This window comes from Pseudomonas sp. EggHat1 (genome assembly GCF_014892995.1).
Classification (GTDB): domain Bacteria; phylum Pseudomonadota; class Gammaproteobacteria; order Pseudomonadales; family Pseudomonadaceae; genus Aquipseudomonas; species Aquipseudomonas chaetocerotis.
The window spans coordinates 1-41,105 of sequence record NZ_JACKQK010000022.1; the positions used below are offsets into that span (position 1 = coordinate 1).

At 61.3% G+C, this 41,105-nt stretch carries 35 protein-coding genes, 2 tRNA genes and 2 pseudogenes; 27 read left to right on the forward strand and 12 right to left on the reverse strand.

All coding sequences use genetic code 11. The annotated features are described in order from the left end of the window. Window positions 1–476 precede the first annotated feature (476 nt). Window positions 477–830 (forward strand): annotated as a pseudogene (locus INS93_RS23475) (transposase); the annotation flags it as partial. 193 nt (window positions 831–1,023) lie between these two features. Here the strand turns inward: INS93_RS23475 and secB are convergent. From secB to INS93_RS23490, 3 genes are read right to left on the reverse strand one after another with little or no spacing between them, the layout of a single operon-like run. Further along, a complete protein-coding gene (gene secB, locus INS93_RS23480) occupies window positions 1,024–1,509 on the reverse strand; it encodes a protein-export chaperone SecB (protein ID WP_160020123.1) in 486 nt (161 codons plus the stop codon). 28 nt (window positions 1,510–1,537) lie between these two features. Beyond that, complete coding sequence (gene grxC / locus INS93_RS23485; protein ID WP_160020124.1) at window positions 1,538–1,798, reverse strand: glutaredoxin 3; 261 nt, start codon at window positions 1,796–1,798, stop codon at window positions 1,538–1,540. A gap of 1 nt (window position 1,799) precedes the next feature. Next, the gene (locus INS93_RS23490) at window positions 1,800–2,213 is read right to left on the reverse strand and encodes a rhodanese-like domain-containing protein (RefSeq protein WP_160020125.1); all 414 of its coding nucleotides are present in this window, start codon (window positions 2,211–2,213) and stop codon (window positions 1,800–1,802) included. Between the two features lie 147 nt (window positions 2,214–2,360). On the opposite strand from INS93_RS23490, the gene gpmI reads away from it, so the two are divergent. The 3 genes from gpmI to INS93_RS23505 all read left to right on the forward strand — a co-directional run bounded on the left by gpmI (window position 2,361) and on the right by INS93_RS23505 (window position 6,669). After that, a complete protein-coding gene (gene gpmI, locus INS93_RS23495) occupies window positions 2,361–3,893 on the forward strand; it encodes a 2,3-bisphosphoglycerate-independent phosphoglycerate mutase (RefSeq protein ID WP_192985743.1) in 1,533 nt (510 codons plus the stop codon). Window positions 3,894–4,058: 165 nt separating this feature from the next. Beyond that, on the forward strand, window positions 4,059–5,306 hold the full coding sequence (locus INS93_RS23500; RefSeq protein WP_192985744.1) for a murein hydrolase activator EnvC family protein: 1,248 nt from the start codon (window positions 4,059–4,061) through the stop codon (window positions 5,304–5,306). A 46-nt stretch (window positions 5,307–5,352) separates the two neighbouring features. Beyond that, entirely contained in the window at window positions 5,353–6,669 is a 1,317-nt protein-coding gene (locus tag INS93_RS23505) for a S41 family peptidase (protein WP_192985745.1), read from the forward strand. A 180-nt stretch (window positions 6,670–6,849) separates the two neighbouring features. Here INS93_RS23505 and INS93_RS23510 read toward each other — a convergent pair whose 3' ends face one another. The 9 genes from INS93_RS23510 to INS93_RS23550 form a co-directional block, all read right to left on the reverse strand. After that, window positions 6,850–7,605: a substrate-binding periplasmic protein gene (locus INS93_RS23510; RefSeq protein WP_160020129.1), complete on the reverse strand. Its 756-nt coding sequence runs from the start codon at window positions 7,603–7,605 to the stop codon at window positions 6,850–6,852. Window positions 7,606–7,738: 133 nt separating this feature from the next. After that, on the reverse strand, window positions 7,739–8,494 hold the full coding sequence (locus INS93_RS23515; protein ID WP_192985746.1) for a substrate-binding periplasmic protein: 756 nt from the start codon (window positions 8,492–8,494) through the stop codon (window positions 7,739–7,741). 84 nt (window positions 8,495–8,578) lie between these two features. Further along, a complete protein-coding gene (locus INS93_RS23520; RefSeq protein WP_192985747.1) occupies window positions 8,579–9,313 on the reverse strand; it encodes a substrate-binding periplasmic protein in 735 nt (244 codons plus the stop codon). Window positions 9,314–9,478: 165 nt separating this feature from the next. After that, complete coding sequence (hisF, locus tag INS93_RS23525) at window positions 9,479–10,249, reverse strand: imidazole glycerol phosphate synthase subunit HisF (protein ID WP_064495061.1); 771 nt, start codon at window positions 10,247–10,249, stop codon at window positions 9,479–9,481. Window positions 10,250–10,333: 84 nt separating this feature from the next. After that, entirely contained in the window at window positions 10,334–11,071 is a 738-nt protein-coding gene (hisA, locus tag INS93_RS23530; protein ID WP_192985748.1) for a 1-(5-phosphoribosyl)-5-[(5-phosphoribosylamino)methylideneamino]imidazole-4-carboxamide isomerase, read from the reverse strand. Between the two features lie 37 nt (window positions 11,072–11,108). After that, the gene (locus INS93_RS23535) at window positions 11,109–11,363 is read right to left on the reverse strand and encodes a DUF2164 domain-containing protein (RefSeq protein WP_160020133.1); all 255 of its coding nucleotides are present in this window, start codon (window positions 11,361–11,363) and stop codon (window positions 11,109–11,111) included. After that, window positions 11,363–12,001 carry an imidazole glycerol phosphate synthase subunit HisH gene (gene hisH, locus INS93_RS23540; RefSeq protein ID WP_160020134.1) on the reverse strand — a complete coding sequence of 213 codons (639 nt, stop codon included), beginning with the start codon at window positions 11,999–12,001 and terminating at the stop codon, window positions 11,363–11,365. The genes INS93_RS23535 and hisH overlap by 1 nt, the downstream gene beginning before the upstream one ends. Continuing rightward, window positions 12,002–12,595 (reverse strand): imidazoleglycerol-phosphate dehydratase HisB, encoded by a 594-nt coding sequence (gene hisB, locus INS93_RS23545; RefSeq protein WP_017675949.1) that lies wholly within the window; start codon window positions 12,593–12,595, stop codon window positions 12,002–12,004. A 146-nt stretch (window positions 12,596–12,741) separates the two neighbouring features. After that, window positions 12,742–14,400 carry an OFA family MFS transporter gene (locus INS93_RS23550; protein WP_192985749.1) on the reverse strand — a complete coding sequence of 553 codons (1,659 nt, stop codon included), beginning with the start codon at window positions 14,398–14,400 and terminating at the stop codon, window positions 12,742–12,744. 373 nt (window positions 14,401–14,773) lie between these two features. Here INS93_RS23550 and INS93_RS23555 point away from each other — a divergent pair, with 373 nt between their 5' ends. The 23 genes and pseudogenes from INS93_RS23555 to INS93_RS23665 form a co-directional block, all read left to right on the forward strand. Then, window positions 14,774–16,999 (forward strand): AsmA family protein, encoded by a 2,226-nt coding sequence (locus INS93_RS23555; protein WP_192985750.1) that lies wholly within the window; start codon window positions 14,774–14,776, stop codon window positions 16,997–16,999. Further along, window positions 16,996–18,063 (forward strand): A/G-specific adenine glycosylase, encoded by a 1,068-nt coding sequence (mutY, locus tag INS93_RS23560; protein ID WP_192985751.1) that lies wholly within the window; start codon window positions 16,996–16,998, stop codon window positions 18,061–18,063. The genes INS93_RS23555 and mutY overlap by 4 nt, the downstream gene beginning before the upstream one ends. After that, the gene (locus INS93_RS23565) at window positions 18,060–18,332 is read left to right on the forward strand and encodes an oxidative damage protection protein (RefSeq protein WP_021490485.1); all 273 of its coding nucleotides are present in this window, start codon (window positions 18,060–18,062) and stop codon (window positions 18,330–18,332) included. Before mutY ends, INS93_RS23565 begins: the two co-directional genes overlap by 4 nt. 188 nt (window positions 18,333–18,520) lie before the next feature. Beyond that, a tRNA-Phe gene (locus INS93_RS23570) sits at window positions 18,521–18,596 on the forward strand. Window positions 18,597–19,012: 416 nt separating this feature from the next. After that, complete coding sequence (locus INS93_RS23575; RefSeq protein WP_192985752.1) at window positions 19,013–20,785, forward strand: HsdM family class I SAM-dependent methyltransferase; 1,773 nt, start codon at window positions 19,013–19,015, stop codon at window positions 20,783–20,785. Then, entirely contained in the window at window positions 20,775–22,091 is a 1,317-nt protein-coding gene (locus tag INS93_RS23580) for a restriction endonuclease subunit S (RefSeq protein ID WP_192985753.1), read from the forward strand. The genes INS93_RS23575 and INS93_RS23580 overlap by 11 nt, the downstream gene beginning before the upstream one ends. Before the next feature lie 2 nt (window positions 22,092–22,093). Next, window positions 22,094–23,113, forward strand: coding sequence for an SIR2 family protein (locus tag INS93_RS23585; protein ID WP_192985754.1), 1,020 nt, complete (start codon window positions 22,094–22,096; stop codon window positions 23,111–23,113). Then, entirely contained in the window at window positions 23,110–24,519 is a 1,410-nt protein-coding gene (locus tag INS93_RS23590; RefSeq protein ID WP_192985755.1) for an ATP-binding protein, read from the forward strand. The genes INS93_RS23585 and INS93_RS23590 overlap by 4 nt, the downstream gene beginning before the upstream one ends. A gap of 131 nt (window positions 24,520–24,650) precedes the next feature. Next, entirely contained in the window at window positions 24,651–27,797 is a 3,147-nt protein-coding gene (locus INS93_RS23595; protein ID WP_226945710.1) for a type I restriction endonuclease subunit R, read from the forward strand. Window positions 27,798–27,998: 201 nt separating this feature from the next. After that, window positions 27,999–28,772 (forward strand): ABC transporter ATP-binding protein, encoded by a 774-nt coding sequence (locus INS93_RS23600; protein ID WP_160020143.1) that lies wholly within the window; start codon window positions 27,999–28,001, stop codon window positions 28,770–28,772. 15 nt (window positions 28,773–28,787) lie between these two features. Next, the gene (locus tag INS93_RS23605; RefSeq protein ID WP_192985757.1) at window positions 28,788–29,540 is read left to right on the forward strand and encodes an ABC transporter substrate-binding protein; all 753 of its coding nucleotides are present in this window, start codon (window positions 28,788–28,790) and stop codon (window positions 29,538–29,540) included. 54 nt (window positions 29,541–29,594) lie between these two features. Next, complete coding sequence (locus INS93_RS23610; RefSeq protein ID WP_192985758.1) at window positions 29,595–30,290, forward strand: ABC transporter permease; 696 nt, start codon at window positions 29,595–29,597, stop codon at window positions 30,288–30,290. A gap of 77 nt (window positions 30,291–30,367) precedes the next feature. After that, the gene (locus INS93_RS23615; RefSeq protein WP_160020214.1) at window positions 30,368–31,057 is read left to right on the forward strand and encodes an ABC transporter permease; all 690 of its coding nucleotides are present in this window, start codon (window positions 30,368–30,370) and stop codon (window positions 31,055–31,057) included. A 51-nt stretch (window positions 31,058–31,108) separates the two neighbouring features. After that, a complete protein-coding gene (locus tag INS93_RS23620; protein WP_192985759.1) occupies window positions 31,109–32,323 on the forward strand; it encodes a methyltransferase in 1,215 nt (404 codons plus the stop codon). Window positions 32,324–32,617: 294 nt separating this feature from the next. Further along, window positions 32,618–32,693, forward strand: a tRNA-Thr gene (locus INS93_RS23625). Window positions 32,694–32,825: 132 nt separating this feature from the next. After that, on the forward strand, window positions 32,826–33,887 hold the full coding sequence (rfbB, locus tag INS93_RS23630; protein ID WP_192985760.1) for a dTDP-glucose 4,6-dehydratase: 1,062 nt from the start codon (window positions 32,826–32,828) through the stop codon (window positions 33,885–33,887). Window positions 33,888–33,974: 87 nt separating this feature from the next. Beyond that, the gene (gene rfbA / locus INS93_RS23635) at window positions 33,975–34,847 is read left to right on the forward strand and encodes a glucose-1-phosphate thymidylyltransferase RfbA (RefSeq protein ID WP_192985761.1); all 873 of its coding nucleotides are present in this window, start codon (window positions 33,975–33,977) and stop codon (window positions 34,845–34,847) included. Next, window positions 34,844–35,392 (forward strand): dTDP-4-dehydrorhamnose 3,5-epimerase, encoded by a 549-nt coding sequence (rfbC, locus tag INS93_RS23640; protein ID WP_192985762.1) that lies wholly within the window; start codon window positions 34,844–34,846, stop codon window positions 35,390–35,392. The genes rfbA and rfbC overlap by 4 nt, the downstream gene beginning before the upstream one ends. Then, entirely contained in the window at window positions 35,389–36,252 is an 864-nt protein-coding gene (rfbD, locus tag INS93_RS23645; protein ID WP_192985763.1) for a dTDP-4-dehydrorhamnose reductase, read from the forward strand. The genes rfbC and rfbD overlap by 4 nt, the downstream gene beginning before the upstream one ends. A 90-nt stretch (window positions 36,253–36,342) precedes the next feature. Beyond that, the gene (locus INS93_RS23650; protein WP_192985764.1) at window positions 36,343–38,157 is read left to right on the forward strand and encodes an ATP-binding protein; all 1,815 of its coding nucleotides are present in this window, start codon (window positions 36,343–36,345) and stop codon (window positions 38,155–38,157) included. Beyond that, a complete protein-coding gene (locus tag INS93_RS23655) occupies window positions 38,154–39,539 on the forward strand; it encodes a sigma-54-dependent transcriptional regulator (protein ID WP_192985765.1) in 1,386 nt (461 codons plus the stop codon). Before INS93_RS23650 ends, INS93_RS23655 begins: the two co-directional genes overlap by 4 nt. A gap of 308 nt (window positions 39,540–39,847) precedes the next feature. After that, window positions 39,848–40,837, forward strand: coding sequence for a C4-dicarboxylate TRAP substrate-binding protein DctP (gene dctP, locus INS93_RS23660; protein WP_072424815.1), 990 nt, complete (start codon window positions 39,848–39,850; stop codon window positions 40,835–40,837). 140 nt (window positions 40,838–40,977) lie between these two features. Then, window positions 40,978–41,105, forward strand: a pseudogene (locus INS93_RS23665) (C4-dicarboxylate ABC transporter); the annotation flags it as partial.

The window sequence follows — 41,105 nt, forward strand, 5'->3', positions numbered from 1 at the left end:
CATACGGCCCCGGCTGCGCCGCATACGGCCCCGGCTGCGCCGGGGTTCCCTCGCTCCATCACCGCTCCAGGGGCCCGCTGCGAAGGGCCATCCATGGCCCATCGCAGCTCTCGCGACATCCATGTCGCTCAACCCCTTCCACGGTGACTCCACTCGGCCTCCTGAAGGGGGCTTGTGCGTCGTCTGTGAGATCGCGCTTCAAGAGCAAAAACCAAACGCTACCGACTTTGATCTTCCGGAGATTTCGCAAGCCCGCGCCCCGGTCCCGTCAGAAGGCCGGGTGGAGGTGTCGCGCAGGGGGATGAGCCGCATGGATGCGGCGAGATACCGATGGCGGCCCCGCTTAATGGGCCAGGGATGGCCCATGTAAGCCGGCCCCCGGAGCGGCGCCGGAGCGAGGGGAGTTGAGCGTAGCGAAACCCGGATGTCGGGGTGCCCTTCTCTTTGGTTACTTTCTCTTGGGCAAGCAAGAGAAAGGTATCGGGCCCGTTTGTCGAATCACGTTACTAGCTCTACTGCCAGAGCTGGGCCTCCTGAACCGCAAGCAGATTGCAGCACTGGTGGGGGKGGCGCCATTCAATCGGGACAGCGGCTACTACCGAGGTACCCGGCGAGTCTGGGGTGGACGRTCCGAAGTCAGGAAGGTGCTCTACATGGCTACGCTGTCGGYCATTCGCAGCCACAACGAGGTCGTGTACAGCTTCTACCGGCGACTTAAGGARCAGGGGAAACCAGGCAAAGTAGCGGTCGTCGCCTGCATGCGGAAATTGCTTACCATCCTCAATGCGATGCTCCGTGATCAGGCTCATTTCAGGCCTCAAGTGGCTTGACGCTGAACACGGTTGCTCGCCCGTAAGGGGCGAAAACCATCAAGCCAGGCGGCGTGCTAATGGAGAGTGCCAGGTCATCGACAGCTAACACGTAATTGCCAGTCCGGTGTCAACCCGGACGCTCCCCAAACTATGCGAAGAACCAAAAAAAAGCGCCCCGAGGGGCGCTTTTTCATGCAATCGAACCGAGCGCTCAGTGAGCGGTGGTTTCGTCAGCCTGCTGCATGCGCTGCAGCTCCTGGGCATACAGTGCGTCGAAGTTCACCGGCGACAGCATCAGGGCCGGGAACGAGCCGCGGATCACCAGGCTGTCCAGCGCTTCGCGGGCATACGGGAACAGGATGTTCGGGCAGAAGGCACCGAGGGTGTGGCTCATCGAGGCGGCGTCCAGGCCCTTGATCAGGAAGATGCCAGCCTGCTGCACTTCAGCGATGAAGGCGACTTCTTCGCCGTTCTTCACGGTGACCGACAGGGTCAGCACCACTTCGTGGAAGTCGCCTTCCAGGGCCTTCTGGCGGGTGTTCAGATCCAGGCCGACGCTCGGCGTCCACTCCTGACGGAAGATTTCCGGGCTCTTCGGAGCTTCGAAGGACAGGTCCTTGACGTAGATGCGCTGCAGGGAAAATTGCGGGTTCTGCGAATCGGCAGCGGCTGCGCCGCTGTTGGCTTGCTCGGTCATGGCGTTTGCCTTCCTTAACGTTGAGGTTTCAAGCGGGGCTCTGCAGCAGGGCGTCGAGCTTGCCGGCGCGCTCCAGGGCATAGAGGTCGTCACAGCCACCCACATGGGTGCTGCCGATCCAGATTTGCGGCACCGAGGTGCGGCCGGCCTTGCGGGTCATCTCCGCGCGGATGGCCGGCTGGCCGTCGACACGAATTTCCTCGAAGTCCACCCCTTTGCTGGCCAGCAGTTGCTTGGCGCGCATGCAGTAGGGGCACCAGTCGCTGGAGTAGACGACCACCTTGGTCATGTCACTTCACCAGCGGCAGGTTGTCGCCGCGCCAGGTAGCGATGCCACCGGACAGCTTGGCGGCGGTAAAACCGGCCTTCTTCAGCTCGCGGGCAACGCTGCCGGCATGCTGACCCATGGCGTCGACGACGACGATGGTCTTGGCCTTGTGCTTTTCCAGCTCGGCGACACGGGCCACCACCTTGTCGTAAGGGATGTGCAGCGAATCGACGATATGCCCGGCGGAGAAGTCCTTCTGCGCGCGCACGTCGAGCACCACACCCTTGTCGCTGTTGACCAGCGCGGTGAGCTCGCGGCTCGACAGGCTCTGCCCGCCCTTGCGCATTTCGGTGATGATCAGCAACACCAGCAGCACGGCGAACATTCCACTCAGCACGTAGTGGTTGATGATGAATTCAATCAGGTTGGCGAACATCTATATGGCCCAGGACGGTAAAATGCCGGCCAGTATACACAGCCCCACAGGTCGGCCAAACCCCGTCTGGCAGTGACGCGCCAGGCGCTTGGCCCTAAAATGCCGGGCTGTTTCATTGCCCCCTCAGACGCAGAGCGAGCCAGTTCAATGAGTGCCACGCCAAAACCCTTGGTTCTGATCATCCTCGACGGCTTCGGTCACAGCGACAAACCCGAGTACAACGCCATCTACGCCGCCAACACGCCGGTGTACGACCGCCTGCGCGCCAACTACCCGCACGGCCTGATCTCCGGCAGCGGCATGGACGTCGGCCTGCCGGACGGACAGATGGGTAACTCCGAAGTCGGCCATATGAACCTCGGTGCCGGCCGCGTGGTGTACCAGGATTTCACCCGCGTGACCAAGGCGATTCGCGACGGCGAATTCTTCGACAACGCCACGATCAACCAGGCCGTGGACAAGGCCGTGGGCGCCGGCAAGGCCGTGCATATCCTCGGCCTGCTCTCCGATGGTGGCGTACACAGCCACCAGGACCACATCGTCGCCATGGCCGAACTGGCTGCCAAGCGTGGCGCCGAGAAGATCTACCTGCACGCCTTCCTCGATGGCCGCGATACCCCACCGAAAAGCGCGCAGCCGTCCATCGAACTGCTCGATGCTGCCTTCGCCCGCCTCGGCAAGGGCCGCATCGCCAGCCTCGCCGGTCGCTACTTCGCCATGGACCGCGACAACCGCTGGGACCGCGTCGAGCAGGCCTATCACCTGATCGTCGACGGCGCTGGCCAGTTCAACGCCGCCACCGCAGTCGAAGGCCTGCAGGCCGCCTACGAACGCGGCGAGAGCGACGAGTTCGTCAAGGCCACCACCATCGGCACACCGGTGCAGGTCGAGGACGGCGACGCCGTGGTGTTCATGAACTTCCGCGCCGACCGCGCCCGCGAGCTGACCCGCGCCTTCGTCGAACCCGGCTTCAAGGAGTTCGAGCGCCAGCGCGCACCGCAGGTCAACTTCGTCATGCTCACCCAGTACGCGGCGAGCATCCCGGCCCCCAGCGCCTTCGCCCCGGAAGCCCTGACCAACGTGCTCGGCGAATACCTGGCCAAGAACGGCAAGACCCAGCTGCGTATCGCCGAGACCGAGAAATACGCACACGTCACCTTCTTCTTCTCCGGCGGCCGCGAAGAGCCGTTCGAGGGCGAAGAACGCATCCTCATCCCCTCGCCGAACGTCGCCACCTACGACCTACAGCCAGAGATGAGCGCGCCGGAAGTCACCGACAGGATCGTCGATGCCATCGAAAACCAGCGCTATGACGTGATCATCGTCAACTACGCCAACGGCGACATGGTAGGCCATACCGGTGTGTTCGAGGCCGCAGTCAAGGCCGTGGAAACCCTCGACAGCTGCGTCGGCCGCATCACCGCTGCGCTGGAGAAGGTCGGCGGCGAAGCGCTGATCACCGCCGACCACGGCAACGTCGAGCAAATGGAAGACGAGTGCACCGGCCAGGCGCACACCGCCCACACCTGCGAGCCAGTGCCGTTCATCTACGTCGGCAAACGCCCGGCACGCATCCGCGAAGGCGGCGTGCTGGCCGACGTGGCGCCCACCCTGCTCAACCTGATGGGCATGGAACAACCGGCCGAGATGACCGGCAAGACCATCGTCGAGCTGGAATAAAACGCAAGGATCGTAGCCCGGATGCAATCCGGGGAATCTCCCCCCGGATAGCATCCGGGCTACGCGCTACGTTCGCTCTTCTAGCTGTTTGTGGCTTGCAGCTTGCCGCCGGTTTTTTAGGCATACTAAGCGCCATTCGCTACTCCGCCAGGTATCGCCCCGCCCATGCTTCGCATCCTTGCCCTGATTCTGTTCAGCAGCCTGATCGCTCCGGCCATCGCCGATCAGCGCGCCGATACCCAGCGCCAGCTGGAAGCGGCGCGCCAGGACGTCGCCGAGTTGAAGAAGCTGCTGGAGAAACTGCAGCAGGAGAAATCCGGCGTGCAGCAGCAGCTGAAGAAGACCGAGACCGAGATGGGCGATCTGGAAGGCCAGGTCAAGGAACTGCAGCGCGAGCTCAAGGGCAGCGAGCAGGAAATCCAGCGCCTGGATCAGGAGAAAAAAAAACTCCAGGGCGCGCGCACTGAACAGCAACGGCTGATCGCTATCCAGGCCCGCGCGGCCTATCAGAGCGGCCGCCAGGAATACGTCAAGCTGCTGCTCAACCAGCAGAACCCGGAAAAATTCTCACGCACCCTCACCTACTACGACTACCTCAGCCAGGCGCGTCTCGAACAGCTCGCCGCGTTCAACGAGACCCTGCGCCAATTGGCCAACGTCGAGCAGGAAATCAACAACCACCAGGCCCAGCTGCAGGCGCAGAAAGCGGGCCTGGATGAGCGCCACGCCAAGCTCGCCGAAGCGCGCAAGGAACGCCAGCAGGCCCTGGCCAAGCTCAACCGCGACTTCGCCACCCGTGATCAGCGACTCAAGGCGCGCCAGCAGGAACAGGCCGAGCTGGGTCGCGTACTGAAGACCATCGAAGAAACCCTGGCCCGCCAGGCGCGCGAGGCCGAAGAGGCGCGCAAGCGCGCCCTGGCCGCGCAGCAGGCAGAGCAGGCTCGGCCAGGCCAGCAGCGCAGCCAGCCAAGCGGCCCACTGGTGACATCTGGTGCTGTCTACGGCGGGCCTTTCGCCAGCGCACGTGGCAAGTTGCCGTGGCCGGTCGATGGCCGATTGGTAGCACGCTACGGAACCCCTCGCGGCGGCGACGCTCGTACTAAGTGGGATGGTGTACTGATCGGTGCGCCCTCCGGCAGTCAGGTACGTGCCGTGCATGGTGGGCGCGTGGTATTCGCCGATTGGTTGCGTGGCGCCGGCCTGTTGGTCATTCTCGACCATGGCAATGGTTACCTGAGCCTGTATGGCCACAACCAGAACCTGCTGAAGAATGCCGGGGACGTGGTCAAGGCCGGCGATCCCATCGCCACCGTTGGTAGCAGCGGTGGCCAGGAAACATCGGCACTGTACTTCGCCATTCGCCAGAATGGTCGCCCGAGTGATCCGGCACAGTGGTGCCGCGCGCAGGGATAATCAGGTTGCAGCCTGGTGGCGCCTAATTTAACTAGGAGTTGTCTTCATGTCTCATCGCTTCCGCCCCACCTGCCTGGCCCTGGCCCTCGGGCTGCTGCTCGGCGCTCCAGCCCTGCACGCCGCCGAGCCTGCCCCCGCGCCGGCAGCGGCGGCGAGCGGCAAGGCCCCGCTGCCGCTGGATGATCTGCGCACCTTCGCCGAGGTGATGGACCGCATCAAGGCAGCCTATGTCGAGCCGGTGAGCGACAAGACCCTGCTGGAAAATGCCATCAAGGGCATGCTCAGCAACCTCGACCCGCACTCGGCTTACCTCGAACCGGAAGCCTTCGCCGAGTTGCAGGAGAGCACCAGCGGTGAATTCGGCGGCCTGGGCATCGAGGTCGGCATGGAGGATGGCTTCGTCAAGGTGGTCTCGCCCATCGACGATACCCCGGCATCGAAGGCCGGCATCCAGCCCGGCGACCTGATCGTCAAGATCGATGGCCAGCCGACCAAGGGCCTGTCGATGATGGAAGCCGTGGACAAGATGCGCGGCAAGGCCGGCAGCAAGATCGAGCTGACCCTGGTGCGCGATGGCGGTCGCCCGTTCGACCTGACCCTGACCCGCGCGGTGATCAAGGTGCGCAGCGTGAAGAGCCAGATGCTCGAAGACGGCTATGGCTATCTGCGCATCTCGCAATTCCAGGTCAACACCGGCGAGGAGGTCGGCAAGGCACTGACCAAACTGCGCCAGGACAACGGCAACAAGAAACTGCGCGGCCTGGTCATGGACCTGCGCAACAACCCCGGCGGCGTTCTGCAGGCAGCCGTGGAAGTGACCGACCACTTCCTCAAGAGCGGCCTGATCGTCTACACCGAAGGCCGCCTGGCCAACTCCGAACTGCGCTTCAACGCCGACCCGGCCGACGCCAGCGAAGGCGTACCGCTAGTGGTGCTGATCAATGGCGGCAGCGCCTCGGCCTCGGAAATCGTCGCCGGTGCGCTGCAGGATCACAAACGTGCGGTACTGATGGGCACCGACAGCTTCGGCAAGGGCTCGGTACAGACCGTACTGCCGCTGAACAACGACCGCGCACTGAAGCTGACCACGGCACTCTACTTCACGCCCAACGGCCGCTCGATCCAGGCTCAGGGCATCATCCCTGACATCGAAGTGGCGCGCGCCAAGCTCACCCGCGAGCAGGGCAGCGAAGGCATCAAGGAAGCCGACCTGCAAGGCCATCTGGGCAATGGCAACGGCGGCGCCGACCGCCCGAGCAAGGCCGCACAGGCGGCGCGCACAGAACGCCCGCAGGACGACGACTACCAGCTGAGCCAGGCTCTAAACCTGCTCAAGGGCCTGAGCGTCACACGCGGCAACTGAGGCGATACGGCAGTACGAAAAAGCCCGGACAACTGTCCGGGCTTTTCATGTCAACGCGCAGTACGGCGATCACCTACCCGTAGGGTGCGCCGTGCGCACCGAAGCAGGCACCAGCGTCACGACTGGTGCGCATGGCCTAGGCGGCCCCGCGACAACCCAGGGTTTTGGACCCGGACAGGGTTACAGGTAGTTCTCGGTAATCTCGTCGATGAAGCCTTCGCTGCGCAGCTCATCCAGCGCCTTCTGCAGGCGCTGCACCACCTCGTCCGGGGTGTCCTTGTTCAGCGCCAGATACAGCTCGGCATCCCTGAAACGCAGCACAGTATTGAGGCCGGTGACGTCTTCCTGCTTGGCCAGATAACGACCCACCGGGTCGGTGGTAGCCCACAGGTCGATTTGCCCGCGCACCAGCTTCTTCACGTTCTCCTGGTCACGCAGGGCGTTGATCGGCTCCAGGCCCTGGCTCTCCAGGTTCTGGCTGACCGCATCGTTCTTGTAGGCGCCGATACGATACTTGGCAGCGTCCTGCAGACTCGACACCTTGATGTCGTTACCCGGCGCGGCGAGCAACACCCAACCGGTCTTGGCAATCGGACCGACCCATTTGAACAGCGGCTTGCGCTCCTCGGTATAGGTGGTGGAGAACAGCGCGTAGTTGGGTTTGTCCAGCGTCAGGCGATACAGGCGGTCCCAGGGGAAGCGCAGGGTCAGGGTGTAGTCGATGCCGGCACGCTTGAACATCTCGCGCACGATGTCGGCACTGATGCCGTCAATACCGTCGTCACGGGCGAAGTTCTTGTCGTCCACCGCCATGTTGAAGGGCGGGAAATTCTCGGTCAGCAGCACCACCTTGTAATCCTGCGGCAACTCCGCGTGCGCGGAACCGCAGAGCATGAACAAGGCGACAAACAGGCTTTTCTTCAGAGTATTCAGCATAAGACGTACCGCTCGCATGATTTTGGTTATGGCTAGCGACATCCTTGCATGGGCCCGAGCCCGGTCATTGGCACTCAGTGGCTCTGCCGTCCGTGGCAAACGACCAGCTCTTGGCTGGTCGCGTGTTCGGTGCTTACAGGTAGCTGTTGAGAATATCGTCGACGAAGCCTTCGGCACGCATCTGATCCAGCGCTGCCTGAAGCTTGGCGACGATCTCGTCGGGCGTGTCCTTGTTCAGCGCCAGGTACAGCTCGGCGCTATCGAAGCGCAATACGGTCCGCAGACCGGAGACACCCTCCTGCTTGGCCAGGTAGCGGCCAGCAGGGTCACCCGTGGCCCAGAGATCGATCTGCCCGGCCACCAGCTTGCGTGCATTTTCCTGGTCACGCAACGAGGTGCTGTGCTCCACGCCCTTGTCCACCAGGTATTCTGAGATGGCGTCGCCCTTGTAGGCGCCGATGCGATACTGCTTGGCCTCATCCAGGCTGGCCAGATTGATCGAACTGTCCCCCTTGGCCAGCAGCACCCAGTCGTCAGGACCGATCGGGCCAACCCACTTGAACAATTCCTCACGCTCCGGCAGGCGCGCGGTGACGAAGACGCCGTAGCCCGGCTTTTCCAGCGCCAGCTTGTAGATGCGATCCCAGGGGAACCGCAGGGTCAGGCTGTACTGGACCCCGGCACGCTTGAACATCTCTCTGACCACATCCACGGCAATGCCATCGATGTTGTCTTCCTGAGCGAAGTTCTTGCCGTTGATCGCCATGTTGTAAGGCGGGAAATTCTCGGTCAGCAGGACCACGCTGTAGTTCGGATCCACTTCGGCGCGCACCGCACCAGCGAGCACCATAAGGGTGCCAGCGAGCGTGATTAGCAGACGTTTGAACATGACATTTCTCTTTCTATGAAAAGGCAGACCGCCTCAGGATAACCGCCGCGCCCTCCCCGGCCCAGCGATTACTGGCAGTGTGCCTCAGTAGCGCGCTTCGATACTCTTCAGCGCACCCTCGGCCCGCAGCGAGTCCAGTGCACTTTGCAACTTCTGCACCAGCTCGTCAGGTGTCTGCAGGTTGAGCGCCAGGTAGAGATCGGCGGTGTGCAGATTCTGCACCACCTTCAGATTCTCCAGGCCCTCCTGGCGCGCGACGAAACGTCCCGCCTGATTGGAGGTAACCCACAAATCGATCTGACCCTTTTCCAGCTTCTTGACGTTTTCGCTATCACGCAACGCCGTCTGCACCTCCAGCCCACGATCGAGCAGGAACTGAGTCTTGGCGTCGCCTTTATAGCCACCGATGCGATAACGCCGTGCATCCTCCAGCGAGCCCAGCTGGATGGCGCTGTCGCCTTTGGCGAACAGCACCCATTCGTTACTGGCGATGGGGCCGACCCACTTGAACAGCTTCTCGCGCTCTGCCGTGCGCGCGGTCGAGAACAGGCCGTAACCGGCATCGCTCAGGGTCTGTTGGTATACGCGCTGCCAGGGGAAACGCAGGATCAGCTGACAATCAACCTCGGCGCGCGCGCAGACCGCGCGCAGGATATCGGCACTGATGCCGGTGACGTTGTCGTCCCGCGCGAAGTTGTTGCCACTGACTGACATGTTGAACGGTGGCAGGTTTTCCGTGAGCAGCACCAGCGACTCTGCGCGCGCGAGGTTCAGACCGCAGAAGAGCGCCAGGATGGTCACGAATCGAAGAAGGAACATGGGGACTCCGTGTCGGAAAGTTCGGCAAGGGAATGCCATCCGCCAGAAGCAGAGGGCATAGGATTCAGGACTGGTGGACAATTTTAATCGCATCGCTGGCACTTTGCCGTCGACTCGCCCGCAGCTTTAGATACCTGTCTCGCCAAGCGGCCAACAGGCCAGAACCTAGCGCACCACGATACCGCGGCTGGCCAGGTAGGCCTTGGCTTCCGGCACGGTGTACTCGCCGAAGTGGAAGATGCTCGCGGCCAGCACGGCATCGGCCTTGCCTTCGAGGATGCCGTCGGCCAGGTGCTGCAGGTTGCCGACACCACCGGAGGCGATCACCGGCACGCGCACGGCCTCGCTGATGGCGCGGGTCACACCTAGGTCGTAACCGCTCTTCACACCGTCCTGATCCATGCTGGTCAGCAGGATCTCACCGGCGCCCAGCTCTTCCATCTTGCGCGCCCACGCCACGGCATCCAGGCCGGTCGGTTTGCGTCCGCCATGGGTGAAGATCTCCCAGCGGCCCGGCTCACCCGGCGCGGAAACACGCTTGGCGTCGATGGCGACGACGATGCACTGCGAGCCGAAACGCGCGGCAGCCTCGCCGACGAACTCGGGGTTGAACACCGCAGCAGTGTTGATCGACACCTTGTCGGCGCCGGCATTGAGCAGGTTGCGAATGTCCTGCACGGTGCGCACGCCGCCACCGACGGTCAACGGGATGAACACCTGGCTGGCCATGCGCTCGACGGTGTGCAGCGTGGTATCGCGGCCATCGACGCTGGCGGTGATGTCGAGGAAGGTGATCTCGTCGGCGCCCTGCTCATCGTAGCGGCGAGCGATTTCCACCGGATCACCGGCGTCGCGGATGTTCTCGAACTTGACGCCCTTGACCACGCGGCCGTTGTCCACGTCGAGGCAGGGGATAATGCGTTTAGCCAGTGCCATGTCGACTTCTCTCGTAGGGTGCGCCGTGCGCACCGATAAACCGTCAGCGGTGCGCGCAGCCTAGGCGGCCGAGCACACCCGCCATTAACCCTTGAAGGTGTCGCAGAAGGCCTGCGCTTCGGCCACGTCCAGGGTGCCTTCGTAGATCGCACGCCCGGTGATGGCGCCGATGATGCCGGGCGAACGCGCAAGCAGCAGCTTCTCGATATCGCCGAGGTTGTGGATGCCGCCGGAAGCGATCACCGGAATCTTGCTGGCGGCAGCCAGCGCGGCGGTGGCTTCGACGTTGCAGCCCTGCATCATGCCGTCTTTGGCAATGTCGGTATAAACGATGGCGGACACGCCATCGGCCTCGAAGCGTTTGGCCAGGTCGGTGGCCTGCACGCTGGAGACTTCAGCCCAGCCGTCGGTGGCAACGAAGCCGTCCTTGGCATCCAGACCGACGATCACCTTGCCGGGGAAGGCCTTGCACGCCTCGGTGACAAACTCAGGCTCTTTCACGGCCTTGGTACCGATGATCACGTAGCTGACCCCGGCGCGCACGTAGTGCTCGATGGTCTCCAGCGTACGGATGCCGCCGCCGATCTGGATCGGCAGAGTCGGGTAGCGCTTGGCGATGGCGGTGACCACTTCACCGTTGACCGGCTGGCCTTCGAAAGCGCCATTGAGATCGACCAGATGCAGACGACGGCAGCCACCCTCGACCCACTTGGCGGCCATGCTCACCGGGTCATCGGAGAACACCGTGGAGTCTTCCATGCGGCCTTGGCGCAGACGCACGCAGGCGCCGTCCTTCAGATCGATAGCGGGGATAATCAGCATCGGTTGAACCTGCTCAAGTTTGAATTCGGTAAGGCGCTCAGCTCTTCTCGAGCGCCCAGAGGTCGCTCTCGATGCTCTCGAACCTGTCTTTCAGGTGCGCCTGCACATCGAGAATCGCCTTGTTGTAATAGTGCGGCGCCAGCTCGCGGGTGATCTGGTCGAGGACTTCCTGCACTTCGAAGGTGCCCAGTTGCAGCTCGAAACGCTCGTCGAGAAAGCGTTGCAGCATCAGCAGCGCGGCCTGCTCCTGGGCAGGTTCGAGCGCCAGACTGGGAGCCTTGGCGCGAGCCATTACCAGCGGCCATCCCAGGCGGCGAAGTTCTGCAGCAGCTGCAGGCCATGGGTGTGGCTCTTCTCCGGGTGGAACTGCACGGCGAAGCGCGAGCCCTCGGCCAGCGCTGCGGCGAAGTCCTTGCCGTAGTGACCGCGACCGACCACCTGCTGCGGCTTGCCAGCCTCGATGTAATAGCTGTGCACGAAGTAGAAACGCGCGTGGTCCGGGATGTCGTGCCAGAGCGGGTGCTTCACCGCCTGGCTGACCTCGTTCCAGCCCATATGCGGCACCTTGAGGCGCTCGCCATCTTCGTTCAGATCCTTGCCGAAGAAGCGCACCTGACCGGGGAACAGGCCAATGCAATCGACGCCGTCGTTCTCCTCGCTGCGCTCGAGCAGCGCCTGCATGCCGACGCAGATGCCGAGGAAGGGGCGGTCGGCGCTGACTTCACGCACCAGCTCGTCGAAGCCCAGGCGCCTGATCTCGGCCATGCAGTCGCGAATCGCACCGACACCGGGGAACACCACGCGATCAGCCTCGCGGATCACCTTGGCGTCGCTGGTCACCAGTACGCGGCCAGCGCCTACGTGCTCCAGCGCCTTGGCCACCGAGTGCAGGTTGCCCATGCCATAGTCGATTACGGCTACCGTCTGCATTTACAGGCAGCCCTTGGTCGACGGCATCTGCCCGGCCATGCGCGGGTCCAGCTCCACCGCCATGCGCAGCGCGCGGCCGAAGGCCTTGAACACGGTTTCGATCTGGTGGTGGGTGTTGTGCCCACGCAGGTTGTCGATGTGCAGGCTGACCAGCGCGTGGTTGACGAAGCCCTGGAAGAATTCCTGGAACAGATCGACGTCGAAGTTACCGACCACCGCGCGGGTGAACGGCACGTGCATCTGCAGGCCAGGGCGCCCGGAGAAGTCGATCACCACGCGCGACAGCGCCTCGTCCAGCGGCACATAGGAATGGCCGTAACGGGTCATCCCTTTCTTGTCGCCAATGGCCTTGGTGAAAGCCTGACCGAGGGTAATGCCGACGTCCTCGACGGTGTGGTGGTCGTCGATATGCAGATCGCCCTTGCACTCGATATCGAGGTCGATCAGACCATGACGGGCGATCTGGTCGAGCATGTGCTCGAGAAAGGGCACACCGATATCGAAGCGCGCCTTGCCGGTGCCATCCAGGTTGATCGAAACCTTGACCTGGGTCTCCAGGGTGTTGCGCTCGACGAATGCCGTACGTTCGGCCATCACCAGCTCCACGAATCACTAACGGAAAAAGGCCAGCATTATAGGCGTGCAGGGGCGACAACGGCTACCGGCGATGGTCGAACGGCCAGAAACGAAAAAGCCCGCACAGGCGACAGGCCTGCGCGGGCTCTTCCACAAGCACGACGTTACTGGAACAGCACGACGGTCTTCTGCAGGGTGATCCACACACCCCAGGCCAGCGGAATACCCACCACCAGCCAGGCAGCGACTGCCACCGGCTTGCTCGACGGGTCAGCCGACCACTCCAGCTCGCTAGCTGCCGGCGCCGACTTCTCGCCATGGGCGCGCTCGGCGGCCAGCTCGGCCTCGGTCATGAAGTACTTCGGCGCCACCGGACGCACCAGGGCGTTGCAGATGAAGCCCAGCACCAGCAGGCCAGCCAGGATATACAGGGTGATGTCGTAGGCCGCAGCCTTCTCCACCCCGATGCTCAGTTGGTACTCGCGCAGGTAGTTGACCAGCACCGGACCGAGCACACCCGCCACCGCCCAGGCGGTCAGCAGACGACCGTGGATCGCGCCGACCATCTGCGTGCCGAACAGGTCCGCCAGGTAGGCCGGCACGGTGGCGAAGCCGCCGCCATACATCGACAGGATGATGCAGAACGCCAACACGAACAGCGCCAGGCTGCCCAGCTGACCCAGCATCGGCACCGCGGCGTAGAGCGCGAAACCCAGGCCGAAGAACACGAAGTAGGTGCCCTTGCGCCCGATGAAGTCCGAGCAGGAGGCCCAGAAGAAGCGGCCGCCGATGTTGAACAGACTGAGCAGCCCGGTGAACCCGGCGGCGATGGCGGCGATCTCGACCAGTTGCGCGGAACTGAGTTCGTTGAATGCCAGGTCGACACCGATCAGCTTGCCGGCGAAGACTTCCTGCAGCAACGGCGAAGCCATGCCGATGATGCCGATACCCGCCGACACGTTCAGGCACAGCACAGCCCAGACCAGCCAGAATTGCGGGGTCTTCCACGCGGTATTCACGTGCACGTGACCCTTGGTGATCATCGCGTTGTTGGCCTTGGCCACCGGCGCGGTCCAGCCTGCCGGCTTCCAGCCAGTCGGCGGTACGCGGTAGGACAGCGCGCCGCCCATCATGAAGATGAAGTAGATCACCGCCATGACCACGAAACTCTGCCAGACGCCAACGCCTTCAGCCGAAGCGAAGTGATTCATCAGAATCGCCGCCAGCGGCGCACCGACCATCGCACCACCACCGAAGCCCATGATCGCCATGCCGGTCGCCATGCCGCGCTTGTCCGGGAACCACTTGATCAGGGTCGAAACTGGCGAGATGTAGCCCAGGCCGAGACCGATACCGCCGATTACCCCCGAACCCAGCCATAGCAGCCAGATCTGGTGGGTATAGATACCCAGCGCGGAAATCAGCAGACCACCGCACCAGCACAGCGCGGAAACCACGCCAGCCTTGCGCGGGCCAGCATGCTCCAGCCAGCCACCCCAGATGGCAGCCGAGCAGCCGAGGAAAACGAAGAACAGGGTGTAAATCCAGCCGAGCATGGAAATCTGCCAGTCGCAGTTACTGGCGAAGATCTGCTCGAAGAAGCCCATTTCCGGTACGCAGGCCGTGGCGGCAGTGATGCCGACCGCTTTCGACAGCGGCAACCAGAACACCGAGAAGCCGTAGGCCATGCCGATACACAGGTGAATAGCGAGAGCGGCTGGCGGAACCAGCCAACGGTTGAAACCGGGTCGCGCGATGATGCGCTCTTTGGACAGGAATGCAGGCTTCGCCACATCGCCGTCCAATACAAAGGCGTCAGTCATAGAGAGGTCTCTTCTTATGGTTACGAGCAAGCAAGGGCAATCGCATCAACTCGCCGAAGCAAAAGCTTGCGGAGAGTAGCACCAGGGCGCGACAAATCGCCGCGCAAGAAGTCAATTTTTATCAATTCATGCAGATTTCTTGTTTTTTTCGCAAAAACCCAAAAGACCTCATCTATTGCGTGATAGATGCTGTCGATACACCCCGCCTGCTGCACGCCGCAGCGCCGGGGAACCGCTCGAACCTATTCCGATCCAAGCTCGAGCCGATCACCGCTCACCGCCTCAAGCAGGCGCCTGGACATGACGGCATGACGCTATAATCGGCAGTCGTCTGCAAACCGCCATTCCAGCTCTCGAAACCAAGGACCCGTCCATGAAAGCGTTAGGCAAGATCCTGGGCCTTTTCTTTCTCGGCTTGCTGCTGATCGTAGTGGCGCTGCTGTTCGCCCTGACTCATCTGTTCGACCCCAACGACTACAAGGACGAGATTCGCCAGATCGCTCGCGACAAGGCCAACCTCGAACTGCAGCTCAGGGGCGACATCGGCTGGAGCCTGTTCCCCTGGCTGGGCCTGGAACTCACCGACGCCACCCTGGCCAGCGCCGACACCCCGGAAAAGCCCTTCGCCGACCTGCGCATGATCGGCCTGTCAGTGCGCGTGATGCCACTGCTGCGCAAGGAAGTGCAGATGAGCGATATCCGCGTCGACGGCCTCAATCTCAACCTGCAGCGTGACGACAAAGGCCGTGGTAACTGGGAAGGCGTCGGCCGCCCGGCCCAGGCCAGCGCGCCGCAGCAAGCACCTGGCGAGCCGGCGCCGAGCGACACCACGCCGCCGAGCCAGCCGAGCGACAAACCGGCCGGCCAACCGGTCAAGCTGGATATCGACAGCCTCACCCTGAGCAACTCGCGCGTTGATTACAGCGACGCGCAGAAGGGTCAGCAATTCACCGTCGAGAACATCGAGCTGAAAACCGGCGCCATCCGCGAAGGCGCCAGTATCCCGGTCAAACTCAGCGCCTTCTTCGGCACCAATCAGCCGGTGCTGCGCGCACGCAGCGAAGTTGAAGGCCAGCTGCGTTTCGACCGTGCGCTCAAGCGCTACCAGTTCGAAGATCTGAAACTGGCCGGCGAAGCCTCGGGCGAGCCGCTCAAGGGCAAGACCCTCAACTTCTCCGCCCAGGGCCAACTGCTGGTCGACCTGGCCGCCAACATCGCCGAGTGGAATGGCCTCAAGCTCTCCGCCAACCAGCTGCGCGCCCTCGGCGAGATCAAGGCACGCGAACTGGACAAGGACGCCAGGATTTCCGGCGGGCTGTCCATCGCCTCGCTCAACCTGCGTGAATTCCTCGACGGCGTCGGCGTCGAACTGCCGGCCATGCAGGCCGCCGATAGCCTCAGCCAGTTCGAACTGGTCAGCCGCCTGAACGGTTCGAGCAAGGGCATGATGCTCGAAGAGCTCAACCTCAAACTCGACGGCAGCACCTTCAGCGGCAACCTCGGCGTGAGCGACTTTGCCAAGCAGGCCCTGCGCGCCGACCTCAAGGGCGACAAGCTCGACCTGAACCGTTACCTGCCGCCGAAAACCCAGGACAGCGCCGCTGCCGCGCGCAAGGCCGAGGTCAAGGACAGCATCGCCGGCGCCGGCAAGGACGGCACCACCCCACTGCCCAACAAACCCACCCAGCAGGCCTGGAGCGACGAAAAAGTGCTGCCGGTGGATCAGTTGCGCAAACTCGACCTGCAACTGGCGCTCAGCATGGGCCAGCTCACCTACGACAAGCATCAGCTCAGCGACGTCAATCTCAAGGCCAATGGCCGTGGCGGCCTGATCACAGTGGAAGAGGCGCGCGGCAAACTGCAGGGCGGCAGCTTCGTCGGCAGCGGGCGCATCGACGTGCGCCAGGCCGAGCCGATGCTCAGCGCGGAAAAACGCCTGACCCGCATACCGCTGGAGCCGCTGCTGAAAAAGGACGATCAGCCTTCGCCGATCAAGGGCCTGCTCGACCTGGACGCCAAATTCAACACCCGCGGCAACAGCCAGAAGGCCTGGGTCGAAGCGCTCAACGGTAACGCCAGCTTCGTCCTCAACGACGGCGTGCTGGTCGACGCCAACCTAGAACAGCAGTTGTGCCGTGGCATTGCCACCCTCAACCGCAAGACACTGAGCAACCCACCAACCGGCAAGGACACCCCCTTCCGCGAACTCAAGGGCAGCCTCGCCGTACGCGACGGCGTCGCCCACAACCCGGACCTCAAGGCCCAGGTGCCGGGTCTGGCAGTCAGCGGCAACGGCGACCTCGACCTGCGCGTGCTCGGCCTCGACTACAAGGTCGGCATCACCCTGGAAGGCGACCAGCGCGAAATGCCGGACCCGGCATGCCAGGTCAACGAGCGCTACGTCGGCATCGAATGGCCGCTGCGTTGCCGTGGCCCGCTGGAACTTGGCGCCAAGGCCTGCCGCCTGGATCAAGACGGCCTCGGCAAGATCGCCGCGCGCCTGGCCGGCAACAAGCTGACCGAGAAGCTGGAAGAGAAGCTCGGCGACAAGGTCAGCCCGGAACTGAAAGACGCACTCAAGGGCCTGTTCAACCGATGAGCCCCGAGCAATTCAACGGCGCCGTGCTGGCCTGGTACGACCAGCACGGGCGCAAGGATCTTCCCTGGCAGCAGAACATCACGCCCTACCGCGTATGGGTGTCGGAAATCATGCTGCAACAGACCCAGGTCAGCACCGTGCTCGGCTACTTCGACCGCTTCATGGCCGCGCTGCCGACCGTGAAGGACCTGGCCGAAGCGCCGGAAGACGAAGTGCTGCACCTGTGGACCGGCCTGGGTTACTACACCCGCGCGCGCAACCTGCAGAAGACCGCGCAGATCGTCATGCGTGAGCACGGCGGCGAGTTCCCGCGCAGCGCAGAGGCGCTCAGCGAGCTGCCCGGGATTGGCCGCTCCACCGCCGGCGCCATCGCCAGCCTGAGCATGGGCGTACGAGCGCCGATCCTCGACGGCAACGTCAAGCGCGTACTAGCGCGCTACGTCGCGCAGGAGGGCTACCCTGGCGAGCCGAAGGTGGCCAAACAGCTGTGGGACGTCGCCGAGCGCTTCACCCCGCACGAACGGGTCAACCACTACACCCAGGCGATGATGGACCTCGGCGCCACCCTCTGCACGCGAAGCAAACCCACCTGCCTGCTGTGCCCGGTGCGCAGCGGCTGCCAGGCGCACCTGCTCGGCCTGGAAATCCGCTACCCGGTGTCCAAACCGCGCAAGGCACTGCCGCAGAAACGCACCCTGATGCCGCTGCTGGTCAACGCTGCCGGCGACATCCTGCTCTATCGCCGCCCCTCCACCGGGCTGTGGGGCGGCCTCTGGAGCCTGCCGGAACTAGACGACCTCGAACAACTCGCAGACCTCGCCCACCAGCAACAGCTCGCACTCGGCGAACGCCGTGAACTGGAAGGCCTGACCCACACCTTCAGCCACTTCCAGCTGGCCATCGAACCCTGGCTGATCGAGGTAACCGAACAGCCAGGTCGCGTGGCCGAGGCCGACTGGCTCTGGTATAACCTCGCCACCCCGCCGCGCCTGGGGCTCGCCGCCCCGGTGAAGAAGCTGCTGAAACGCGCGGCGCAAGTCATTACCGCTGGAGAACCGACATGACCCGCACCGTACAGTGCCGCAAATACAAACAGGAACTGCCCGGCCTGGATCGCGCGCCCTACCCCGGCCCCAAAGGCGAAGACATCTTCACCAACGTGTCCAAGCAGGCCTGGGACGAGTGGCAAAAGCACCAGACCATGCTGATCAACGAGCGTCGCCTGAACATGATGAACGCCGAGGACCGCAAGTTCCTCCAGGCCGAGATGGACAAGTTCCTCTCCGGCGAGGAATACGCCCAGGCCGAAGGCTACGTACCGCCAAGCGAGTAAGAATGCTTGTGGGAGGGGCTTTAGCCGCGACAAAGGCTGGTGACCCTGTACACCAGCCGTCGGGCTCTCGATAGCGGCGCGCACGGCGCACCCTACCCGTCACGAGCCTAAGCGCCCGAAATAATTAAATATTTTTCAAACCCGCGCTTGACACTGACCCTTCAAATCCGTCTAATAGCGCCCCGTTGGCCCAGGTAGCTCAGTTGGTAGAGCAGGGGATTGAAAATCCCCGTGTCGGCGGTTCGATTCCGTCCCTGGGCACCATCTTTAGTTTTCAGGCAATGCTTAAACCGCCTGAAAGCCCCGAAAAACCGGCCTCTGAGCCGGTTTTTTATTGCCTGCATTTCCTCAACCGATCCTTGTTGCCCAGATTATTCTGGACTGGCGCACTCACTCTGCACATCCACCCCAAAAGCCGAGCACCCAAGTTGGCTGGCACGTTGCGCAAGGCGTAGCTCAAACTCGCCCTGACAGCAAAACCTACTGCCCGACGTCAGTGGCCCGCCCTAAACGTTGCGCCGTCCGACTCCGTTGGCTGCGATTTGCTGTGGCATCTATAGGGGCATGCTGTGTATCTTTCCGCGCACTAAACTGCTCAGCCCTGCGCGCGGCGCTGAGCACGAATTTCGCTGGACATGCCTTGCTGAAATAGCAGGGTTTGACTGCTAGGGAATGATCAGATGAACCCCATCGAACAACAGTTCTTCAACGATCTTGAAAAGAAGCTCTGGACAGCGGCTGACAAGCTGCGTTCGGCTTTAGACGCCTCTGTTTACAAGCACGTAGTGCTTGGCCTGATCTTTCTCAAATATGTTTCCGATGCCTTCGAGGAGCGCCAGCGTGAGCTACGCGCGCAACTCACCAATCCCTCCGACGATTACTTCATGGACCCGGCGGACTACGGTGACCTTGGCAGCGAAGAATACGAAGAGAATGTCGCCGCCGAGCTGGAAGTGCGCGATTACTACACCGAAAAGAATGTCTTCTGGGTGCCCTATGAAGCACGCTGGCAGACCCTGCGTGAACTGGCGCAGCTGCCGCCCGGTAGTGAATTGCCGTGGCTCGTGCCCAAACGCGACAGTGACGGTCGCTACGTGCGTAACGCGGCGGGTGAGTTGGAGATGGTGCCAGACAAGATGCGCACCGTTGGTTGGCTGATCGACAACGCCATGGAAGCCGTCGAGCGCGAGAACGCAAAAAAACTCAAGAACGTGCTTAACAAGTCTTTCGCGCGCACGGAGATCGATAGCCATAAATTGGCTGATTTGATCGCCCATTTCTCTGATACCAACTTCAGCCAGCCGAGTTACAACGGGCAAGCGCTGAACCTGAAGAGTAAAGACATCCTCGGTCACGTCTACGAATACTTTCTCGGTCAGTTCGCCCTGGCCGAAGGCAAGAGGGGCGGCCAGTACTACACCCCAAAAAGCATCGTTACGCTGATTGTGGAAATGTTGCAGCCCTTCAAGGGGCGGGTTTACGACCCGGCCATGGGCTCGGGTGGTTTCTTTGTGCAGAGCGAGGAATTTATCGCCGAGCATGGCGGCAAAGTGGCCAACGGCAAGACTGGCCAGATCAGCGTCTACGGCCAGGAAAACAACCCCACTACCTGGAAGCTGGCGGCCATGAACATGGCCATCCGTGGCCTCGATTTTGATTTTGGCGGCGGCCCAGCCGACACCCTGCAGAATCCGTTGCACATTAATCTGACGCACAGATTCGATTACGTGATGGCCAACCCGCCCTTCAATATGAAGGAGTGGTGGAACGCCAAGCTGGAAAAAGACCCCCGCTGGCTGCCCGGCTGCACCCCACCCCAGGGCAACGCCAACTTTGCCTGGCTGCAGCATATGCTCTACCACCTGGCTCCCACTGGCAGCATGGCGCTGCTGCTGGCCAATGGTTCGATGAGCAGCAACACCAACAACGAAGGGGAAATACGCAAGCAACTGATTGAGCGTGACTTTGTGGAATGCATGGTGGCGCTGCCCGGCCAGCTCTTCAGCAACACGCAGATTCCTGCCTGCATCTGGTTCCTGACCAAAGACAAGGCCAATGGCTTCAACCTCGACAAGAAAAAGCGTGATCGCCGTGGCCAGTTCCTTTTCATCGACGCCCGCCAGCTTGGCTATATGAAAGACCGCGTGCTGCGCGACTTCACGCTGGATGACATCCAGAAAGTCGCCCAAACCTTCCAGGCCTGGCAGCACGGCGAGGGCTATGAAGACATTCTTGGCTTCTGCTACTCCGCCTCGCTGGACGACATCCGTAAGCACGAGCATGTGCTAACGCCGGGGCGCTATGTGGGGGCCGAGGAGCAGCCAGAAGACGGTGAAGCCTTTGCCGACAAGATGGCGCGGCTGACAGCGCAGCTGGTGGAGCAGTTTGCGGAAAGCGCCAAGTTGGAGGAGGAGATCAAAAAGAATTTGGCGGAGTTGGGTTATGGCTTCTGAATCTGACTGGAAAGAGGCTTCGCTTGGCGATTTTGTTGAGTTGAAACGTGGCTATGACCTGCCTAAGGCCAAGCGTAGCGCTGGGAATGTTCCTATTATTTCCTCCGCAGGCGTTAGCGATTTCCACTCTATTGCAATGGTCAAAGGCCCCGGGGTGATAACTGGCCGATATGGAACGATTGGCGAGGTCTTCTATGTCGACGAGGACTATTGGCCTCTTAATACGACACTCTATGTCCGTGACTTCAAAGGCAATGACCCTAGATTCATCAGCTACTTCCTGAAGACCCTCGACTTTGATTCCTACTCCGACAAAGGGGCAGTACCAGGAGTAAACCGAAACCACCTGCATCTGGCAAAAGTTCGTATTCCTAAGGTGGAAACTCAAAAGACCATCGCCAATTTTCTGAACCGTCTCGATTCTAAAACCAATCTCAACCAGCAAATCAACCAAACCCTCGAAGCTATGGCGCAAGCAGTCTTCAAGTCTTGGTTTATAGATTTCGACCCAGTCAAAGCAAAGATTACCGCTATTGCCGAAGGCAGCGACCCGTTGCGTGCTGCGATGGGCGCGATCAGCGGCAAGACAGATGCCGAACTCGATGCGCTGCCGCCCGAACACTACGAACAACTCGCCGCCACCGCCGCCATATTCCCGGAGGAAATGGAAGATTCGGAGTGGGGGGAGGTCCCGATGGGGTGGGCTTGTGGTGCGCTTGGAGATGTTTGTAGCTTTACGGCGGGCAGCGCGTTTAAGCCTGAGCACCAAGGAAGCTCTGATGGGGATTACCCGTTCATAAAAGTTAGTGACATGAATCTTGCTGGCAACGAGGTATTTATTCAGTCGGCCAACAACTATGTCAGCAAAGATCAGCAGTCTGAAATGAAAGCCAAGTTGCACCCGCCAGGTGCGACAATTTTTGCCAAGATCGGGGTGGCGCTCACTTCAAATCGCAGAAGATTACTAACTACGCCGACGATTATTGATAACAACTTGATGTCAGCAAACCCTGTTGATGAAAAGTCGGGGCGGTACTTTTTATACTCGATGCTCAATATGATCGATTTCAATACGTTGGTCTCAGGCACTGCCTTACCATATATCAACGTGTCTGATCTTAAAAAAATTCCGATTGTGCGTCCGCCGCATGAGGTCGTCCTTGCTTTTGAAACTAAGATGTCCTCCACATTTACGATGATACAGACCCTAGCAGCGCAAAGCTCAACACTTGCGACAACTCGGAATATTTTGCTGCCTAAGTTGCTCTCAGGTGAGGTCGAAGTTTCTGGAATGCTGGGGAGCTGATCATGGAGTTTTGGCGCCCCAAATATCACGAATATCTAAACATCGAGGGCGATGTTGAAATTATCGGCTCCACCTTTCAACGAAGCCGCATATTGAAAGAGCTAGAGCCTGAAACATATCAATTATCTTTCGAGGACTGGGTAGCGGAGCGAAAGGGCAGCCTACTCGATCTAGCGCATCAGGTGCTTGGTGCTCATGACAACGCTCATCGCTTTGAAGCCTTGAAAAAAGCATGGGCATCGCAAAATGTTGTTCCGTTTCTTGGTGCGGGGCTATCAATGCCGAGCGGCTACCCTGGCTGGACCAAGTTCCTCTGGAGCTTACAAGAAGAGTCGCACGTCAATGCGGCCGATCTTGAGTCTCTTTTGGCGTCGGGGGATTACGAGGGCGCCGCCCAGTTAATTCATGATGATCTTGGCTCTGCGTTGTTTAATAAACAACTTCAGGAGTGCTTTGATAGAGGCCGTGCTGCGGCTGGCGCGATTAACTTACTCCCTATTGTGTTTCCTGATTCGAATGTAGTGACAACCAACTTCGATAAGTTGCTTGAGTCAGCCTTCTCGGGGCAATCGCAGGGATTTGATCAAGTAATCCTTGGTAGCAATCTGGGAGAGGCATTGCGTATCCTGAGCGCCGGCGGACGATATTTACTTAAGCTTCATGGTTCATGTGAAACGGTCGCGAATCGTGTTCTGCTCCGCAATGAATATAACCAAGCCTATGGCGATGCCGGCACGGTTGGGCGATTCTTTTCTCGTTTTTTGTTTGGTAAGTCCTTGTTGTTTGTTGGGTGCAGTCTGATGACAGATCGTACGCTCCGAACGATGGAGCAGGTGGTTGAGTTAGAGGGCGCACACACCCTCCCACAGCACTATGCCTTCCTTGAGCTGAAAGATGGTGTTGATCGCGTCGAGAGAAAAAAGGCTTTGGCAAAGGCCAACATATTCCCGATCTGGTATCCAGAAGGCGAGCATGATGATTCTATCGAGGCGCTCTTGTTGGCATTGATGGAGGACATATGACTATCTCCGTTGAACAGGTCGACTTATGGCGCAGCCTCGCCTGCGAAACCCAAAACCTCGAATTTAAAGAGGCAAGCAACCAGTACGACGTGCGCAAGCTTTGCCGCTATTGCGTAGCCATTGCCAACGAGGGCGGCGGGCATCTGGTGCTCGGTATTGCGGATAAACCACCGCGCGCCGTGGTGGGCAGCCAGGCGTTTCCCAACACCCAGGATATTGCCGAGAAGTTGTTCCATTGGGTGGGCTTTCGCGTCGATGTAGAGGCCGTTGCTCACCCGGATGGGCGTGCTGTGGTGTTCAGCATTCCGGCACGGCCCAAAGGCACAGCGTATCACCATGATGGCGCTTACCTGATGCGTTCCGGCGAAGAGTTGGTGCCGATGAGCGAGGATCAGTTGCGCAAGATCTTCGCGGAAGGGCAGCCCAGCTGGCTGGAGAATCCTTCGCTCAAGGATGTGTCTGCGCAAGATGTGGTGCAGTTGCTTGATACCCAGACCTTCTTCGACTTGATGCGTTTGCCTTATCCCACCGACCAGGAGGGGGTGCTGGCTCGCTTGCTGGATGAGCGCTTGATCGAGCGCACTTCGGCGGGCTTCAACATCCTGCATATTGGCGCTGTGCTGCTGGCCAAGAACATGCGGCAGTTCCCCGATATCAGCCGTAAAGCGGCGCGCGTGATCCTGTATGCCGGCGAATCCAAGATGCAGACCGTCTCGGATGTGACCGGCGAAAAGGGCTATGCCGTAGGCTTTGCTGGGCTGGTGCAGTATGTGATGGGCAAGTTGCCGCAGAACGAGGTGATCGAAGGGGCGATTCGCAGGGAGGTCAAATTGCTGCCCGAAGTGGTGGTGCGAGAGCTGCTCGCCAATGCGCTGATCCACCAGGATTTTGATATGGGTGGCACCTCTCCTGTGGTGGAGGTTTTCAGCAACCGCGTGGAAATCTCCAACCCAGGAGAGCCCGTCGTGCCGGTTGAGCGCTTTATCGACGGTTACCAATCGCGCAATGAGCGGTTGGCCGACTTGATGCGCCGTTTCGGGATTTGCGAAGAAAAGAGCAGCGGCATTGATCGGGTGATCGAAGCGGCTGAGTTGATGCAACTGCCGGCGCCAGAGTTTCTAACCAGCCACCGCCGCACGATTGTGGTGATTCACGGCCCGCGCTCGTTCCGCGCGATGAATGGTAGCGACCGCGTTCGTGCCTGCTTCCAGCACTGTGTTTTGCAGTACGTGCTGCGCAAGCAGATGACCAATCAGTCTCTGCGTGAGCGCTTTGGCTTGTCCGAGAGCAGCAGCAACACAATTTCGCAGATCATTACCGCGACCATGGAGCAGGGGTTGGTCAAGAGTGACCCGAACGCGCCGGACTCAAGGCGCTATGCGCGGTATATCCCGGCATGGGCATAGTTGCCATTTCATCGCAAACCGCTTCTGGCTGTTGCCTTAAACATAAAGTGCTGATTTTTATGGCTTTTCTTATTTCATCACAAACCAGGGCGATTGCCTGCCAGCCCAGGAAGGCGTAAGGGGTTCCCATGTTGAGCGAACAGCAACTCGAAGAGCTGAGTCTGGGCTGGTTCCAGCAGGTTGGCTGGCGTTTTGCCCATGGGCCGGATATCGCGCCGGATAGCAGCGCCCCTGAGCGTACCGATTACCGTCAGGTGGTTTTGCGAGAGCGCCTGTTGGCCTCACTGGCTCGGATTAACCCGCAGATTCCAGCTACTGCGCTCGAGCAGGCCGTGCATGCACTGCAAACGGTGAGCGAGCCGCAGATGGTAGTGCGTAACCGCAGCGTGCACCGTTTGTTGCTCGGTGGTGTGGCGGTGGAGTTTGAAATCGGCGAGCAGAAGAAGCAGGACTGGGTGTATTTCATCGACTTTGCCCAGCCCAGCAACAACGATTTTCTGGTGGTGAACCAATTCCCCATCACCGGCACTCGGCAACCACGCCGACCTGACTTGATCGCCTTCGTCAATGGTTTGCCATTGGCCGTGGTGGAGTTGAAGAACCCGGCCAACGAACAAACGGACATCTGGGACGCCTTCAACCAGCTACAAACCTACAAGGAAGAGATCAGCGACCTGTTCGACAGCAATGCCGCTCTGGTGGTCAGTGATGGCTGGACGGCGCGAGTGGGTTCGCTCACCGCTAACGCCGAACGCATGTTGCCCTGGCGCACCATCATGAACGAAGACGATCGGCCGCGCCTGCAGATGGAGCTGGAAACCTTGATCCGTGGCTTCTTCAAGCCCGAGCTGTTTCTGGACTACATACGCTACTTCGTATTGTTCGAGCAGGATGGCGACAGCATCGTCAAGAAGATTGCCGGTTATCACCAGTTCCACGCGGTGCGCGAGGCTGTGCGGGCAACGGTGATTGCCTCGCAAAATACGGATAAGGGCGTGTTGGGCGTCCACGAAGAGCGTGCGACCTATGCCAAAAAAGTGCAGCCTGGCTCACACAAAGCAGGCGTGGTGTGGCACACGCAGGGCTCGGGCAAGAGCATCACCATGCTGTGCTACGCGGGCAAGCTGTTGCAGCAGCCCGAGATGAAGAACCCTACATTGGTCGTCGTGACCGACCGCAATGACCTGGACGGCCAGTTGTTCGCAACCTTCAGCGCCGCCAGTGACTTGCTCAAGACCACGCCACAGCAAGCCGGTGACCGCGATGAACTGCGTGAGATGCTGGCTTCACGCGAGGCGGGCGGCATCATCTTCACCACGGTGCAGAAATTCGCGCTGCAAGAGGGCGAAGAGGAGCATCCATTGCTCTCTGATCGCACCAATATCGTGGTGATTTCCGATGAGGCCCACCGCAGCCAGTACGGCACCAAAGGCCGGTTGGACACCAAGACCGGCAAGTATGTGTTTGGTTATGCCAAACATCTGCACGATGCATTGAGAAACGCCACCTTCCTGGGCTTTACAGGTACACCTATTGCCGAGGAAGACCGTGATACCCGCGAGGTATTTGGCGAGTACGTCAGCATCTATGACATTCAGGATGCGGTGGACGATGGCGCAACAGTGCCCATTTTCTACGAAAGTCGGCTGGCCAAGCTGGATGTGAACCAAGCCGAGATCGACGCGCTCAACGAGCAGGTCGAAGAGGTCGTCGAGGATGAAGAGGACATCGCCAGCCGAGAGAAAACCAAAGGCGAGTGGGCAACGCTGGAAAAACTCGTAGGCTCAGCACCGCGCATCGAGCAGGTGGCGCGCGACCTGATAGAGCACTTCGAGGCGCGTGTTTCTGTGGTAGACGGCAAGGCCATGATCGTATGCATGAGTCGTGATATCTGCGCCCATCTCTACAACGCCATCGTAAGCATTCGACCGGACTGGCATAGCAATGACCCCGAGCAAGGGGCTATCAAGATCGTGATGACAGGCTCGGCTGCCGACAAGGCCTTGCTGCAGCCCCACCTCTACAGCAAACAGGTGAAAAAGCGGCTGGAAACACGCTTCAAAGACGCGAAAGACCCGTTGAAGCTGGTAATCGTGCGTGACATGTGGCTGACGGGGTTCGATGCGCCATGCTGCCACACCATGTATATCGACAAGCCGATGAAAGGCCACAACCTGATGCAGGCTATCGCCCGCGTCAATCGGGTGTTCAAGAACAAGCCTGGCGGCCTGGTGGTTGATTACATTGGTATCGCCAACGAGCTGAAGGCCGCGCTGAAAACCTATAGCGATGCCAAAGGTAAAGGTGACCCCACCCACGATTCTGCTGAAGCGCTGGCTGTGCTGATGGAGAAAATGGACATCGTGCGGGGAATGCTGCACGGCTTCGACTACAGCGCCTTTGAGAGCCGTCCACTCGAACTGCTGGTGCCCGTAGCCAACCATATTCTAGGCCTGCAGGACGGCAAGACACGCTTCCTCGACACCATGTTGGCGGTGACTAAAGCCTATTCGTTGTGCGGCACCTTGGATGAAGTCGCACCACTGCGTAAGGAAATTGCCTTCTTCTCTGCCATCAAGACCGCTATCAGCAAGTTCACCTCCGTGGACAAGAAACGCAGCGATGCGGAGAAGAACAGCGCGCTTAAACAGATACTGGACAACGCCATCATTTCTGACGGAGTGGCCGATATTTTTGACCTGGCCGGTTTGGACAAGCCGAACATCGGGCTGCTGTCGGACGAGTTCCTCGAGGATGTGCGGCAGATGGAGAGCCGCAACCTGGCTGTGGAGCTGCTGGAGAAGCTTCTGCGTGACGAGATCAAGGCGCGCGCTAGAAATAACGTGGTTCAGGAGAAGAAGTACGGCGACCGTTTGCTGGAGGCGTTGCGCAAGTATCACAACCGTGCCATCGAGACGGCGCAGGTGATCGAAGAATTGATCCAAATGGCCAAGGAGTTCCAGGCAGCCTTGGAACGGGAAGCGTCACTGGGGCTTGGGCAGGATGAAATCGCCTTCTACGATGCCTTGGCCAACAACGAAAGCGCGGTGCGTGAGCTGGGCGACGAGACGCTCAAGAAAATCGCCATGGAACTCACCGAGAAGCTGCGCGCCAGTACGACCATCGATTGGCAGGTTCGCGAGAGCGTGAGAGCGAAGCTACGCATTCTGGTGCGCCGCTGTTTGCAGCGGTGGAAGTACCCACCAGACCAGCAAGCAGACGCAGTGGAGTTGGTGCTAAAGCAAGCTGAGTCGCTATCGAATGAGTGGTCGATGTAGGCGTAGTCATGGCACTTCCCTCGTGCCATTGTTTCGCCTGCGCGACAAGCAACTGTAACCAGGCGACACCTGCGACGCGGCAACCCTCTATCGCCCAGCAAACGGCTTGGCGGTCACGGAAACGCTATGCTAGCTTGGCCGCCAGCCAGGATGGCCCGCCGTACGCCGGAGCGCATTCGAAGAAGAAGAGGACACCACCCCATGGCCGAGGCGACGCCCGCGCTGGAAATCCGCAACCTGCACAAGCGCTACGGCGATCTCGAAGTGCTCAAGGGTATTTCCCTGACCGCTAAAGACGGCGACGTCATTTCCATTCTCGGTTCTTCCGGCTCCGGCAAGTCCACCTTCCTGCGCTGCATCAATCTGCTGGAAAACCCGCACAAGGGTCAGATTTTCGTCGCTGGCGAGGAGCTCAAGCTCAAGGCCGCGAAGAACGGTGAGCTGGTTGCCGCCGACAACAGGCAGATCAATCGCCTGCGCAGCGAGATCGGTTTCGTCTTCCAGAATTTCAATCTGTGGCCGCACATGAGCGTGCTCGACAACATCATCGAGGCGCCGCGTCGTGTACTTGGCCAGAGCAAGGCCGAGGCCATCGAGGTGGCCGAAGCGCTGCTGGCCAAGGTCGGTATCGCCGACAAACGTCACGTCTACCCCAACCAGCTTTCCGGCGGCCAGCAGCAACGCGCGGCCATCGCCCGCACCCTGGCCATGCAGCCGAAGGTGATCCTGTTCGACGAGCCGACTTCGGCGCTCGACCCGGAGATGGTACAAGAAGTGCTTAATGTGATTCGCGCGCTTGCCGACGAGGGTCGCACCATGCTGCTGGTGACCCATGAAATGAGTTTCGCTCGCCAGGTTTCCAGCGAGGTGGTGTTTCTCCACCAGGGCCTGGTCGAGGAACAGGGGCCACCCGCCCAGGTGTTTGACAACCCGAACTCGGCACGCTGTAAACAATTCATGTCCAGCAATCGCTAACACGGAGCAACATGCATGCAGAACTATAAGAAGATCCTGCTGGCCGCAGCCGCTACCCTGGCTTTCGGCACCAGCGCTGTCGCAGCTGACAAACTGAAACTCGGCACCGAAGGCGCCTACCCGCCCTTCAACCTGATCGACGCCAGTGGCAAGGTAACAGGCTTCGACGTGGAAATCGGCCAGGCGCTGTGCGCCAAGATGCAGGCCGAATGCGAAGTGGTCACCTCCGACTGGGATGGCATCATTCCGGCCCTGAACGCCAAGAAATTCGACTTCCTGATCGCTTCGATGTCGATCACCGAAGAGCGTCAGGCCGCGGTCGATTTCACCGAGCCGTACTACACCAACAAGCTGCAGTTCATCGCCCCTAAAACCAGCGACTTCAAGACCGATGCCGGCAGCCTCAAAGGCAAGGTGATCGGTGCGCAGCGCGCCACCATCGCCGGCACCTGGCTGGAAGACAACCTGGACAAAGTGGTCGACATCAAGCTGTACGACACCCAGGAAAACGCCTACCTCGACCTGGCTTCCGGCCGTCTCGATGGCGTGCTGGCCGACACCTTCGTCAACTGGGAATGGCTCAAGAGCGACGCCGGCAAGGACTTCGAGTTCAAGGGCGACCCGGTATTCGACAACGACAAGATCGGCATCGCCGTGCGCAAGGGCGACCCGCTGCGTGAGAAGCTGAACACCGCTCTGCAAGCCATCATCGAAGACGGCACCTACAAGCAGATCAACGACAAGTACTTCCCGTTCAGCATCTATTGATGACCTGAAGGCATTGCGTCGCCCATTGGGCGGCGCAGTTGCCCGAGCCCTCCGATGATTTTCGAACTCCACGGATTCGGCCCCGCACTGGCCGCCGGCACCCTGATGACCATCCAACTGGCGCTTTGCGCGCTGGCTGTAGGTCTGGTGCTCGGCCTGCTCGGCGCGCTGGCCAAGACTTCGCCGTACAAGCCGCTGCAGTGGCTCGGCGGCAGCTATTCCACCCTCGTGCGCGGCGTGCCCGAACTGCTCTGGGTGCTGCTGATCTATTTCGGCACGGTTGGCCTGATGCGCAGCCTGGCCGACCTGCTTGGTGTCGAGAGCCTCGAACTCTCCGCCTTCGCTGCGGGTACCATCGCCCTTGGCCTGTGTTTCGGCGCCTACGCCACCGAGGTGTTCCGTGGCGCCATCCTGGCCATACCCAAGGGCCACCGCGAAGCCGGTCAGGCACTCGGCATGTCCAAGGCACGCATTCTCTGGAAGCTGATCCTGCCGCAGATGTGGCGCATCGCCCTGCCCGGCCTGGGCAACCTGTTCATGATTCTGATGAAGGACACCGCGCTGGTCTCGGTGATCGGCCTGGAGGAAATCATGCGCCGCTCGCAGATTGCGGTGACCGCCAGCAAGGAGCCCTTTACCTTCTATATGGTTGCAGCCTTCATTTATCTGGGCCTGACCGTTCTCGCCATGATCGGCCTGTATTTCCTTGAGAAGCGCGCCAGCCGCGGCTTCGTCCGGAGCGCCTCATGAGAAAGAACGCTGCTATCGTCGCCTGGCTCGCAGCAGGCCTTCTCGTCGCTTACGCGCTTTGGTCGAGCCTTTCCAGTCTGAACTGGACCGTCATCATCAAGTGGCTGCCGCGCCTGTCCGAAGGCGCGCTGCTGACCCTGGAACTGGTGGCCATCGCGGTTGTCGCTGGCCTGATCCTCGCACTGCCGATGGGCATCGCCCGCGCATCCAAGCACTGGTACGTGCGCGCCCTGCCCTATGGCTACATCTTCTTCTTCCGCGGCACACCACTGCTGGTGCAGCTGTTTTTGGTCTACTACGGCCTGGCGCAATTCGACGCCGTGCGCCAGGGCCCACTCTGGCCCTACCTGCGCTCGCCGTACTGGTGCGCGATCATCACCATGACCCTGCACACCGCCGCCTATATCGCCGAAATCCTGCGCGGCGCCATTCAGGCCGTGCCGCCCGGTGAAGTAGAAGCGGCGCGCGCACTGGGCATGTCGCGGGCCAAGACCATGTTCTACATCGTCCTGCCGCGTGCAGCACGCATCGGTCTGCCGGCCTACAGCAACGAAGTGATCCTGATGCTCAAGGCCAGCGCCCTGGCCAGCACCGTGACGCTGCTCGAGCTGACCGGCATGGCGCGCACCATCATCGCCCGCACCTACCTGCCGGTGGAGATCTTCTTTGCCGCCGGCCTGTTCTACCTGGTCATTGCCTTCGTTCTGGTGCGCGCCTTCCGCCTGCTGGAACGCTGGCTGCGCGTCGACGCCTGCCAAGGTCGCTAGGCCAACCGGGCGGCCACTTGGCAGTCCGGTTCAACCAGACGCATGAGCGCCATGTCCGAGCCCATCCTAACCTCTGGCGATCTGCTCGCCCGCTTCCAGGCCCTGGACAGCTTTCTTCTGCAGCATCAGGCGCTGTGGCGCCCGCGCCCGTTTCATCACCTGCAACTGCCTTGGGAAGCAGAGCTGGCGGCACTCGCTACCTGGCTACGCAGCCGCTCCCTGGAACAGGCTGAGGCCAGCGACAACAGCCCCTTCGCAATCCCTGCACCAGCGCCCTTTCCCGACCTGGCCCGCCAGGCGCAGACGCTCAGTCAGTTGGGTGAGATTCCGAGCCTGGACAGTCCACCGCGCGCACACGCCTTGAGCGTCGATGTACCCGGCAGGAAGCTGGCGCAGATCCAGGCCTTTGCCAGTCACCTGCAGTTTCGCCAGCGCCCCACGCACTGGCTCGACTGGTGCTCCGGCAAAGGCCACCTCGGTCGTTGGCTGACTCAGGATGATCAACACCTGACCTGCCTGGAATACGATCCGGCGCTGATCGAGTCCGGCAGCGCACTGAGCAACCGCCTTGGACTGAACGCCGCACATCTACAGCAGGATGTGCTTGCCGATGACTGCAACGAACGCCTGACGAAAGAACATACTCCCGTGGCCCTGCACGCCTGCGGCGACCTGCATGTACGCCTGCTGCAACTGGCCAGCCGCAACGGATGCCCGCAACTGGCGGTAGCGCCCTGCTGCTACAACCGCATCGCTGGCATGCACTACCAGCCGCTGTCGGCAGCGGCGCAGGGCTCAGGCCTGCAACTATCCCGCGATGACCTCGGCCTGCCGCTGAGCGAAACCGTCACGGCTGGCGCCCGCGTGCGCAGACAACGCAATCAGTCGATGGCCTGGCGCCTGGCTTTCGATCTGCTGCAACGTCAGCTACGTGGTATCGATGACTACCTGCCAACGCCATCACTGCCCAGCGACTGGTTCAGCAAACCGTTCGCCAGCTTCTGTCATGACCTCGCCGAACTGCGCGATGTGCCGTCGCCCGGTGAGCAGGACTGGCACGCGCTGGAAGCTCGCGGCTGGCAACGCCTGGCCGAAGTGCGCAATCTGGAACTGCTGCGCAACCTGTTCCGCCGGCCACTGGAACTCTGGCTGCTGCTCGACCGCGCCCTGTATCTGCAGGAACAGGGCTACAAGGTGAAGCTAGGCACCTTCTGTGATTACCAACTGAGCCCGCGCAACCTGCTACTGCTGGCCGAGCGCGCCTGAGTTGCGCACAGAAGCTGTGGATAACTCTGTTGATCCTTTCTGGGCAAATGCTGCAAAGCCACTTGGGAATTGCCTCGTAGACATCTGATCATTTTTCGAACAGCACTCGAAGCTATAGTAAAAACAATGACTTGCGAAAAATCGTGATCCAGCGCACAGAGCCGGTGCGCGGCTATCGGATACGCCTTCTCTTTGTGCATAAGCCGAAAGCTGCTGATAGCCGAGCCCGGAAAAACCTGGCTCGAAGGTGGCTTTACTCAGGCTGACGAATGGATATAATGGCGGCCCTTCAGTGCCGGTATAGCTCAGCTGGTAGAGCAACTGACTTGTAATCAGTAGGTCCCGGGTTCGACTCCTGGTGCCGGCACCATCTAATATCAGGGCCTGCTTTCATGCAGGCCTTTTTTGTTTTTGCTCCTGCCCACATCGTCGCTTGTTCATTGCACTTACGGCACTCGGCTCGTGGGTATGGCGAAAGGTTACATAGCGAGGTTATGAGCAGATGCGCATCCTTATCACCGGCGGCGCCGGCTTCATCGGTTCGGCTCTGATTCGTCATCTGATTCAGGACACCGAACACGAGGTACTCAACCTCGACAAACTGACCTATGCCGGCAACCTGGAGTCCCTCACGCCAGTCACCGACAGCCCGCGCTACCGTTTCGTCCACGCCGACATCGCCGATAGCGAACAAGTCGCTGCGATGCTGGCCGAGTTCCAACCCGACGCCATTATGCATCTGGCCGCCGAGTCCCATGTCGACCGCTCCATCGATGGCCCAGCTGCGTTCATCCAGACCAATATCGTCGGCACCTACAGCCTGCTGGAAAGCACCCGCGCCTATTGGCTTGGCCTGAGTGCAGAACGCAAAGCGGCGTTTCGCTTCCACCACATTTCCACCGATGAGGTGTACGGCGACCTGCACGGTGTCGATGACCTCTTCACCGAAGCCACGCCCTACGCGCCCAGCTCACCTTATTCGGCGAGCAAGGCGGCGTCCGATCACCTGGTACGCGCCTGGCAGCGCACCTACGGTCTGCCGGTGCTGATCACCAACTGCTCGAACAATTACGGCCCTTACCACTTCCCCGAGAAGCTGATCCCGCTGATGATCCTCAATGCCCTGGCAGGCAAACCGCTGCCGGTGTATGGCAACGGCCAGCAGATACGTGACTGGCTGTACGTCGAAGACCACGCGCGCGCGCTGCTCAAGGTGGTCAGCGAGGGCGAGGTCGGTGAGACTTACAACATTGGCGGGCACAACGAGCAGAAGAATCTCGACGTGGTGCAAGCCATCTGCGCCCTGCTGGAAGAGCTGGAACCGCAGAAGCCTGCAGGCATCTCGAGTTATGCAGAGCTGATCACCTATGTACAGGATCGCCCAGGTCACGACCTGCGCTATGCCATCGACGCCAGCAAGATCGAGCGCGAGTTGGGTTGGGTACCAGAGGAAACCTTCGAAAGTGGTTTGCGCAAGACGGTGCAGTGGTACCTGGACAATCTCGACTGGTGCCGCCGCGTTCAGGATGGCAGCTATCAGGGCCAGCGGCTCGGTGCCCTCTAGGTTTCAAGACGTAGGGCGGGTGCAACCCGCCAGCCAGGCAGCGGCGGGTTGCACCCACCCTACGCTTCGACAAGGAACACAGAAAACATGAAAGGCATCATCCTCGCCGGCGGCTCCGGCACTCGCCTGCACCCCATTACCCTCGGTGTGTCCAAGCAACTGCTGCCGATCTATGACAAGCCGATGATCTACTATCCGCTGTCGGTGCTGATGCTGGCCGGCATTCGCGAGATTCTGATCATCTCCACCCCCGAAGATTTGCCCAACTTCCGCAAGATGCTTGGCGACGGTAGCCAGTTCGGCATCGAACTGCAGTATGCCGAGCAACCTTCTCCCGATGGCCTGGCGCAAGCCTTCCTTATCGGCGAGTCGTTCATCGGCAACGACTCGGTGTGCCTGATTCTCGGCGACAACATTTTCCACGGCCAGCACTTCACCGAAAAACTGCTGCGCGCAGCAAACCATGAAGGTGGCGCCACGGTATTCGGCTACTGGGTCAGCGATCCCGAGCGTTTTGGCGTGGTCGAATTCGACGCCGCCGGCAATGCACTGTCGATCGAGGAGAAACCGGCCCAACCCAAGTCCAGCTTTGCCGTGACCGGCCTGTATTTCTACGACAACGACGTGGTGCAGATCGCCAAGGCGGTCAAACCCTCGCCACGTGGCGAGCTGGAAATCACCGACGTGAACAATGCCTACCTGGCCCGTGGCGACCTGCGAGTGGAGCGCTTCGGCCGCGGTTTCGCCTGGCTCGACACCGGCACCCACGACAGCCTGCTCGATGCCTCGCACTACGTGCAGACAGTGGAAAAGCGCCAGGGCCTGAAGGTCGCCTGCCTCGAAGAAATCGCCTATCAGCAGGGCTGGATCGACCGCGACAAACTGCTCGCATGCGCCAAGGCGCTGGGCAAAACCGGCTACGGCCAGTACCTGTACAAGCTTGCCGAGGAACTCCCATGAAGGTGATTACCACTGCATTGCCGCAAGTGCTGATTCTCGAACCCCAGGTATTCGGTGACGAACGCGGCTTCTTCTACGAGAGTTTCAACGCACGGCGCTTTGCCGAAGCCACCGGGGTAACCCGCGAATTCGTCCAGGACAACCATTCGCGTTCCGCCCGCGGCGTGCTGCGCGGCCTGCACTATCAACTGCGGCAGGCCCAGGGCAAGCTGGTGCGCGTCAGTGCCGGCGAGGTCTATGACGTCGCGGTCGACGTACGCCGCAGCTCGGCGAATTTCGGCAAGTGGGTCGGCGTGCATCTGTCCGCCGAAAACAAACGCCAGCTTTGGGTGCCGGAAGGTTTCGCCCACGGCTTCCTGGTACTCAGCGAATACGCCGAATTCCTCTACAAGACCACCGACTACTACGCCCCGGCCCACGAGCGTTGCATCCGCTGGGACGACCCACAGCTGGCCATCGACTGGCCGCTCGAAGGCCTGACGCCGCAACTCTCGGCCAAGGACCAGCAGGGCCTGAGCCTCGACGAGGCCGAGACCTTCGCATGAAGATTCTTGTCAGCGGCCATACCGGCCAGGTCGCCCGCGAACTGCAACTGGCCCTGCGCAAGCACGAACTGGTCAGCCTCGGCCGCCAGACATTCGACCTGTCGCGCCCGGACAGTCTGCGCGAAACCATCCTGCGCGAACGTCCAGCGCTGGTGATCAATGCCGCCGCCTACACTGCCGTTGACCAGGCCGAGCAGGAGCGAGCGCTGGCCTTCGCCGTCAATGCCGAGGCGCCGGCCGCCATGGCCGACGCCTGCTTCGAACTCGACATCCCGTTGATCCACTACTCCACCGACTACGTCTTCGACGGCAGCAAGGCCACACCCTACCGTGAAGCCGATACGCCACATCCGCTGGGCGTCTACGGTGCCAGCAAGGCGGCCGGCGAACAGGCGCTGCGCATCAGCGGCTGCGATCACCTGATCCTGCGCACCAGTTGGGTCTACTCGCAGCACGGGCGCAACTTCCTGCTGACCATGCAGCGCCTGCTGCAGGAGCGAGAGGAGCTCAGCGTGGTCGACGACCAGATCGGCGCGCCGACCTGGGCCGGCAGCATCGCCAGCGCCACCGCCGAGCTGATCGACAAGTGGCAGCAGGGGCGTCATCACTGGGGCACCTACCACCTGACCTGCCAGGGCGAGACCAGCTGGTTCGGCTTCGCCAGCGCCATCGCCGAGCGCCTGCGTGCGGCCGGCAAGCCCTGCGCCAGGCTTCGTCCCATCCCCAGCAACGAGTACCCGACACCGGCGCAGCGCCCACTCAATTCGCGCCTGGATGGCAACCGCCTGGAGCAGGAATGGCAGGTTCGCCTGCCGGACTGGCGCACGGCACTGGACGCCTGCCTGCAGCGCATGAACTGAAGGCCCGACGTTTCATCCGCGCGGCCGGTGCCCATCACCGACCGCGCGCTTAACGTGCATAATGCGCCGATCATTTCTGCACGGTTTGCCATGAGCACGAACACTGCCACTCCCCGTCGTCTGCGCTGGCGCAGCCTCGTGCTGCTGGCGTTGCTGCTTGCGCCACTGCTGTGGCCCGTTCACTTCCTGGCCGAGCGCTACTACCGCGAAGTGCTGATCGAGCAGAACCGGCAAACCCTCGATCTGTATGTCGCCAACCTGCTCGGTACGCTGCGTCGCTATGAGGTACTGCCGCAGATTCTTGGTGACCTTCCAGGCCTGCGTGCCGCCCTGCATGCACCTGATGACCCCGCCGCGCTGGACAACGCCAACCGCCTGCTGGCCCGCGTGAAAAGCCAGACCGGCGCTGACGTCATCTATCTGATGAACCCGCGCGGCGTCACCCTGGCCGCCTCCAACTGGGACAAACCTGACAGCTTCGTCGCCGGCAACTTCGCCTTCCGTCCCTATTTTCGTGAAGCGCTGGCCGGGCGCCTGGGGCGTTTCTTCGGCCTGGGTACAACGTCCGGCAAGCGCGGTTATTACTTCGCCTACCCGGTGCGCGAGGACGAGCACAACATCGGCGCGCTGGTGGTCAAGGTCGATCTCGACCACACCGAAACGCTCTGGGGCAACACACCGGAACAACTGCTGGTCACCGATACCAACGGCGTGGTCATCCTCACCTCGCGCCCGGACTGGCGCTTTCACGCCAGCCGGCCACTGGACCGCGTCGAGCAATCGGCCATCGCCGCCAACCAGCCCTATCCGACCCAGGCGCCGCCCCTGCTCGATCTCGATCCCAACGCCTGGCTGACACAAAGCCGCGCTCTGGAAGAGACCGGCTGGACCGTGAGCATTCTCGCCCCACGCATACTGCTCGACCGCCCCGTGCGCAGTGCCGTGGCCGTGGGCGCGGCTGCCCTGCTGGCACTGCTGCTGCTGCTTGGCCTGTTGATATTGCGCCGCCGTCACTACCTCGAACGCATCGCTCTCGACGCCCGCGCCAAGGCCGAACTGGAACAGCGTGTCGCCGAACGGACGCAGGATCTGGAGTTGCTCAACAGCCGCCTCAAGCAGGAAGTGCTCGAGCGTGAACAGGCCCAACAGGAACTGGTGCGCGCTCAGGATGAGCTGGTCCAGGCCGGTAAACTCTCGGCACTCGGCACCATGAGCGCCAGCATCAGCCACGAACTCAACCAGCCGCTGGGGGCGATCCGTAGCTATGCGGAGAACGCCAGTACCCTGCTCGATCATCAGCGCACCGACGATGCGCGCGCCAATCTCAAGTTGATCAGCGAACTGACCGAGCGCATGGCCTCGATCATCGCCCACCTGCGCGCCTTCGCCCGTCGTGATCGTCATGCACCGGAGCGGGTTGCCCTGCAGCCGGCGCTGGACGATGCGCTCGCGCTGCTGGCCAAGCGCCGCCGGGCCATGGATGTGGAGCTGATCCGCGACCTGCCGGACGCCACCCTCTGGGTCCAGGCCGGTGAAACGCGGCTGCGCCAGGTGCTCGGCAATCTGCTCGGCAATGCACTCGATGCGTTGGTCGACAGAGCGCCGCAACGGCGCATCTGGATCAGCGTCGAGCATCAGGCCGAGTACCTGCACCTGCTGCTGCGCGACAATGGCCCGGGCTTCTCGCCCGAATCACTGGCGCGCGCGCGCGAACCCTTCTTCACCACCAAGACCAGCGCCCAGGGCCTGGGGCTGGGCCTGGCCATCTGCGATAGTCTGGTGCGTGCGCTGGACGGCGAACTGCTGCTGGCCAATCATCCAGCAGGCGGTGCGCTGATCACCCTGCGCCTGCGCCTGGCCACCCCCGGCGTCAACCTGCAACCCTCAGAGGACCCTTCGCCATGACCAGCGACAGCGCCATCGACAGCCGCATTCAGGTACTGCTGATCGACGACGACGCCCATCTGCGCCAGGCACTCAGCCAGACGCTCGACCTGGCCGGGCTCAAGGTCATGAGCCTGGGCGATGCGCAGGGCCTGGCCGCGCGCATTCCCGTTGGCTGGCCCGGGGTGGTGGTCAGCGATATCCGCATGCCCGGCATCGATGGCCTGCAACTGCTGCAGCAATTGCGCGAGCGCGATGCCGAGCTGCCCGTGCTGCTGATCACCGGCCACGGTGACGTGCCGCTGGCCGTCCAGGCGATGCGCGCCGGCGCCTATGACTTCCTGGAAAAACCCTTCGCCAATGACGACCTGCTCGACAGCGTGCGCCGCGCGCTGGAGCTACGTCGCCTGGTGCTGGACAACCGCAGCCTGCGCATGGCACTGACCGACCGCCAGCAGCTGGCCAGCCGCCTGGTTGGCCAATCGCCTGCCATGCAACGCCTGCGCGAACAGATCGGCGCCCTTGCCAGCATCGCCACCGATGTCCTGATTCTCGGCGAGACCGGCGCCGGCAAGGAGGTGGTCGCACGCGCCCTGCACGACCTGTCCAACCGCCGCGAAGGCCCCTTCGTCGCCATCAACGCCGGCGCACTGGCCGAATCGGTGGTGGAAAGCGAGCTGTTCGGCCATGAGGCCGGTGCCTTCACCGGCGCGCAGAAACGGCGGATCGGCAAGTTCGAGTTCGCCAACGGCGGCACCCTGTTCCTCGACGAGATCGAGAGCATGAGCATGGACGTGCAGGTCAAGTTGCTGCGCCTGCTGCAGGAGCGGGTGGTCGAGCGACTCGGTGGTAATCAGCTGATCCCACTGGATATCCGCATCATCGCCGCGACCAAGGAAGATCTGCGCCAGGCTGCCGATGCCGGGCGCTTCCGCGCCGACCTCTACTACCGCCTCAACGTCGCGCCGCTGTCCATCCCGCCGCTGCGCGAGCGCGGCGAGGACGCCCTGCTGCTGTTCCAGCATTTCGCCGATGGGGCGGCCGCCCGCCATGCGCTGGCGCCGCGCGAGCTGCAGCCAGGCCAGCGCGCGCTGTTGCTACGTCATCCCTGGCCAGGCAACGTGCGCGAACTGCAGAACGCTGCCGAGCGCTTCGCGCTGGGCTTGGAACTGGCGCTCGACAGCAATGCGCCGAACCTGCCGGCGGTCAACGGCGGGCTCAGCGAGCAGGTCGAAGCGTTCGAACGCGCACTGATCGCCGCCGAGCTGAGCCGCCCGCACGGCTCGCTGCGCAGCCTGGCCGAAGCCCTGGGCGTGCCGCGCAAGACCCTGCACGACAAACTGCGCAAACATGGGCTGAATTTCTCCGGCGCTGGCGGAAGCTCGCCAGAGGACTTCGACTGACTGGCGGCAAACCGCCAGATCAGGACGTATCGATAGGTCGGGGAGCGCTTCGAAAGGCCCGCGCCGCGATTGGCCAGAAGCCATCAAGGCCGCTGGCCAAGGGCTTTTGCGCACTTGTCATGCGTATGCCACAGAGGTCTGGCACAAGGGTTGCTCTGGATTTGCCCCACGCGAACCCACAAGTACAAGTCCAGGCCTCGCTAATGCCACCGGCGTTTTTCTCCAAGCCGCCTAGACTTGCTCTTGTCCGTTCGTCAGCTGCGCCCCTCGGCGCAAATGCGATAAACACAACAAGAGGAAGCATCCGCATGTTCAAACTGACTGCCAAGGCGCTGGCTTGCGCCCTGTCCCTGTCCATCGCTGGCGTGGTTCACGCTGCCGACCCGATCGTCATCAAGTTCTCTCACGTGGTCGCTGAGCACACCCCGAAAGGTCAGGGTGCCGTTCTGTTCAAGCAACTGGCTGAAGAGCGTCTGGGCGACAAGGTCAAGGTCGAGGTCTACCCGAACTCCTCGCTGTTCGGTGACGGCAAGGAAATGGAAGCGCTGCTGCTCGGCGACGTCCAGATCATCGCCCCGTCCCTGGCCAAGTTCGAGCATTACACCAAGCAGCTGCAGGTATTCGACCTGCCGTTCCTGTTCGACGACATGGCTGCAGTTGATCGCTTCCAGAAAGGTCCGGAAGGCCAGAAACTGCTGACCTCCATGACCGACAAGGGCATCACCGGCCTGGCCTACTGGCACAACGGCCTGAAGCAGCTGTCGGCCAACAAGGCGCTGCTGGAGCCGAAAGACGCCCGTGGTCTGAAGTTCCGCGTACAGGCGTCTGCCGTACTGGAAGAGCAGTTCAAGGCCGTACGCGCCAACCCGCGCAAGATGAGCTTCGCCGAGGTTTACCAAGGTCTGCAGACCGGCGTGGTCAACGGTGCCGAAAACCCGTACTCGAACATCTACAGCCAGAAGATGCACGAAGTGCAGAAGTACATCACCGAGTCCAACCATGGCCTGCTGGACTACATGCTGATCACCAACACCAAGTTCTGGGAAGGTCTGCCGGCTGACGTACGCGACGAGCTGAACAAGATCATCGCCGAGGTCACCGTCGAGGTGAACAAGCAGGCTGACGCCCTCAACGAAGGCGACAAGCAGCGCATCGTCGAAGCAGGCACCACCGAGATCCTGACCCTGACTCCTGAGCAGCGCGGCCAATGGCGCGATGCCATGCAGCCGGTATGGAAGAAGTTCGAAGGTGAGATCGGCGCTGACCTGATCAAGGCCGCGCAAGCTGCCAACCAGTAATAAGGCCGGAGAGCCGTAGGGTGGGCAGAGCGTCGATGCTCTGACCCACCACGACGCCCGCGACGGGCGTCGATCAACGCTGTAACCGGTGGGCCGGCTACCGTCCCACCCTACGCCCTTTCCATTCGGGAGAACCGACCATGAACGCCTTGCGGCGCGTCTGGGAGCACTTCGAGGAAGGCTTCATCGCTTTCCTCCTGGCGGCCATGACGCTGATCACTTTCGTCTACGTGATCCTCAACAACTTCTACACCCTGTTCTATTGGCT

Coding starts and splice junctions, on each gene's coding strand:
- secB (WP_160020123.1), bottom strand. CDS start 1,509: ATGACCGAGCAAGCCAACAGCGGCGCAGCCGCTGCCGATTCGCAGAAC.
- grxC (WP_160020124.1), bottom strand. CDS start 1,798: ATGACCAAGGTGGTCGTCTACTCCAGCGACTGGTGCCCCTACTGCATG.
- INS93_RS23490 (WP_160020125.1), bottom strand. CDS start 2,213: ATGTTCGCCAACCTGATTGAATTCATCATCAACCACTACGTGCTGAGT.
- gpmI (WP_192985743.1), top strand. CDS start 2,361: ATGAGTGCCACGCCAAAACCCTTGGTTCTGATCATCCTCGACGGCTTC.
- INS93_RS23500 (WP_192985744.1), top strand. CDS start 4,059: ATGCTTCGCATCCTTGCCCTGATTCTGTTCAGCAGCCTGATCGCTCCG.
- INS93_RS23505 (WP_192985745.1), top strand. CDS start 5,353: ATGTCTCATCGCTTCCGCCCCACCTGCCTGGCCCTGGCCCTCGGGCTG.
- INS93_RS23510 (WP_160020129.1), bottom strand. CDS start 7,605: ATGCTGAATACTCTGAAGAAAAGCCTGTTTGTCGCCTTGTTCATGCTC.
- INS93_RS23515 (WP_192985746.1), bottom strand. CDS start 8,494: ATGTTCAAACGTCTGCTAATCACGCTCGCTGGCACCCTTATGGTGCTC.
- INS93_RS23520 (WP_192985747.1), bottom strand. CDS start 9,313: ATGTTCCTTCTTCGATTCGTGACCATCCTGGCGCTCTTCTGCGGTCTG.
- hisF (WP_064495061.1), bottom strand. CDS start 10,249: ATGGCACTGGCTAAACGCATTATCCCCTGCCTCGACGTGGACAACGGC.
- hisA (WP_192985748.1), bottom strand. CDS start 11,071: ATGCTGATTATCCCCGCTATCGATCTGAAGGACGGCGCCTGCGTGCGT.
- INS93_RS23535 (WP_160020133.1), bottom strand. CDS start 11,363: ATGGCTCGCGCCAAGGCTCCCAGTCTGGCGCTCGAACCTGCCCAGGAG.
- hisH (WP_160020134.1), bottom strand. CDS start 12,001: ATGCAGACGGTAGCCGTAATCGACTATGGCATGGGCAACCTGCACTCG.
- hisB (WP_017675949.1), bottom strand. CDS start 12,595: ATGGCCGAACGTACGGCATTCGTCGAGCGCAACACCCTGGAGACCCAG.
- INS93_RS23550 (WP_192985749.1), bottom strand. CDS start 14,400: ATGACTGACGCCTTTGTATTGGACGGCGATGTGGCGAAGCCTGCATTC.
- INS93_RS23555 (WP_192985750.1), top strand. CDS start 14,774: ATGAAAGCGTTAGGCAAGATCCTGGGCCTTTTCTTTCTCGGCTTGCTG.
- mutY (WP_192985751.1), top strand. CDS start 16,996: ATGAGCCCCGAGCAATTCAACGGCGCCGTGCTGGCCTGGTACGACCAG.
- INS93_RS23565 (WP_021490485.1), top strand. CDS start 18,060: ATGACCCGCACCGTACAGTGCCGCAAATACAAACAGGAACTGCCCGGC.
- INS93_RS23575 (WP_192985752.1), top strand. CDS start 19,013: ATGAACCCCATCGAACAACAGTTCTTCAACGATCTTGAAAAGAAGCTC.
- INS93_RS23580 (WP_192985753.1), top strand. CDS start 20,775: ATGGCTTCTGAATCTGACTGGAAAGAGGCTTCGCTTGGCGATTTTGTT.
- INS93_RS23585 (WP_192985754.1), top strand. CDS start 22,094: ATGGAGTTTTGGCGCCCCAAATATCACGAATATCTAAACATCGAGGGC.
- INS93_RS23590 (WP_192985755.1), top strand. CDS start 23,110: ATGACTATCTCCGTTGAACAGGTCGACTTATGGCGCAGCCTCGCCTGC.
- INS93_RS23600 (WP_160020143.1), top strand. CDS start 27,999: ATGGCCGAGGCGACGCCCGCGCTGGAAATCCGCAACCTGCACAAGCGC.
- INS93_RS23605 (WP_192985757.1), top strand. CDS start 28,788: ATGCAGAACTATAAGAAGATCCTGCTGGCCGCAGCCGCTACCCTGGCT.
- INS93_RS23610 (WP_192985758.1), top strand. CDS start 29,595: ATGATTTTCGAACTCCACGGATTCGGCCCCGCACTGGCCGCCGGCACC.
- INS93_RS23620 (WP_192985759.1), top strand. CDS start 31,109: ATGTCCGAGCCCATCCTAACCTCTGGCGATCTGCTCGCCCGCTTCCAG.
- rfbB (WP_192985760.1), top strand. CDS start 32,826: ATGCGCATCCTTATCACCGGCGGCGCCGGCTTCATCGGTTCGGCTCTG.
- rfbA (WP_192985761.1), top strand. CDS start 33,975: ATGAAAGGCATCATCCTCGCCGGCGGCTCCGGCACTCGCCTGCACCCC.
- rfbC (WP_192985762.1), top strand. CDS start 34,844: ATGAAGGTGATTACCACTGCATTGCCGCAAGTGCTGATTCTCGAACCC.
- rfbD (WP_192985763.1), top strand. CDS start 35,389: ATGAAGATTCTTGTCAGCGGCCATACCGGCCAGGTCGCCCGCGAACTG.
- INS93_RS23650 (WP_192985764.1), top strand. CDS start 36,343: ATGAGCACGAACACTGCCACTCCCCGTCGTCTGCGCTGGCGCAGCCTC.
- INS93_RS23655 (WP_192985765.1), top strand. CDS start 38,154: ATGACCAGCGACAGCGCCATCGACAGCCGCATTCAGGTACTGCTGATC.
- dctP (WP_072424815.1), top strand. CDS start 39,848: ATGTTCAAACTGACTGCCAAGGCGCTGGCTTGCGCCCTGTCCCTGTCC.